Origin of the sequence: Magnetospirillum sp. WYHS-4, assembly GCA_039908345.1 — a bacterium.
Classification (GTDB): Bacteria; Pseudomonadota; Alphaproteobacteria; order Rhodospirillales; family GLO-3; genus JAMOBD01.
On sequence record JAMOBD010000031.1, the window covers coordinates 1 to 47,779 of the forward strand.

Annotated in this window: 49 protein-coding genes, 1 tRNA gene and 1 pseudogene; 24 read left to right on the forward strand and 27 right to left on the reverse strand. The window is 65.8% G+C overall.

All coding sequences use genetic code 11. The features are described from left to right. On the forward strand, positions 1–255 hold a 255-nt coding region (locus H7841_10120), incomplete at its 5' end, for a hypothetical protein (protein MEO5337235.1). A gap of 109 nt (positions 256–364) precedes the next feature. Here H7841_10120 and H7841_10125 read toward each other — a convergent pair. Then, a complete protein-coding gene (locus H7841_10125; GenBank protein ID MEO5337236.1) occupies positions 365–1,159 on the reverse strand; it encodes a DUF3800 domain-containing protein in 795 nt (264 codons plus the stop codon). Positions 1,160–1,235: 76 nt separating this feature from the next. Between H7841_10125 and H7841_10130 the strand changes: the two genes are divergently transcribed. From H7841_10130 to H7841_10170, 9 genes are all read left to right on the forward strand, one after another. Next, on the forward strand, positions 1,236–1,715 hold the full coding sequence (locus tag H7841_10130) for a hypothetical protein (protein MEO5337237.1): 480 nt from the start codon (positions 1,236–1,238) through the stop codon (positions 1,713–1,715). Between the two features lie 5 nt (positions 1,716–1,720). After that, complete coding sequence (locus H7841_10135; GenBank protein MEO5337238.1) at positions 1,721–4,081, forward strand: hypothetical protein; 2,361 nt, start codon at positions 1,721–1,723, stop codon at positions 4,079–4,081. 3 nt (positions 4,082–4,084) lie between these two features. Further along, positions 4,085–4,522: a hypothetical protein gene (locus tag H7841_10140; protein ID MEO5337239.1), complete on the forward strand. Its 438-nt coding sequence runs from the start codon at positions 4,085–4,087 to the stop codon at positions 4,520–4,522. Beyond that, a complete protein-coding gene (locus tag H7841_10145; protein MEO5337240.1) occupies positions 4,515–5,138 on the forward strand; it encodes a DUF1833 domain-containing protein in 624 nt (207 codons plus the stop codon). The genes H7841_10140 and H7841_10145 overlap by 8 nt, the downstream gene beginning before the upstream one ends. Then, positions 5,135–5,584, forward strand: a complete 450-nt coding sequence (locus tag H7841_10150; protein MEO5337241.1) for a C40 family peptidase — start codon at positions 5,135–5,137, stop codon at positions 5,582–5,584. The genes H7841_10145 and H7841_10150 overlap by 4 nt, the downstream gene beginning before the upstream one ends. A 20-nt stretch (positions 5,585–5,604) precedes the next feature. Further along, a complete protein-coding gene (locus tag H7841_10155; GenBank protein MEO5337242.1) occupies positions 5,605–7,920 on the forward strand; it encodes a phage tail protein in 2,316 nt (771 codons plus the stop codon). An 11-nt stretch (positions 7,921–7,931) separates the two neighbouring features. After that, positions 7,932–8,258, forward strand: coding sequence for a phage holin family protein (locus H7841_10160; GenBank protein MEO5337243.1), 327 nt, complete (start codon positions 7,932–7,934; stop codon positions 8,256–8,258). 96 nt (positions 8,259–8,354) lie between these two features. Further along, positions 8,355–8,810 carry a hypothetical protein gene (locus tag H7841_10165; protein MEO5337244.1) on the forward strand — a complete coding sequence of 152 codons (456 nt, stop codon included), beginning with the start codon at positions 8,355–8,357 and terminating at the stop codon, positions 8,808–8,810. Between the two features lie 3 nt (positions 8,811–8,813). Next, on the forward strand, positions 8,814–9,263 hold the full coding sequence (locus H7841_10170; protein ID MEO5337245.1) for a lysozyme: 450 nt from the start codon (positions 8,814–8,816) through the stop codon (positions 9,261–9,263). A 485-nt stretch (positions 9,264–9,748) separates the two neighbouring features. Here H7841_10170 and H7841_10175 read toward each other — a convergent pair whose 3' ends face one another. From H7841_10175 to H7841_10190, 4 genes and pseudogenes are all read right to left on the reverse strand, one after another. Beyond that, on the reverse strand, positions 9,749–10,471 hold the full coding sequence (locus H7841_10175; GenBank protein MEO5337246.1) for an ethylbenzene dehydrogenase-related protein: 723 nt from the start codon (positions 10,469–10,471) through the stop codon (positions 9,749–9,751). Continuing rightward, complete coding sequence (locus tag H7841_10180; protein ID MEO5337247.1) at positions 10,468–11,097, reverse strand: molecular chaperone TorD family protein; 630 nt, start codon at positions 11,095–11,097, stop codon at positions 10,468–10,470. Before H7841_10180 ends, H7841_10175 begins: the two co-directional genes overlap by 4 nt. 162 nt (positions 11,098–11,259) lie before the next feature. Then, positions 11,260–12,039 (reverse strand): annotated as a pseudogene (locus H7841_10185) (respiratory nitrate reductase subunit beta). A 5-nt stretch (positions 12,040–12,044) separates the two neighbouring features. Beyond that, positions 12,045–12,275, reverse strand: coding sequence for a hypothetical protein (locus H7841_10190; GenBank protein ID MEO5337248.1), 231 nt, complete (start codon positions 12,273–12,275; stop codon positions 12,045–12,047). Positions 12,276–12,326: 51 nt separating this feature from the next. Here H7841_10190 and H7841_10195 point away from each other — a divergent pair. After that, positions 12,327–13,275 (forward strand): IS630 family transposase gene (locus H7841_10195; GenBank protein MEO5337249.1). Its coding sequence is split into 2 segments (ribosomal slippage): positions 12,327–12,670 and positions 12,669–13,275, totalling 951 coding nucleotides; the frame shifts between segments, so codons are not numbered across the junction. On the opposite strand, the gene H7841_10200 is transcribed toward H7841_10195, so the two are convergent. From H7841_10200 to H7841_10240, 9 genes are all read right to left on the reverse strand, one after another. Beyond that, positions 13,186–14,970 (reverse strand): molybdopterin-dependent oxidoreductase, encoded by a 1,785-nt coding sequence (locus tag H7841_10200; GenBank protein ID MEO5337250.1) that lies wholly within the window; start codon positions 14,968–14,970, stop codon positions 13,186–13,188. The genes H7841_10195 and H7841_10200 overlap by 90 nt on opposite strands. 215 nt (positions 14,971–15,185) lie before the next feature. Then, positions 15,186–15,851 (reverse strand): metalloregulator ArsR/SmtB family transcription factor, encoded by a 666-nt coding sequence (locus tag H7841_10205; protein MEO5337251.1) that lies wholly within the window; start codon positions 15,849–15,851, stop codon positions 15,186–15,188. Positions 15,852–15,961: 110 nt separating this feature from the next. After that, positions 15,962–16,894, reverse strand: a complete 933-nt coding sequence (locus H7841_10210; protein MEO5337252.1) for a PKD domain-containing protein — start codon at positions 16,892–16,894, stop codon at positions 15,962–15,964. Between the two features lie 25 nt (positions 16,895–16,919). Next, positions 16,920–17,177, reverse strand: a complete 258-nt coding sequence (locus H7841_10215; protein ID MEO5337253.1) for a hypothetical protein — start codon at positions 17,175–17,177, stop codon at positions 16,920–16,922. 302 nt (positions 17,178–17,479) lie between these two features. After that, positions 17,480–18,475 (reverse strand): site-specific integrase, encoded by a 996-nt coding sequence (locus tag H7841_10220; GenBank protein ID MEO5337254.1) that lies wholly within the window; start codon positions 18,473–18,475, stop codon positions 17,480–17,482. Positions 18,476–18,591: 116 nt separating this feature from the next. Continuing rightward, a tRNA-Ser gene (locus H7841_10225) sits at positions 18,592–18,683 on the reverse strand. 83 nt (positions 18,684–18,766) lie between these two features. Continuing rightward, positions 18,767–19,390 (reverse strand): glutathione S-transferase N-terminal domain-containing protein, encoded by a 624-nt coding sequence (locus H7841_10230; GenBank protein MEO5337255.1) that lies wholly within the window; start codon positions 19,388–19,390, stop codon positions 18,767–18,769. A 4-nt stretch (positions 19,391–19,394) separates the two neighbouring features. Continuing rightward, positions 19,395–20,375 carry an NAD-dependent epimerase/dehydratase family protein gene (locus H7841_10235; protein MEO5337256.1) on the reverse strand — a complete coding sequence of 327 codons (981 nt, stop codon included), beginning with the start codon at positions 20,373–20,375 and terminating at the stop codon, positions 19,395–19,397. Between the two features lie 87 nt (positions 20,376–20,462). Then, entirely contained in the window at positions 20,463–22,007 is a 1,545-nt protein-coding gene (locus H7841_10240) for a TIGR04372 family glycosyltransferase (protein MEO5337257.1), read from the reverse strand. A 78-nt stretch (positions 22,008–22,085) separates the two neighbouring features. On the opposite strand from H7841_10240, the gene H7841_10245 reads away from it, so the two are divergent. Further along, on the forward strand, positions 22,086–22,622 hold the full coding sequence (locus H7841_10245) for a hypothetical protein (GenBank protein ID MEO5337258.1): 537 nt from the start codon (positions 22,086–22,088) through the stop codon (positions 22,620–22,622). A 97-nt stretch (positions 22,623–22,719) separates the two neighbouring features. Next, complete coding sequence (locus H7841_10250; GenBank protein MEO5337259.1) at positions 22,720–23,352, forward strand: DedA family protein; 633 nt, start codon at positions 22,720–22,722, stop codon at positions 23,350–23,352. Here the strand turns inward: H7841_10250 and H7841_10255 are convergent. Beyond that, positions 23,343–24,266 (reverse strand): diacylglycerol kinase family lipid kinase, encoded by a 924-nt coding sequence (locus tag H7841_10255; GenBank protein MEO5337260.1) that lies wholly within the window; start codon positions 24,264–24,266, stop codon positions 23,343–23,345. The two genes, H7841_10250 and H7841_10255, sit on opposite strands and share 10 nt — an antisense overlap. Positions 24,267–24,414: 148 nt before the next feature. On the opposite strand from H7841_10255, the gene H7841_10260 reads away from it, so the two are divergent. The 5 genes from H7841_10260 to H7841_10280 are packed head-to-tail and all read left to right on the forward strand — an operon-like array spanning position 24,415 to position 28,273. Beyond that, a complete protein-coding gene (locus tag H7841_10260; GenBank protein ID MEO5337261.1) occupies positions 24,415–25,221 on the forward strand; it encodes a UDP-2,3-diacylglucosamine diphosphatase in 807 nt (268 codons plus the stop codon). Then, positions 25,179–26,177, forward strand: a complete 999-nt coding sequence (locus H7841_10265) for a glycosyltransferase family 1 protein (protein MEO5337262.1) — start codon at positions 25,179–25,181, stop codon at positions 26,175–26,177. Before H7841_10260 ends, H7841_10265 begins: the two co-directional genes overlap by 43 nt. Positions 26,178–26,203: 26 nt before the next feature. Next, a complete protein-coding gene (locus tag H7841_10270; protein MEO5337263.1) occupies positions 26,204–26,998 on the forward strand; it encodes a thymidylate synthase in 795 nt (264 codons plus the stop codon). Then, positions 26,995–27,489, forward strand: a complete 495-nt coding sequence (locus tag H7841_10275) for a dihydrofolate reductase (protein ID MEO5337264.1) — start codon at positions 26,995–26,997, stop codon at positions 27,487–27,489. The genes H7841_10270 and H7841_10275 overlap by 4 nt, the downstream gene beginning before the upstream one ends. A 16-nt stretch (positions 27,490–27,505) precedes the next feature. Then, positions 27,506–28,273: an NAD kinase gene (locus H7841_10280; protein MEO5337265.1), complete on the forward strand. Its 768-nt coding sequence runs from the start codon at positions 27,506–27,508 to the stop codon at positions 28,271–28,273. Here the strand turns inward: H7841_10280 and H7841_10285 are convergent. Then, positions 28,270–29,322, reverse strand: coding sequence for a quinone-dependent dihydroorotate dehydrogenase (locus H7841_10285; GenBank protein MEO5337266.1), 1,053 nt, complete (start codon positions 29,320–29,322; stop codon positions 28,270–28,272). The two genes, H7841_10280 and H7841_10285, sit on opposite strands and share 4 nt — an antisense overlap. A gap of 125 nt (positions 29,323–29,447) precedes the next feature. Between H7841_10285 and H7841_10290 the strand changes: the two genes are divergently transcribed. Then, positions 29,448–29,903, forward strand: coding sequence for a ligand-binding protein SH3 (locus H7841_10290; protein MEO5337267.1), 456 nt, complete (start codon positions 29,448–29,450; stop codon positions 29,901–29,903). Between the two features lie 6 nt (positions 29,904–29,909). Here the strand turns inward: H7841_10290 and H7841_10295 are convergent, their stop codons facing one another. From H7841_10295 to wecB, 7 genes are all read right to left on the reverse strand, one after another. Then, on the reverse strand, positions 29,910–30,755 hold the full coding sequence (locus H7841_10295; GenBank protein ID MEO5337268.1) for a protein-glutamate O-methyltransferase CheR: 846 nt from the start codon (positions 30,753–30,755) through the stop codon (positions 29,910–29,912). Continuing rightward, the gene (locus H7841_10300) at positions 30,755–31,855 is read right to left on the reverse strand and encodes a chemotaxis response regulator protein-glutamate methylesterase (protein ID MEO5337269.1); all 1,101 of its coding nucleotides are present in this window, start codon (positions 31,853–31,855) and stop codon (positions 30,755–30,757) included. Before H7841_10300 ends, H7841_10295 begins: the two co-directional genes overlap by 1 nt. An 87-nt stretch (positions 31,856–31,942) precedes the next feature. After that, a complete protein-coding gene (locus H7841_10305) occupies positions 31,943–32,308 on the reverse strand; it encodes a response regulator (protein MEO5337270.1) in 366 nt (121 codons plus the stop codon). 118 nt (positions 32,309–32,426) lie between these two features. Continuing rightward, a complete protein-coding gene (locus H7841_10310) occupies positions 32,427–35,237 on the reverse strand; it encodes a chemotaxis protein CheW (GenBank protein ID MEO5337271.1) in 2,811 nt (936 codons plus the stop codon). A 190-nt stretch (positions 35,238–35,427) separates the two neighbouring features. After that, positions 35,428–36,084 (reverse strand): histidine phosphotransferase family protein, encoded by a 657-nt coding sequence (locus H7841_10315; GenBank protein ID MEO5337272.1) that lies wholly within the window; start codon positions 36,082–36,084, stop codon positions 35,428–35,430. A gap of 52 nt (positions 36,085–36,136) precedes the next feature. Next, a complete protein-coding gene (gene wecC, locus H7841_10320) occupies positions 36,137–37,387 on the reverse strand; it encodes a UDP-N-acetyl-D-mannosamine dehydrogenase (protein ID MEO5337273.1) in 1,251 nt (416 codons plus the stop codon). Next, positions 37,371–38,495 (reverse strand): UDP-N-acetylglucosamine 2-epimerase (non-hydrolyzing), encoded by a 1,125-nt coding sequence (wecB, locus tag H7841_10325; GenBank protein MEO5337274.1) that lies wholly within the window; start codon positions 38,493–38,495, stop codon positions 37,371–37,373. The genes wecC and wecB overlap by 17 nt, the downstream gene beginning before the upstream one ends. Positions 38,496–38,617: 122 nt before the next feature. Between wecB and H7841_10330 the strand changes: the two genes are divergently transcribed. Further along, positions 38,618–39,421: a cell envelope integrity EipB family protein gene (locus tag H7841_10330; protein MEO5337275.1), complete on the forward strand. Its 804-nt coding sequence runs from the start codon at positions 38,618–38,620 to the stop codon at positions 39,419–39,421. Between the two features lie 14 nt (positions 39,422–39,435). Next, a complete protein-coding gene (locus tag H7841_10335; protein ID MEO5337276.1) occupies positions 39,436–40,128 on the forward strand; it encodes a PDZ domain-containing protein in 693 nt (230 codons plus the stop codon). A gap of 1 nt (position 40,129) precedes the next feature. Here the strand turns inward: H7841_10335 and H7841_10340 are convergent, their stop codons facing one another. The 4 genes from H7841_10340 to H7841_10355 form a co-directional block, all read right to left on the reverse strand. Beyond that, complete coding sequence (locus tag H7841_10340; protein ID MEO5337277.1) at positions 40,130–40,669, reverse strand: rubrerythrin; 540 nt, start codon at positions 40,667–40,669, stop codon at positions 40,130–40,132. A gap of 110 nt (positions 40,670–40,779) precedes the next feature. Further along, the gene (locus H7841_10345; GenBank protein ID MEO5337278.1) at positions 40,780–41,532 is read right to left on the reverse strand and encodes a DsbA family protein; all 753 of its coding nucleotides are present in this window, start codon (positions 41,530–41,532) and stop codon (positions 40,780–40,782) included. A 64-nt stretch (positions 41,533–41,596) separates the two neighbouring features. Next, positions 41,597–42,289, reverse strand: a complete 693-nt coding sequence (locus H7841_10350) for a hypothetical protein (protein MEO5337279.1) — start codon at positions 42,287–42,289, stop codon at positions 41,597–41,599. Continuing rightward, positions 42,289–43,602 carry a M48 family metalloprotease gene (locus H7841_10355; protein MEO5337280.1) on the reverse strand — a complete coding sequence of 438 codons (1,314 nt, stop codon included), beginning with the start codon at positions 43,600–43,602 and terminating at the stop codon, positions 42,289–42,291. The genes H7841_10350 and H7841_10355 overlap by 1 nt, the downstream gene beginning before the upstream one ends. Positions 43,603–43,648: 46 nt before the next feature. Between H7841_10355 and H7841_10360 the strand changes: the two genes are divergently transcribed. From H7841_10360 to H7841_10370, 3 genes are all read left to right on the forward strand, one after another. Beyond that, entirely contained in the window at positions 43,649–45,337 is a 1,689-nt protein-coding gene (locus tag H7841_10360) for a gamma-glutamyltransferase family protein (protein ID MEO5337281.1), read from the forward strand. Next, complete coding sequence (locus tag H7841_10365) at positions 45,334–46,506, forward strand: pyridoxal phosphate-dependent aminotransferase (protein ID MEO5337282.1); 1,173 nt, start codon at positions 45,334–45,336, stop codon at positions 46,504–46,506. Before H7841_10360 ends, H7841_10365 begins: the two co-directional genes overlap by 4 nt. A gap of 248 nt (positions 46,507–46,754) precedes the next feature. Beyond that, a partial coding sequence (locus H7841_10370; protein MEO5337283.1) for a hypothetical protein occupies positions 46,755–47,779 on the forward strand: 1,025 nt, incomplete at its 3' end.

Sequence of the window (47,779 nt, forward strand, 5' to 3'; positions counted from 1 at the left end):
CCATCTGCCGGCGGCGTCACCGTGGTCGTCCAGCCCACCGTCACCAACACGGTGCCCAACACCCAGGCCCGCACCGAGACCCGGCGCGGCCCGGCCGGCGAGGTGATGATCGACGTCTTGTCCGCTTCGCGTTCCCTTCGGTCCGTCGACCGGATGGAAATGCTGATGAGCCGCAAGATCGGACGCGGCGAGGGCCTCGCCCCCACCCTGGAACGCCGCTACGGCCTCAACCCGGCGGCGGGGGCCTATCGATAACCTGTTTCGCGTGTATTGAAAGTCGCTCCGGAAAATGCCATGCTGAACTTGCGAGCCGGGAGTGGGTTCGGGTCACTGAGCCCCCGCTATCAGAGCCCCGGCTCGCTTTCTATTCCGGGAACCGCTTGGAAAAGGGACCACGTAATTTGACGCGGTTCCAAAGCTGCATGTTGGCTCGCTGCTTCGCCGACCCGAATTTCGCCAGCCACTCGGGAAAATGCATCGCAGGCGGACGGCGTGTCGGGTCGGTTTCCGCCAGAAACGCGGCCGTTACCGCATCTTCCGTGACCAGGCCTCGATAGGTGACGGCGGCGATCACGTCGGCAAGCTGAATCAGCCGATTGTTCTTGGATTGGACGAAGTGGATCGAGTCCACCACATGTTCGATCCGGGTCGGGCGCCATCCGAAGCGGGTGCTCTCCGTCTTGAATATCTCCAGGTCGTCAATCAGGCTTTGCTCCATATCCTCGTTCTCGTCGGCGACGATGAGGCCGAGGGCGTCCTGGGACTTGAGCCGATCCTCAATTCGCTCCACCAGGAGCAGGAACGCCAACTGGTGGGGATGCAGATTCGCCTTGGATCGCTGCTTGTCGATCGCGACATAGCCGAGCGTCACTTTCTGCCGCTCGATGATATCCAGGATCTCGTTGACGAGCCCGATGCGCTCGTCCGGCTTCATGCCGGCGAAATAGCCGTTGCCGTGGTAGATGTCGTAGCCCCGGAATTCGAACTGGGTGTCTCCCGACTTGGCGCCAAAGTACTTGTAGCCCAGGGTACGTAGCTCGTCCTCGACGGGCCGTACCAGCGCCTCGTCCAGCATGACGGCGGCGAGCAGATGGATGGGCTGCTGTGGGTTGGCCCGGACTCCGGTGGCTCCGGCCTCGTCGATGTAGATCAGCTTCATTCCGCTCCCCGTTCTTCTTGCCCCGACTGCCAGAGTAATGGCGGCCGGGAACGATGCAACATCGAAGACAGCGCCCATGCCCCTCTCCTGGCCCCCGACCCTGCCCCTGCCGACGGTGCAGGGATACGGCATCCGTCCAGGCGAGGCCATCCTGCGCACCGAGATGGAGGCGGGACCGGCCCGACAGCGGAAACGCTTTACCCAGGTGCCGTCCCGGATCGCGGTGCGCTGGCTGATGCGACGCGAGCAGTTCGCCCTGTTCGAGGCCTGGTACCGCTGGCGGGCCAAGGAAGGCGGCGAGTGGTTCGAGATTCCCCTCCTGGGCGGGGTGGGACTGGTGGACCACGAGGCCCGGTTCACGCGGCAGTTCGAGGCCAGGCTGGTGGGGGGACTCCTGTGGGAGATCGCCTCGGAGCTTGAGGTGCGCGAGCGCCCGACCCTCTCGGCCGACGCCCTGGCTATCGCGCTGGATTCCGATTTCGCATCCCTGTTCGCCACCGTGGACCGGCTGCACGGCCTCGTCCACGTCACCCTGCCCGTTTCCCATAGCTGGTAACCCCCATGTCCCTGCAAGCCGACCTCCAGGCGGCCGTCGATCGCGCATCGGCGGCCAGCGCCAAGCTGCACGCCGTCGTCCACGGCGATGGTGCCAGCACCGTTGAGACCGAGAATGGTCCGATCAAGACGGTCGCCAAGGCCATCGCCGACATCGAAGGCAGCCTGGAGGCAGGGCGGGCGGAACTGGACGGTAAGGTCGCGACGGCTGCCGCCAGCGAGGATTCCGCCGCCGCTTCCGAGGCCAAGGCCCGGCAATGGGCCGAGGAGACCGAAGACGCGGAGGTGGAAACGGGTGCCTTCAGCGCCCGCCACCATGCTCTCAAGGCCTCCGCGCACCGGGAGAAGGCCGAGCGTTGGGCGGAAGCCCCGGTGGACCAGGAGGTGGAGCCGGATCGCTACAGCGCCCGCCATTGGCGAGCAGGCCCGCCTGTTCGCCAATGGCGGCGCGGAATTTCACGGCCTGACGGTCGGGGACGACGGCTCGCTCATCTGGACCCACGGCACCGCCGGCAGCTTCGCCGTCGCCGACTTCGACGTCTGGTGGCTGGTGCCGCCTGGCGTCTCCCTCTCCATCGACGAACTCGGACACCTGGAAGCGAGGATCTGATGGCCACCATCGATCTCGGCAAGATCCGCCTCGCCTGGCGGAGCGACTACGACCCGGAGGCGGCCTATCGCCCCCTCGACATGGTGCGCTTCGAGCGCGACCTTTTCATCTGCATCAAGGCCCCGGATGCTCCCGGCACCGATCCGACCAGCACCCAGCACTGGGCGCTGATGGTCGAGCGCAACGGCTTCTTCTGGCGCGGTATCTGGGACGAGGCGACCGCATACAAACGCAACGACGCCGTCTTCCACGGTCGCTCGTCCTATTTCTGCACCGCCGATGCTCCCGCCGGCACCCTGCCCACCGATCCCGCCCATTGGACCCTGCTGGCCGAGGGCATCTCGATCACCGTCGATCCGGGCGACCTGATCTTCCGGGACGCGGACGGGGTGGAGAAACCGCTGTCCGTCGGCGCGCCGGGGCAGGCCCTGATCATCCAGGACGATGGTCTGCCGGGCTATGGCGAGATCGATCTGCGCAAGCGCAGCCAGTTCGCAGCACCCATCACCGCGCCGCCCTTCACCACGCCCACCGCCGGGCAGTTCATCGGCACCCCGAAGTACCGGGCGGCGGTCGGCACGCCGACGCTCTTCTGGGAATCCCACGGCCATAACTGGCAGTACATCCTGGGCGACCAGACGCGGGAATACGGCACCGGCAACTGGACCTCCTGGCTCACCAGCAGCGGCAACTACATGCCGACCGACATCCAGAACCTCGGCTGGTCCGGCGGCTACGGCGGTTTCCCGCAGTACGACAACTGGTACTACATGCATGGCCCCACCCAGGGCCAGAACCACGGCCAGCGCACCGGCGCCTGGTCCGGCCATTCCGGCTACCGCTACCGGGTGCCGGCGACGCCCGGCATGCACAACCGGGTCTTCGTCAACTTCTGCACCGGGAACGGCTGGTGGTGGGGTGTCTTCCCGTTCCTGCTCGACCCCCGCAATGGCTACGCCATCGTCAAGCGCCTGCCGGCCATGCATCCCCAGACCTGGAGCAACAGCTATCCCACCTGCTCGCTCCAGCTGACCCCCTTCGGGCAGATGCAGTACAGCCAGAACACCGGCAACATCTGGTGCCATTTCGACCTCCGCAAGGATCTGGTCGATCTGTATTCCGACGACGACGGCTACCTGCACTTCGGCGTCGCCATCCACACCAGCTCGACCGACAGCGGGTACGTCCGCATGGCGGGCGTCGCCTGCACGCCGGTCCACGATCCCGGCATCGTCACCGAGGGCTACGGCATCTACTACGGCCTGAACGGCTGGTGGCAATCGGAATGGGTCTGGTGGGGCCACGCCGCCAACCAGTTCGCCTGCGTCCAGTGCGAGAGCAACCGCTACCCCGGCAACACGGTGCGCTATCTCTACGCCCCGGTGTTCGACCCCACCAAGGATCTGCTGCTCACCCTGATGGCGCTGAACACCAAGAACGCGGCCAGCACCGGCTACCAGAGCTACGGCGAGCCCAGCCTGCAGATGATCCCCCAGCATCCCAACACCGGCGCCAACAACAGCTACCGCTACATCGCCCGCGCCGGCTGGTTCAAGTCGGGTCCGACCCTGGACCAGTTGGAGGCCTGGGGTGTCCTGCAGCCCTTCCAGTACGTGATTCCCAAGGAAGTGGTGCAGGAATGCCTGGGCTACGGCGGCCACGGTGTCGATGACGTCATCCGGCTCCAGTGCTCCACCTATTGCGGCTCCAGCGGCTTCGTGATGGTGGGCTACTGGGCCCAACCCCTGGAGGCCTGAGCCATGCCCATCAACATCGAACGGAAGGTCGCCGAGGCCGTGAAGTTCAAGGTGGCGGCGGCCAGGTCGCCCTTCGACGATCCGGCGGGGTTCAACTTCACCGTCGCGGCTCCGGTCCGCACGGTCGAGGACAAGGACGTGGTCGAGCCGGAGGTCTCGGTCTGGGCCATCGAGGGCATCGACGCCCCGGACGCCGGGACCCTGAAGTCCTGGCTGGCGGAATACGAGGCTCATCTGGAGGCCACCGGATACCGTCGCGCCAGGGCCGCCGCCTATCCGGCCCTGGGCGACCAGTTGGACGCCCTCCTGAAAGGCTTCGCCGAACTGCGGACACAGGGCGCCACCCTGCCGCCCGACCTCGTCGCGGTGATCGACGTCTGGCAGGCGGTCAAGGCGGCCCATCCCAAGCCGCCTAAAATGTCGGACGGTGGCAATGCCTGATCCCGCCCTCAGCGAGGCCATCCGCGAGGCCTATGCCTCCGCCCCGGCCGATGTCGTCGTCCTGCACACCCTGGAGATCTGGCACCCATCCTTCATCGAGGACGGGGCGCCCAGGCCGATCCGGGTGGTCAGAAACTACGAGGACACGGCCACTTGGCTGGGTCTCGGCGGAGCGGAGGTTCAGGCTGTCCTGGATGCCCTGGACGCGGAGGCACGGCGCAAGGTCGGGCTGGTGGCCCGGATCGAGGCGGGGGCGGCGCGGGACGCCGGCCTGCTGGTGCCGTTCGTGGCACTGGGCTTCGAGATGGAGTTGCCGCCGGTGGACACCATCCCGGTGCCGGAGATCGTGGTGACGCTGGACAATGTCGGGCGCGAGATCACCCGCCACCTGGACGCCGCCGCCGTCAGCCAGGACGCCATCCAGGTCACCTACCGGCCCTATCTCTCGACCGACATCGAGGGGCCGCAGATGGACCCGCCGCTGACCATGACCCTGTCCGAGGTCGAGGTGGACGTGTTCCGGGTCACTGGCCGGGCGCGGGTGCTCGACATCGGCAACAAGGCCTTCCCCAGCGACATCTACACCATCAGGAAATATCCGGGACTGCGACGATGATTCTTGAATTGGCGCCGGCCGCCCTGAGCCAACCCCGGCGCGGGCATTGGGCATCCGAGTATATCGGCCTGCCGTGGTCCGCCACGGGGGAAGGGCCGGACTCGTTCCATTGCTGGGCGCTGGTGCGCCATGTGCAGCGGCAACGGTTCGGCCGCGACCTGCCGGCCATCCCCAACCCGGACGACCTGCTCGCCATCGCCAGGGCCTTCCGCGACCACCCGGAGCGCCGACGCTGGGATCTGGTCGAGGTTCCCGAGGAAGGTGACTGCGTGCTGATGCGACAGGCCCGCTATCCCGTCCATGTCGGCGTCTGGCTGGGCGTGGACGGCGGCAAGGTGCTGCATGTCGTCCGCGACAAGGGCGTGGTCGCCCAAGCCCGCGACAGCCTCGCCGCCCATGGCTGGCGGATCGAGGGCTTCTACCGCTTCATCGGAGACCGTCCCTGACCCGTCCCGCCACAATCGTCATGGTCCACAATGCGCTCAGGCCCGAGCGCGACCGCAGGGTGATGCCGGTGTTGAAGCCGGTCACCATCCGGGGCTGGCTCGACGGCCAGGGGATCGCCGAGTTCGCCCAGCCGACCATCTGTCTGGTCAACGGCCGCGCCGTCTTGCGGGCCGAATGGTCCGTGCTGGTGATCCGTGCCGGCGACGTGGTCTGTTTCGTGGCGCTTCCCCACGGTGGTGGTGGCGGAGGCGGGGGCGGCAAGAACCCGCTCCGCACCGTGCTCATGGTCGCCGTCATGGTGGCCGGCATGGCACTTGGTGCCGCTTATGGCGGGGCTTTGGCCGGGAGCTTCGGCTTCGAGGGCGGGGCGGCGGCCTTCGGCTCGGTCACCTGGGGGCAGGTGTTCGGTGGCGTCATCTCGGGCGCGGTCAATCTGGTGGGCGGCGCCCTCATCAACGCCCTGGTTCCGGCTCCCAGCCCCTCGCGGCCCTCGGCCGATTGGGGCCTGGGCAGCATCGGCAGCCCGCCCAGCCCGAGCCCGACCTATTCCCTCCAGGCCCAGGGCAACCAGGCCCGGCTTGGCCAGCCCATCCCGGTGATCTACGGCCGCCATCTGGTCTATCCCGACTTGGCCGCCGAGCCTTGGTACGAGTACGCCGACAACGAGCAGTACCTGCACCAGCTTCATGTCATCGGCCAGGGCCACTACGACCTGGAGGCCATCCGCGTCGAGGACACCGACATCGGCAACTTCGCCGAGGTCGAGGTCGAGATCGTCGAGCCGGGCGGTGCCGTCACCCTGTTCGATCCAAACGTCACCTCGGCGCCAGAGGTGGCCGGCCAGGAACTGACCGCGCCCAATGATCTGGGGAGCGGCGAGACCGGCTGGATCGGACCCTTCGTCTCGGCGTCGGCCGAGACCACCGCCACCCGGATCGGCATCGATATCGTCTTCGCCCGTGGTCTCTACTACGCCAACGATTCCGGAGGGCTGGATACCCGCTCCGCCAGTTGGGTGGTCGAGGCTAGGCTTATCGACGACGACGGCCTGGCCATCGGCGCCTGGCAGCAGTTGGCCTCGGAAAGCCACTCGGCAGCGACCAACACGCCGATCCGGCTGAGCTATCATTACGCCGTGGCGCCGGGCCGCCATGAGGTCCGCCTCAGGCGCACCGACAACAAGGACACCTCGTCGCGCGCCGGCCACGAAATCCGCTGGGCGGGCTTGAGCGCCTGGCTCCAGGACGAACCCGACTATGGGCCGGTGACCCTGCTCGCCATCCGCATGCGGGCGACCGACAACCTGTCCCAGCGCACCTCGCGTCTGATCAACTGTGTCGTGACGCGCAAGCTCCCGGTCTGGTCCCAGGCAGGATGGTCGGCACCGCAGCCGACCCGATCCATCGCCTGGGCCTTCGCCGACGCAGCCCGAGCCGAGTACGGAGCGGAACTGGCCGATGCCCGGATCGATCTGGCCGGGCTGCTGGCTCTTGATGACGTTTGGGAAAACCGGGGTGACCACTTCGACGGCGTGTTCGACACCTCCATGACGGTATGGGAGGCGCTGACCCGCATCGCCCGTTGCGGCCGGGCCGTGCCCATCCAGCAGGGCGGTATCGTGCGGATCGTTCGCGATGGACCGCAGAGCCTGCCGGTCGCCCTGTTCGGGCCGCGCAACATCGCCAAGGGGAGTTTCCGCATCCGCTATGTCATGCCGGGGGAGGAGACCGCCGACGCGGTGACGGTGGAATACTTCTCGGCCCGCACTTGGCGGCCCGACGAGGTCACCGCCAAGCTGCCGGACTCCGCCGAGGAGAAACCGGCCCGCCTCCAGCTCACCGGCTGCACGGACAAGGATCACGCCCAGCGCGAAGGCCTCTACATGGCCGCCGCCAACCGCTACCGGCGCAAGCTCGTCACCTTCCAGACCGAGTTGGAGGGGCTGATCCCCACCTATGGCGACCTGATCGCCATCGTTCATGACATGCCCCGCTGGGGCCAGGGTGGCGAGATCGTCGGCTGGGACGGGGAGACCCTGACCGCCTCCGAGCCGCTGGAATGGGCGGACGGCCCCCACTACCTGGCGCTCCGCCGGGCCGACGGGGCCATCGCCGGCCCCTATCCGGTGGTCCCCGGCGAGACCGACTACGCGGCGGTGCCGCAGGCCCCCCTCGACATCGAGCCCTACACCGGCGGCGAGGCCGAACGCACCCACTACGCTTTCGGCCCATCGGATGCCTGGAGTCTGTTTGCCCGCGTGCTCGCCATCCGGCCGCGCGGCGAGCGGGTCGAGATCACCGCCGTCGGCGAGCACGACGCCGTGCATGTGAACTGAAGGAGACAGCCATGGTCTGGCGCAATCTGCCCCCCGAGATGCAGCACACCCTGGTCGGGCTGGCCTGGGCCGTGTGGTGGGCCCTGATCGGGCGCGGCCTCTATCACGCCGACCTGGTCCGCAAGGGACGGCGGCGCTTCTGGTCCCTGCAACTGGCCTGGGAGCTGATGATCGCCATCGGCATGGGCGTGGTGGCCGGGGGTGCCGCCGAGTACCTGCAACTCGGGGGCATGGCGGCGGCCGGCTTCATCGCCGCAATCTCCTATCTCGGCCCGCGCACCATCGAATTCGTACAAGCATGGGCGGAACGCAAGGCCGGCATCGACGGAACGCAGTGAACGCGTAGCGGACATCCCGCCGACTGATCATCCCTGTCATCTCTGTCCACCATGGCCGCCCCATCTGGGCGGCCTTTTTGTTGCGAGGCAATCGACATGCTGACCTTGCTCGGCTCCGCCCTCGGCTTTCTCACCAGCCTGTTCCCCGATCTGCTCAAGCTCTTCCGCGAGCACCAGGACCGCAAGCACGAACTGGCCGTCATGGACCGTCAGATGGAAATGCAGCGGGCCGGTCACCAGCAGCGGCTGGAGGAGATCAACGTCCAGGCTGACATCGCCGAATCCCAGGCACTCTACCGATCCCTGCGCCCGACCGGGGTCAAGTGGGTGGATGCGCTGGCGGGATCGGTGCGCCCGGTCATCACCTACGCCTTCTTCACCCTGTTCGCCGCCGTGAAGGGCTCTGCCCTCTACCTGCTGATCGCCGTCGAGGGTGTCCTGCTGGCGCAGGCCTTGCCGCAGATATGGGATCCCGAGACCCAGGCTCTATTCGCCGCCGTGATGAGCTTCTGGTTCGGCGCGAGGTCCCTTGCCAAGTTCAGGGGGAAGTGAGCCATGCGCCACGTCACCGACCAGGGGCTGGCGCTGATCAAGCGCTTCGAGGGCTTCAGCGCCACGCCCTACATCTGCCCGGCCGGATGGTGGACCATCGGCTTCGGCGCCATCCACGGCCTCGATGGCCTGCCCGTCACCGCCACCACCCCGCCGGTTACCGAGGAGGAGGCCGAGACCCTGTTGCGGCGCGACGTCGCCGTCGCCGAACGGGCCGTCCTGCGGCTGATCACGGTGCCGCTCTCCGACGGGCGATACGATGCGGTCGCCTCCTTCGCCTTCAACCTGGGCGGTGGGGCGCTGCAGCGCTCGACCCTGCGCCGCAAGGTCAACCGCGACGAGCACGGCGACGTCCCGGACGAGTTCCGTCGCTGGGTTTGGGGCGGAGGCCGTAAGCTGCCAGGGCTCGTGAGGAGAAGGAAGGCGGAGGCGGAGATGCATCTCGCTGAATGAGGCGGACGGTCACCTGATCTCGATGCCGCGGCCGACCGGGGATATCCTCCCCCGGTCGGCCGCTCTTCGCATTTCCGGCCCGCGTATGAGGCAGGCCATTGGCGGGCTCCGAATGGGATCGCCACCATCCCCGCCGCTGCCCTTGATCCGTCCCCGCCGACGGCGTCTCCGGCACTCCCCGCGCTTCGTCCCATCGGCCGGGTCCGGGTCCCCGTTTTCCTCGATCCATCGTAGCCATGGATATCGTCGATGTCTCTCCTGGAAATGGAAACCAAAGTTCCCTCCTTGGACGGTGACATTTTCGGTTCACTACATACGCAGCATCCGGGGCCCACATCCAACTCCGCAGTTCTTGATAAAAAGACACCCCCCAGGGGAGATTTCTGGGGGGTGAAGTTTGTTCCGCTTCCATCGATTGGACTTGAGGAGGAAGTAGGCCGGCGGGTGTTTCGATGGAAAAGGGGCACCCGTCGACCCGGGGGAGTTCAGAATCTGAGTTCCTGCCATTCCACGGTGACCGCCTTGAAGCCGTCGCGCTCGCCGTTGCGACCGTTCCAGATGGCGAAGGCGACGGGATAGACAGTGCCCTTGCCGCCCTTGCCGAAGGTGACGGCATCCGTGCCGGCGGGAGCCAGTTCCCGGCGGATGACCACCGTCCACTGGCCCTTGGCGTAACGGCCGGAGGCCTTGACCGTGGCTGCCGGATTGGGCGTCAGGGTGCCGGTGCCGTTGGCCAGCAGGTTGGCCCCGCCGTTGGTCGTCGCATTCCAGTGCCAGACGTCGACATGGCGCCCCTCGCCACCCATGAGAATATTCGTTCGGGTATCACCGTCCGAGGCGAACTGGACGGCGGCGCCATCGACGAACCTGCCCGGACCACGCGCGGCGTCGGCGCCATCGTCCTTCCAGCGCAGCCGGAACAGCAGATCCTTGCCGCTGCGCGCCGCCTGGACGGTGACGCGCGTGGTGACCGCCTCCCCCTGGATCGCCGGATGGATGGAAGGCGCGGTGGTCAGTTCGATCTCGGTCGCCGGCACCTTCGCCCAGGCGGCGGCATCGACATCGCGTTCGCCCAGCGGCTCCTCGACGGTAGCCACTGGGACGCCCGCGGGCTTGGTCTCGGCGGTCAGGGCCGGCACCGGCGCCGTCAAGGCGACGAATGCCAGACCGGCCCAAAGAAGGGCAAAGCGGCGAAGCGGGAAGGTCATGGTCTTGCTCCTTCGACAAGGGCTTCCGCGGCGACGCCCGGCGGCGATGGCGCGGAACCGAGGGCGGCTTCGAGGTCATCAAGATGGCCGGAAACGAGGCGGTCGAGCCAGCCCGCCAGGCGGCGGTAATCCGAGGCCAGGCCCCGCCGGTCCATCCGGGTGCAGAGTTCGGGAACCCAGCGCGCCAGATGGCGGGCCAGGAAATCGCGCTGGGCCAGACGGAACGGCGAGGCGTCGCGTCCGTCCGCCCGCGCCTTTTCCTCCAGGACTAGCAGATGGCCCATGAATTCCAGTTCGGCGGACAGGTGGTCTGGAAAGTCGCGCGTCTCGCCGCTCAGGCGCAGGCCGAAGAAATGGTAGAAGCGCAGCAAATCCTCCTGGATACCCTCGCGCCCCTCCTTGTCGAGGCAGAGCCCTTCGTAGAGGGGCACGCCCCCGGTCTCGAAGGAGGCCAGGTATTCGGCCTCGCGCTCTTCCGGGGAAAGGCGATCCAGCGTCGCCTCCAGGCGCGCCTGGCCGATGGACGCCCAGAAGGCCGCTTCCGGGTAATCGAAGGCCCGGGCCAGGATTTGGTAGATCCTGGCCAGCGCCGTCGTGTCCGCCAAGGCTTGCCGCGCGCCGCTCATATCTTGAACCTGTCGGCCGAGGTGTAGCCGATGAGAAGGTCGGTCAATTCCGACGGCTTGGCCTCGCGGCGCTTCTGCATTTCCGTTCCCAGGGTCTTCAGGCTCGATGGGAATGCGGGGCTTGTCGCCCAGGCGCCCATCCTCCTCGAAAAGCGGCGGCGTGGTGTTGATCGGCGGCACGTAGAAGACATTGGGCTTGGTGCCGTATTCGGCGTGCAGCGGCAGGGCCACCTTCCATTTGTCGACCAGCTTGTACACCGGGCCGTCCTTGTCATCGCGGTAGCTGACGAAACGGATGCGGCCGACGCACTGCGCCGAACAAGCCGGGATCGTCCCCTTCTCGACGCGGGGGTAGCAGCCGATGCATTTCTCCGAGGTATTGGTCTTGGTATTGAAGAAGACCTTGCCGTAGGGACAGGCCTGAACGCAGTACTGATAGCCCCGGCAGCGCTCCTGGTCGACCACCACCAGACCGTCCTCGGGCCGCTTGTAGATGGCTTGGCGCGGACAGCCGGCCAGACAGGCCGGATTGGAACAGTGGTTGCAGATACGCGGCAGGTAGAAATAGTGATTGTTGGGGAACTCGCCCTGCCCCTCGTCCTCGTCCCAGTTGGGGCCCCAGGTCGGTTTCTGGTCGGGCACGACGCGATCGCCCTTGCCGTCCAGCAACACCTCCTGGAAGTTATATTCCCATACGCCGCCATAGTCTTCCCGGGGCGGTATCCGGCCGTCGGGGCGCAGATTGGCGGCCGCGTCGAAGCCGCCGCCCTTCTGCTCCCAGTTCTTGGGGTAGCCCTTGCCGGGGCGGGTTTCCACGTTGTTCCAATACATGTACTCGCGGCCGTCGCGGTTGGTCCACAGCTGCTTGCAGGCCATGGTGCAAGTGTGGCAGCCGATGCATTTGTTGAGGTCGAACACGAAGGCCAGTTGCCGATTCGCCATGGGACCTACTCCTTGACCTTTTCGATGTCGACCGTCGTCTCATAGAAGATGCGGTTCGGATTGAAGCCGCCGGAGGCGTACTTGATGTGGCCGTAGCCGCCCACCAGCTCCAGAGGGTTGATAAGTTCGGCGTTGATCATGTTGTAGTGGGTCATCTTGTTGTAGAGGTACTGCTCCCAGCCGTGCTCGGAGAAAACCTGGTCCTCCGGCAGCGCCGGCCAGCAGGGGATTCCCAAGGGTGGCGAAATCTGATTCAAGATAGGGGCTGGTGAAGGAGGCCAGCCTCTATGACAGCACCTCTTTCCAAGGATCTTCGCAAACGGCTGGTGTCTGCGGTCGAGAATGGCCAATCCCGGAGGGCGGCGGCCGGACGGTTCGGGGTAGCGGTATCGACGGCGGTCAAGTGGGTGAACCAATGGCGCCGGGAGGGTCGTATTGAGGCGAGGCCCCTGGGGGGTGACCGGCATTCGCATCGTATGGAGGCCCATGCCGAGGAAATCCTGGCGCTGATAACAGAGACGCCGGATATGACCTTGGCCGAGATCGCCGGCCACCTGGAGAAAGCTCATGGGCTCCATGTTGCCCAGAGCACGGTCTGGCGCCTTCTGGACCGCCACGACCAGACGTTCAAAAAAAACCGCGCACGCAAGCGAACAGCAACGGCCTGACGTCCGGCGGCGGCGCGAAGCCTGGTTCGAACTTCAACCGGATTTTGAGCTCGAGCGCCTTGTGTTCATCGACGAGACCGGCGCCAGCACCAAGATGGCCCGGCTGCGTGGCCGAGCACCGCGTGGCGAACGCTGCCGCGCCCCCATACCTCACGGCCACTGGAAGACCACCACCTTCGTCGGCGCTCTCCGGTTGGAGGGCATGACGGCGCCGATGGTCCTGGACGGCGCGATGAACGGCCCCGCCTTCCTGGCATATGTGGAACAGGTTCTGGTGCCGACCCTGTCGCCGGGCGACATCGTCGTCATGGACAATCTGCCTGCCCACAAACCGACATCCGTGCGCGAGGCCATCGAGGCGGCAGGTGCCGAGCTGCGCTTCCTGCCGCCCTACAGCCCCGACTTCAACCCTATCGAGATGGCCTTCTCCAAACTCAAGAGCTTCCTCAAGAAAACGGCCGCCCGAACCAAGGACGATCTATGGGACGCCATCGGTCGCGGCATCGATACCTTTACCCAGGCCGAGTGCCAAGCCTACTTCGCTGCTGCCGGTTATGATCGCGATTGAGCGGAAAATGCTCTCGCCGATGTCATTGAAGATCCGCACCATGTCGCCGTCCTTGATGCCCTTCTTCGCCATCGCCTTCGGATTGAGGCAGACATCCGGCTCGCCGCGCTGATGGCGCAGCAGCCATTTCTCGTTGCGGCACCATGAATGGATGCCCCAGCGGGTGTGCGGCGAGTTGGTCTTGAAGGGGAAGCGCTTCGGGCCGATGTGGCCACCCTTGACCTGGGGCTTCGGGACCGTCGCATCGAAGCGCTGGAACCAATCATGATCCACGTAGAACTGCAGCCGCCCGGTCAAGGTTCCGTAAGGCTTCTTGTCGGAGACGTTCATCGTGAAGGGACGGTAGGGCTTGTCCTTGGGCACCGGCCCCGTCTTGCCGGCCTCCGGGCCGACGGCGACGAAGCCACTCTTCATCACTTCCTCGTAGGTGCCGGGACCGAGCGCCTTGGATTTCTCCATGACGAAGCGCAACGCGGCCTCGTCCGATTCGACGGCGCCGTTCATGGTGAAGTCGTCGTAGATGGTGTTGAAGTCGATGGCGCTCTTGATCTCCGGATCCTCGACCCGGGTGACGCCGCGCGCCCTGGCCCGCTCCTGGATCTTCTTGGCCAGCGCCACGTTGATCTGCCAGTCCGTCTTGCGCTCGTACATCGGCTTGACCGGCTGCCCGAAAGCGTGGATGAAGCGCGTCACCGATGTCTCGCGGATGTCCAGCTTCTGCTGCTCGGGTGCGGCGGGCAGCACGATGTCGGCGTACATGGCGCCTGAATTGAGGCGGAAATCCACCACCACCAGCAGCTCGCAGCGCTTGAGGAAGTTCTCCGCCAAGTGCTGGTAGCCGACGGAGGTGGCGAAGAGGTTGATGCCGCCGTTGATGTAGACCACCGGGTCCTTGATGGATTGCCACTTGGGCATCCAGCCCTTGGCCTCGGACTCCTTGCGCAAGGTCTCCATGTCGTCGACGCCGAAGCCGATCTGCTCCTTCAGCTGGGTGTCGTCGTAATAGGCCTTGGTGCGCCGGTACTGCTCTCCCCAAACCCACTGGGCCAGCACCATGGAGACGCTGCGGCCGGGGTTGTCCTTCACCCGGCCCAGTTCGGCGTTGCCCTCCAGCCGCCAGCCCTCGTAGGTGGTGTCGATGGAGCCGGTGGTGCCGTGGTGGCCGATCAGGGTGAGGATCAGGATCTTCAGCCGTCCGCACTGGAAGCCGTCCATGTGCTTCTGGTTGTTATAGCCGTCGAGGATGCGCAAGGCCTTGCATTCGGCGATCCAGCCGGCCAGCTTGCGCACCACGGAGGGATGCACGCCGGTGGCCGCCTGTGTGGCCTCGGGCGTGTAGGGAGCGATGGCGGCCTTGAGCCGCTCGAAGACGGTGGTGACCTTGACGCCCTCGGCGTCGAAGGTACCTTCCAGGGCGGGATCGACCTCGCCCAGCTTCAGGGTCTTGTCCTTGGAACCCATGCTGCCCGGCGCCGGCACCGCCTTGCCGGTCTTGGTGTCCCACACATAGAAGACCTGATCGTTGCCGTCCGCCTTGAAGTCCTTCTCGCGCAGGAACTTGCCGTTGTCGAGGCGCACCAGGAAGGGTAGATCCGTCTGCTCCTTGAGGTAATCCGCCTTGTAGTGCCTGCCGGCGATCAGCAGGTTGACGATTGCCGCCGCAAGATGGGAGTCGGTGCCCATCTTCACCGGCACGAACAGGTCTGCATGGACCGACGACGGATTGTAGTCGGCGGAGAGCCGTCGCCGAATCCAGCACCGTGGTGGCCGAACGATTCATGACCTCCCCCGCCATATCGGTCGCCTTATTCAACATTTTCATTGAATAACGGCGGCGCGTCAATAGCGCACTACGAGGCGGCGCGAAAAAAGCCTTCGCGCATGGAATATTGTTTAATGATGACATATGGTTACGGCGTGACCTCGACCGGCAACCCCTGGGATCGCCATTCCGGGAAGCCCTGCTCCAGGCGGCGTGCGCGGTAGCCCTTCTTGCGCAACAAGGCGACCGCGTCGTAGGCGAACAGGCAGTATTCGCCCCGGCAATAGGCGACGATCTCCACGTTCTTCGGCAGGTCCTTGAGCCGGCGCATCAGCGCCCGGATCGGCAGGTTGACGGCCCCCGCGATGTGGCCGGACTGGAATTCGTCCTCGGGACGGACATCGAGGACCAGCACCTCATGGTCCCGCATGCGCTGCATCAGTTCCAGGCGGGATACCGGCTCCATGCCGTCGCGGTCCTTGAGATAGCCGTCGACGAGGTTCTGGATCTCCTGGCGGTGGCGTCGCCCCGTCACTCGCAACGCCTCCATCAGGGGGAGGATATCCTCGCCCGACAGTCGATAGAGAATCTGGGTGCCGTTGCGCCGCGTCGAAACCATGCCGGCTTGGCGCAGGTGCTGGAGATGTTGCGACGCGCTGGCCACGGACATGGAGGCCGCCTCCGCCAGGCGCTCGACGCTTCGCTCGCCCTGGGCCAAGATATCGAGAAGATAGACCCGGTGAGGGCTCGCCAGCGCCTTGCCGACGGCCGCGAACTCATCCAGCAGGATCTGCTTCTCGCGCGAACGGGCCATGTCCGGATGCCCACCACTCTCCCGCCGGACGGTCTCCGGCGCTCACGTCGCCCGCGATAGCATATCCGCCGCCGGATCGTGAAGAGGAAAAATCCGGCGGCGGTTCACCCTCAGCAGCCGCAATCGGCCTCTACCGAGATGCCGATCTGCGCCGAGGCCTTCTCGCCATTCTGGTCCTCGATTCGCAGGATGACCACGTAGACACCCTGGGTGAAGGTGTGCTCCGCCTCGCGGGAGGTGGCGCTTTCCCCGTCGCCGAAATCCCAGGTGATGGACTTGATCTTGCCGCTGCCGCCGGAAATCCGGGCCTTGAAATTCACGGCGTAGGGGGTATTGCCGCGCCGCCCCTTCAGGCCGCCGATCTTGACGGTCAACTTGCCGCCGGTGGCCGCCGTCTCCTCTTCGACGAGCAAGCTGCCGCCCAGATCCTTGGACACCTTCTTCAGGGATTGCTGGATGTTGTCCGGGGTCGGGATCACGTCCGGCTTGGCGTTCGCCCGAAGGGTGCCCTGCTGTCCATCGTCGATGCGGATGCGCTCGGTACCAACGTCGGAAACCAGGCGCCCCAGCAGCGACCAGGCGGTGGCGCTGGTGGCGGCCGGATCGTACTTCACCCCGTATTCCGCGCCCTGGGCCCGCAGGTTCAAGCTGCCCATGCGGACCTTGAAATCGGCGAACAGGTTCTCGGGAACCTGGGCCTTCACGAACAGACGCCCTTTCTCCAGGTCGAGGACCGTCTTCTCCATCTTGCGTTCCAGATCGAAGGTCACGCCAGCCAACATCAGCTCGGCCTCCGGGTAGACCTTGACCATGCTGCCGTTCGACCAGATGAGCAGCGCGCCCGACTTCTCCGCCGTCCGCAGGCGCTCGCCCTGCCCCAGAATGTCGCCTTCCTTGGCCGGCCGCCAGGGCTGTTCTCCCTTGCGGATATCGACGGTGCCGTCGCTCTGGGTGAGCCGGACCGTCGTCTCCTGCGCCTTGGCGTATCCGGCCCAGCCCAGGAGGGATACCGCGACAAGGGCCTTCAGCAGTTGATTGCGCATGATTTTCCTCTTGTTCTTGCTTCCATCAGAACTTGAATTCGCCGCCGATCACCAGTTCGAAGGCATTGCTGCCGTCGCCGCCGTTGGACTGGGCGTAGACATCGCCGGGCATGAAGTAGCCGACGTTCATGAACAGATCGAGGTTCTTCATGAGGGGATAGGTCATGTTGAGATCGACCTCCCAGCCGATGTCGTTGGTCGTCTCCAGGCTGGTGGAGGTGCCTCGGCTCCAGTCGCCGACTGGTCCTCGCCCCCGATGGCCCTCGGCGGTCCTGACCGCCATGGGACTGGCGGAGGAGGAGGCGCTCGGCGCCGTCCGCCTGTCGCTGGGACGCAGGACCAGCCGGCAGGCACCGCCGCCGCCCACCGCTGCTCGGTGGAAACGGGTCCTGGCTGGGCTGATCCCCGGCCGGTGAAGCTTCTCCCCTTGCAGGCCCTTTGCGGCCCGTCAGGGGCCGCGCCGCAGGGCGCACAGGGCGGGGCGCAGCCCCGTGTGCGACCGAGGATGCCGGCGCCCACATGGGCGCCGTGACGTGCCGGCGAGGGATCGAGCCGGCGCCGCATCCTGGGTGTGAAGCGACGGGCCTATCCGAGCCGATCCGCCAGCTTCTCCGCCTCGAAATGGGTGTAGCGCTTGAGCATCTGCAGGGTCTTGTGTCCCGTGACCGAGGCCACTTCCATGATACCCCAGCCGCGCTCAAAGAGGCGGCTGGTGGCCTCGTGCCGGAGATCGTGGAACCGTAGCCCCTCGATCTTTGCCCGCCTTGTGGCGGCCCGGAAGGCCGTCACGACGCCATCCTGCCGGACGGGGAACACCCGCCCGTCGAGGGAGCGCGGAAGTTCGTCCAGCGCCGCCCGAGCGCGGCTGGACAGCGGCACATCGCGGCTCGTGCCGTTCTTCGAGTCGGGCAGATGCGCGACCCGTCCCCGGACGTTCGGCCACTGCAGGGCGAGCAGTTCGCCCTGCCGCATGGCCGTTTCAAGGGCGAGGATCACCATGGGCGCCAGCCAGTAGGAACCGCTGTTCCGGCAGGCGGCGAGGAGGCGTTCCTCCTCGTCGTCGGCAAGCCGGCGATCCCGCCCTTGGCGGAGGCTCGGCATCCGGACGCCGAGGATGGGATTATGCAGTCCCTCCATGTTCCATTCGCACCGGGCGGTCTCGTAGACTTGGCTGATGATGGAGGCGAGGTTCCGGATGGTGGTCGGCGCCTTCCCGGCTTCCACGAGTTCGTTCCGCCATTCGGCGACATCGGCGCTCCGGAGGTTGGCGAGGGAGTATTTTGCCAGTTGCGATCCTCGAAGCCGGAGGATGCGCGAGGCTTCCTGGCGTGCCCCCTTCTTGCTCGGGGTCACCTCTTCGCCGTAGCGCTTCAGGGCTTCCCCGAGGGTGGTGGCTTCCGCCTCGGTGCGGGACACGAAGGTGCCGCGCTTCATCTGGGTCTCGATATCGGTGGCCCACTCCTTCGCAGCGCTCTTCGTGTCGAAAACCCGTGACTGGCCGGGGAACCCTTTGATCCGGACCTTGGCCTGCCAGCCGATCAACTTGCCTTCGCGATTGGTCCTCGGGGTGATCGTCGCCATGGCCAAATCCTCCGGATTTCGGGCCGAAACTATCCCCCAAGTGTCCCGCAATTGTCCCGCAAAATCAAGAAGCCGCCCGAGAGGGGCGGCCCTGATTGCGGCTAAGCCATTGAAATTGGCGGAGAGGGGGGGATTCGAACCCCCGGTGAAGGTTTCCCTCCACGACGGTTTAGCAAACCGCTGGTTTAAGCCACTCACCCACCTCTCCGCAGAGGCAGCGCGTGCCAAGTGGCAAGGGGTGTCTTGTACAGACCGCAAGGGGGGCCTGTCAACGGAACCTCACCCTTCGCCTCAAGAAGGCACCTGCATTCCCTTCATGACCGTCGGCCGTAACGCGATGGCGTCGTGCCAGCGCTTGACGCTGGGGAATTCGGCCAGATCCACTTGATGCACCGGATGGCGGGCCACCCAGGGGAAGGTCGCGATGTCGGCGATGGTATAGGTCGGCCCGGCCAGGAAGGTCGTCTCGGTAAGGCGGCGATCCATCACGCCGTAGAGCCGCCGGGTTTCCTTGCCGTAGCGGTCCTTGGCGTAGGGGACATTTTCGGGGGCGAACTTCAGGAAATGGTGTGCTTGGCCGAACATGGGCCCGACGCCGCCCATCTGAAACATCAGCCATTGCAGCGTCGCGTAACGGGCGCGCGGTTCGCTGGGCAGCAAGGGGCTTTGGGCCTTCTCCGCAAGATAGATCAGGATGGCGCCGGATTCGAAGACCGCGATGGGCTGGCCGTCCGGTCCTTCCTCATCGACGATGGCCGGGATCTTGCCGTTCGGATTGATCGCCAGGTACTCGGGCTTGAACTGGTCGCCCTTCATGATGTCGATAGGGGTCACCCGGTAGGGCAGTCCCACCTCTTCCAGCATCACCGAGGCCTTCTTGCCGTTCGGCGTGGCGAATGTATAAAGGTCGATCATCGCTTCAGACTCCGAAGTAGTCCTTGTACCAAGCGACGAAGTGGCCGATTCCCTCGGACAGCGGCGTTCGCGGCCGATAGCCGAAGTCGCGTCGCATGGGCTCGATATCGGCGAAGGTTTCCTTCACGTCGCCCGGCTGCATGGGCAGCAGTTCGCGGACCGCGGTCCGGCCCAGCGCCGCCTCGAGGGCGGCGATGAACTCCAGCAGGGCCACCGGCGTGTTGTTGCCGATGTTGTAGATACGGTGCGGCGGGGTTTCGCCGCGGTCGGCCGGTGGGGAGTCCAGGCAGGCGATCGTCCCCGCGACGATGTCGTCGACATAGGTGAAATCGCGCCGCATGTCGCCCTGGTTGAAGATCTGGATGGGCTCTCCGGCAAGGATCTTGCGGGTGAAGATCATCGGCGCCATGTCCGGCCGGCCCCAGGGACCGTAGACCGTGAAGTAGCGTAGTCCCGTCTGGGGCAGGCGATAGAGATGGGCGTAGGTCCGGCTCATCAATTCCGCCGACTTCTTGGTGGCGGCATAGAGCGAGATGGGGGAATCGGTGCGCTGCTCCACCGCGAGCGGCATGTCGGGGCTCAGGCCGTAGACCGAGGACGACGAGGCATAGACCAGATGCCGCGGCTGGGGCAGGCGGCGGCAGAGTTCCAGGACGCAAAGGTGGCCATCCACGTTGGTGTGCACATAGGCATATGGATTGACCAGCGAATAGCGCACCCCCGGCTGGGCCGCCAGGGAAACCACGTCCGTGACGTCCGGGTGGCGATCGGCCAGCGACTCCATGGCGACGCGGTCGGCGATGTCCAGGCGTTCGAATGCGAATCCCGGATGGTCGCGCAACCGGGCCAGCCGCGCTTCCTTGAGGCCGACGTCGTAATAGTCGTTCAGGTTGTCAACGCCGACCACCCGGTCCCCGCGCGCCAGCAAGGTCCGCACCAAGTGGAAGCCGATGAAGCCGGCCGCGCCAGTTACCAGGATGGTCATGAAAAGGCCGTCGATCCCTGCCAGTTGGTCCCGGTATACCGGCTGGAATCCGGGATGGCAATGGCACCGCGCGCGGCGGCGAGGTTTTCACTCGCCGATCAGTTCCGGATGCCGTTCCAGGTAGCGCCGTCCCACCCGGGCGGGAAGCCCGACCTGGTAGGGATCGGCCAGGCGGCGGAACTGGGCCATGCGGCGCTCGTCTTCATCCATGTAGGCGAGCCGCCCGTCCAGGCGGTCGAGCATTTCCTCGACCGCCTCGCGAATTTCGTCTGCCGAACAATCGACGATCTCCAGGCCGAATTCCTCGTAGATCGCAGGCGGGTGGCCGCGGAAGCGGGGCGGCGCGAGGGATTCGGCGATGGAAAGGCAGCGGCCATCGGCAATCCGCCGCAGCCGCTTCGGAATGAAGATGTTGCGTCCGGAGCGCGGCCAAGTGCCCAGCGGGAACCAGTCGGTCCCGACGACGGGAACATGGAAGAGCTGCGACACTTCGACGGGCCCCGAATATTGACCGAAGAAGAACCGACAAGCCCCCAGGCAGAACACATCCAGCCACGGCGTGTAGGCGGGATGGGTGGCGAGGTCAAGGGTGCGCGGCATTGCGGGCAGGGGCGGCATCATCCGGTCGCCCATGCGGACCACCCAGCCCCCGCGCGCCGTTACGCTCTCGATGGCGGGGAGGTAGTTTTCCAGATAGGCGTTGCGGTACTTGTTCTGGCTCCAGGGGACGTGCTCCTGGTAGGTTTCCGCGCTACGCACGTGCAACGCGGCGAACCACGCGTCTCGCGGCAGACCGAGCCGGGACAATTCGTCGCGGCCGCGTCTCTGCTCGTCCTCGCTCAATTCCAGCACGGCCGGCCGGCCTTGGCGATCCCATTCCACCTGGGCGGACTGCAGGGCCAAATCCCGGTGCAGGACTTGTCCCGAGGGGTGCGGAATGTAGTCGAGATGACATTCGGTTCCGCCGAAGCGGCGCTCCAGTTCGGCGATGGCGCCGGGATCGGACACGACTTCCGCATAGCCGCTCCAGCGCCGGATCAACTCCGGGTTGGAGACCTGGGCCTCGGGAGCCAGGAGGACCGGCCGGAACCCCCCGATCCATCCCAACCCCCAGGCACGGGCGAAGACGTCCAATTTGGAGGCCGCCTCGCCGTAGGCCCGGCAGACGATCGGCGCGGGAAACAGCGGGCGCCGGCCGCTGTTGTCGCCCTGCAGGGTGCAGGCTCCCCGCCATTTGGCTTCGAGGATATTCAGCCCGCGTGCGTAGTGGACCGACGCCCCCTTCGGGTCGCCCTGGTAATAGCGGCAGTCCCCGATGTCGAAATGGTATTGCGGATGCGTGGGCATCAGGTCGCGGGCCAGGCCATAGAACCTTTCCGCCAAGTCATGCCGTCCCTTCAGGCTGTTGATGTGCCCGAGGCCATGCAGGATGGCCCGGGTCTCCTCGCCGTCGCGCAGCCGACCCAACCTGAGAGCCGCCAGGAGCGGTTCCTCGCCCATCAACACGAGATTGCGCTTGCCCAGGCAATAGAGCCCGACGTCGCGGTTGGCCGCGTAGCTGTCCGGTTCCGCATCCAGGCGGGCCCAGAGACGGGCCCGCAGTTCGACTTCTGTTTCGGCCGAATGCATCATGGGCGCAATCTAGCAAAAGACGCCGTGCCGCGCGACCCGTTCCCCCGCGCCTCCGGCTGGTGTATTCAGGAAGCTGTCATGTCCCGTGGAAGCCCCAAGGCCCTGCACCAGATTTCCATGCGCTACTCGCCCGTCGAGGATCGCGTGCTGCTGATCTTTACCGCCGGCGACGGCAGTACCTTCCGGTTCTGGATGACGCGGCGATTCGTGGATCTGCTGTGGCAGGGACTGATCAAGGTGCTGGCCAGCTATCCGGCCTTGAAGGGGCTGGTCGATTCGCGGGTGCGCGAAGCCGTCCTGTCCATGCGCCATGCGGAAGCCGTCCAGGGATCCGACTTCAAGACGCCCCTCCGGGGGGCCGGCACGCCTCCGGCCGACGATCCGGCCGCCCCCCTGTTCACCGGCGTCACCGGCACGCCCAAGCCCGACGGCACCACCCGCTTCCTGTTCCAGACCAAGGAGGGCGAGCCTTTCCAATGCTCGCTGAACGAACAGCTCCTGCATGCCTTCTGCCACCTGCTGATCGACGTCACGGCCAAGGCCGGATGGGACCTGGAACTCAGGGTCGGGGACGGCAACTTGGTGCTGCCCGGCCCCGGTGCGAAGATCCATTGACTGCGGTCATGGGACTGTCGCGGACGGCTGGTAAAAAAGCCTGAACAACGCTATCGTCGCCCGCCAAACCACTTTCCGGCCCCCAGGAAAAGACATCATGGAAGAAATCGCCCGGCTGGTTCAGGAATACGGAGACCTGATCTATGTCGGGTCCTTTCTCTGGACTTTCTTCGAGGGCGAGACCTTCGTCCTGTTCGGCGGCTACGCCGCCCATGCCGGCATCGTCGACCCGTGGCTGCTGCTGATCTCCGCCTGGACCGGCACCTTCCTGGGCGACCAGACTTGGTTTCTGCTCGGGCGGCGGTACGGGCCGGCCTTGCTGCGGCGTTTTCCCAAGTGGGAGCCGGGCATCGAGGTCGCCCTCGACATGCTGCATCGCTACGACATCTGGTTCATCCTGTCGTTCCGCTTCATCTACGGCATCCGCAACGTCAGTTCGGTGGCCTGCGGCTTGTCCAAGCTGACATGGCCCCGCTTCGCTTTCCTCAACTTCGTCGCCGGCGGAGTCTGGGCTTCGACCTTCGTCGGCATCGGCTATGGCTTCGGCCAGCTTTCCGAGGCCGTCCTGGGCAAGACCGCCAAGGCCATCGGGTTGGGCGCCTTGGCCATCTTCGCCGTGGTGGTCATGCTGCTGGTCAGAAAGCACCAGAAGCAACTGAAGAAGAAGGTCGTTGCCGCGGGCCGCCATATCGAGGCGATCCCGGCCGAGGCGAACAAGCCTCAGGGGTAGATCAGCGCCAAGGGCTCGTCGCGGACTTCAATGGTCAGAGGCAGGGTGGTCAGCAAGTCGCCGTCGCCCTGGACCGGTTCACCCGTCGGGCCCTCGATGCGCAGACGCCGTCCTCGGACCACGCGGACGTCGGATAGCCGGTGGACGGCGCCGAGCCCGAAAGCCGTCAGGTACCGCAGGAAATTCAAGATCCCCGTCCGCGGAAGGAGACAGACCTCGAGGGTGCCCGCTTCCAGGCGGGCGCCGGGGCAGAAGACGAAGCGGCCGCCGTAGAAGTGCCCTTTGGCGACGATCGCCGATGCTGCCTCGAAGGTCTTCCCGTCCACTTCGATCCGGCAGGTGGCGAAGGGACGCGCCAGGACCTTGAGCACGGCCAGGATATATGCCGCCTTCCCCAATCGCCGCTTGAGCGGCAGGCTGACCGCCGCCACCGCATGGGCATCGAAGCCGATGCCCGCCATCTGCAGGAACAGGCGGCCGTTGGCGATGCCGGGATAAACCGGACGGGGGGTTCCCGTCGCCAGAACGCGGGCGATTCCGTCGGCGTCGAAGGGCATGCCGATCTCGTGGGCCAGCACGTTGGCGGTGCCCAGCGGCACGACGGCCAAGGGCAGGCCCGACCCCGAAGCCGCCAAGCCGTTGGCCGCCTCGCTGAGGGTGCCGTCGCCGCCCGCCACCGCGACCAGATCGAAATCGGCGGACGTCGCCGCCCGGGAAAGAGCTTCCGCATCGCCGCGCGCCGCGGTGTCCCTGACCGTCACCCGGCAGCCTAGCCCTTCCAGCCGCTTCAGGACGGAAGCGAATCGCCGCGCGCGCCACCCCCCTGCCGTCGGGTTGCGGATTAGCAGGATGCGCCGCAAGTCCGCCTGGGAAAGGGCGATTTCGCCGCCAATATTACAGTGTTGTTGCAGCAAGATGACCGCACCTGGATTAAAGACGTGAATTTTGCATGAACCCACTTGAATGGAATTCACGGAATACCTCAAATCGACTAGACGGGCAAACGACAATTTCAACAGCCGGTCCTGTCCGATGTTCGATCGCCCCGCCAGCATATCTTCGATGGACAAGCTGAGATTCAGAGCCATCTGGATTTCCGACGTCCATCTCGGGACGCGCGGCTGCCAAGCCGAAATGCTGCTCGATTTCCTGAAGAACACGGAATCGCAGTACCTCTACCTGGTGGGCGACATCATCGACGGTTGGCGGATGCGGCGATCCTGGTACTGGCGCCAGGCCCACAACGACGTGGTGCAGAAAATCCTGCGCAAGGCCCGCAAGGGAACCCGTGTGGTCTATATCCCCGGCAACCACGACGAGGACTTCCGCGACTTCGCCCGCCATCGCTTCGGACGGGTGGCGGTGATGCTGGAAGCCATGCACACCACGGCCGACGGCAAGCGCCTGTGGGTGCTGCACGGCGATGCCTTCGACGGCGTGGTCAAGCATGCCAAGTGGCTGGCGGTGCTGGGCGACGGGGCTTACACGGCGGCTTTGGCGCTGAACACCGGCTTCAACAACCTGCGCCGGCACATGGGCTTTTCCTACTGGTCGCTGTCGGCCTACCTGAAGCACAAGGTCAAGAACGCGGTAGAATACATCAGCCGGTTCGAACATGCCGTGATCGCCGAGGCGCGCAAACGGCGTGCCGACGGCGTGGTTTGCGGCCACATCCATCATGCGGAAATCCGTCCCGTCGACGGCTTTCTCTACTGCAACGACGGCGACTGGGTCGAAAGCTGCACCGCCCTGGTGGAACATTTCGACGGTCGCCTGGAAATCCTGCGCTGGGCCGAACTGCGCGGCCTTTCCCCCCTGGAGATGCAATGCGAATCCTCATCGTCAGCGACGCCTGGTTCCCCCAGGTAAACGGAGTCGTCCGTACCCTCGCCACGCTCCGCGACGGACTGATCGAGCTGGGTCACGCGGTCGAAACCATCACGCCCGACCGGTTCCGGACCGTCCCCTGCCCGTCCTATCCGGAAATCCGCCTCGCGCTGACGCGCATGGGAACGGTGGGCCGGATGATCGACGCCGCCCAGCCCTGCGCCATCCATATCGCCACCGAGGGTCCCCTGGGCATCGCCGCCCGACGCCATTGCGTGAAGAAGGGGATACCCTTCACGACGGCCTACCACACCCGCTTCCCCGAGTACGTGGAGACGCGCTGGAAGGTTCCCCTTTCCTGGACCTACGCCTTCATGCGCTGGTTCCACGGCCCGGCGGCCACCGTGATGGTGGCGACCCAGACCATCGAGGACGCCCTGAAGGCGCGCGGCATCGGCAACATCCGGCGCTGGTCGCGCGGCGTCGACGTGGAAATGTTCAAGCCCGGCGACAAGTCCTTCCTGGACCTGCCCCGGCCGATCAGCCTCTATGTGGGGCGGGTGGCGGTGGAAAAGGGCATCGAGGACTTCCTGCGCCTCGATTTGCCCGGAACCAAGGTGGTGGTGGGCGACGGGCCGCAGTTGGCCGACCTGAAGCGGAAGTTCCCGGACGTCCACTTCGCCGGGCGGCGGAGCGACAACGACCTGGCCCGCTACTACGCGGCGGCGGACGTATTCGTCTTCCCCAGCCGCACCGACACCTTCGGGCTGGTGTTGCTGGAAGCCCTGGCCTCGGGCCTGCCGGTGGCGGCCTATCCGGTGCCGGGGCCGCTGGACGTGATCGACGGCTCGGGGGCCGGCGTGCTGGACGAGGACCTGGGGGTCGCGGTGCGCAAGGCCCTGGACATCCCGCCCGCCGCCTGCCGCGACCACGCCCTGCGCTTTTCCTGGGACGCCTGCCTGCAGCAGTTCGTCGGCAACCTGGAGGTCTTTGCCTAGGTACGGCCTCATGCTATTGAGGCACCATGAAGGCTTATCTGGATCTGATGCGCCACGTGCGCGACCACGGGGTGACCAAGACCGACCGCACCGGGGTGGGGACGCGTAGCGTTTTCGGCTGGCAGATGCGCTTCGACCTGGCCCAGGGCTTTCCCTGTCTGACCACCAAGAAGCTGCACCTGCGGTCCATCATCCACGAGCTTCTGTGGTTCCTGAAGGGCGAGACCAACATCCGCTACCTGAAGGAGAACGGCGTTTCCATCTGGGACGAGTGGGCCGACGAAAGCGGCGAACTGGGACCGGTCTACGGCTACCAGTGGCGCTCCTGGCCGGCGCCCGACGGCCGGGCCATCGACCAGATTTCCGGGTTGCTGGACCAGATCCGTCGCAATCCGGATTCGCGGCGCCTGATCGTATCGGCATGGAATCCGGCTGACGTGGACCGTATGGCCCTGCCGCCCTGCCATTGCCTGTTCCAGTTCTATGTGGCCGAGGGCCGCCTGTCCTGCCAGCTTTATCAGCGCAGCGCCGACATCTTCCTGGGCGTGCCCTTCAACATCGCCTCCTATGCCCTGTTGACCCTGATGGTCGCCCAGGTGACCGGCCTCGCGCCCGGCGAGTTCGTCCATACCTTCGGCGACGCCCACCTCTACCTGAACCACTTGGCGCAGGTGGAAACCCAACTGGCCCGCGAGCCCCGGCCGCTGCCGATGCTCCGGATCGATCCCCAGGTGGCCGACCTGTTCGCCTTTCGCTTCGAGGACTTCGAGTTGGTGGGCTACGACCCCCATCCCCACATCAAGGCGGAAGTGGCGGTCTGATGCGCGTCGTTCTGATCGCCGCGGTGGCGGACAACGGCGTCATCGGCAGCCGGGGCAGCCTGCCCTGGCGCCTGCCGGGCGACCTGAAACGGTTCAAGGCCCTGACCCTGGGCAGGCCGGTGGTCATGGGCCGCAAGACTTTCGTTTCCATCGGCAAGCCCTTGCCGGGCCGGCTGAACATCGTGATTACCCGAGACCGTTCGGCCGCCTTCGACGGCGTCCGGCTGGCCCATTCCCTGCCTGAGGCCCTGGCGGCGGCCGCGGACTCGGGGGCGGAAGAGGCCATGGTGATCGGCGGGGCGGAAATCTACGCCTTGGCCCTGCCCCTGGCCCGCCGCCTGGAGCTGACCGAGGTGGCCGCCGCCCCCGAGGGCGATGCCTTCTTTCCGGTCTTCGACCGCTCGGAATGGCGGGAAGAGGCGCGCGAGGTCCTGCCCGCCGCCGGCCCCGACAGCCCGGCGCATGCCTTCGTGACCCTGGTGCGCCGGTAGGCTATACTCGCCCCCCATGCAGTTCCGGCATCTCGCCTTCGTCGCCGCCCCTCAGGAAGAAGCCCAGGATGCCCTGCGGCGCCTGCAGGCGCTCTATCCTCACGTGGCGGCCGAACAGGCCGATCTGGTGGTGGCCCTGGGCGGCGACGGCTTCATGCTGCGGACCCTGCACCAGTTCATGGAAAAAGGGGTGCCGATCTACGGCATGAATCGGGGCACGGTCGGCTTTTTGATGAACGAGTACCGCGAGGAAGACTTGCCGGACCGCCTGAAGCGGGCGCGCGCCATCCGGCTCCGGCCTCTGCGCATGGTGGCCCAGGACATCCATGGACGCACCCACCAGGCGGTGGCGGTGAACGAAGTATCCCTGCTGCGTGAAACCCGTCAGGCGGCCAAGATCCGCATCCTGGTCGACGGGGTGGAACGCATGGAGGAACTGGTCTGCGACGGCGCCCTGGTCGCCACCCCGGCGGGCAGCACGGCCTACAACAACGCGGTGCACGGCACCATCCTGCCCCTGGAGGCGCAACTGGTGGCTCTTACCCCCATCAGCGCCTTCCGGCCGCGCCGTTGGCGGGGTGCCCTGCTGCCCCACGGGGTGACGGTGGTGTTCGAGATCCTTCATGCCGAGGAACGCCGGGTCAGCGCGGTAGCCGACCATGTGGAGGTGCGCGACGTGGCCCGCGTCGAGGTACGGGAGGACGCCGGACTTGCCACCACGCTGCTGTTCGATCCCGAACACAGCCTGGAGGAACGCATCCTCAAGGAACAGTTCCTGCCTTAGCGGTGGTCCGCCCCGACCGCGTCGGCCACCCTGGCGAAGCCGTCGGCCTTCAGCAAGGCCGACAGGTCCCGCTTGATGCGGTTCACCAGGCCGGGGCCCTGATAGACCAGGGCCGAATAGAGCTGCACCAGGGAAGCGCCGGCCCGGATCTTGGCGTAGGCATCCCGCCCCGAGGCGACGCCGCCCACCCCCACCAGAGGCAGCCTGCCGCCGGTCAGGCGGTACATCGCGGACAGCACGCGGGTGGAAGGCTCGAACAGCGGCCGACCGCTCAGGCCCCCCATTTCCCCGCGCCTGGCATCGCGCAGACCGGGCGGCCGGTCGATGGTGGTGTTGGTGGCGATCAGGCCGTCGATGCCCACATCCAGCACCACTTGGGCGATATCCTCGCGATCCTCATCCGTCAGGTCGGGGGCGATCTTGAGCAGCAGCGGCGGACGCCGGCCGGCGGGCAGGGCGTCGCGCGCCGCCATGGCCGCCGCCAGCAAGGCCGCCAAGGGCTCGCGGCCCTGCAGGGCGCGCAGGCCCGGCGTGTTGGGCGACGAGACGTTGACCACCAGATAGTCGGCCAACGGCCCCAGGGTTTCGATGCCCAGCACGTAGTCGGCGATGGCGTCTTCGGAATCCTTGTTCTTGCCCAGGTTGACGCCGATCAGGCCCGTCCGGGGGCTCTTTAGGCGGGCGGCCATGGGGGCGGCACCTTCGTTGTTGAAGCCCATGCGGTTGATGACGCCACCGTCCGCCGACAGGCGGAACAGCCGGGGCTTGGGATTTCCGGGCTGCGGGCGGGGGGTGACGGTGCCCACCTCGACGAAGCCGAACCCCTGGGCCAGCAAGGGCCCCGGCACTTCGGCATTCTTGTCGAAGCCGGCGCCCAGGCCGACCGGATTGGGAAAATCCAGGCCCCAGACGGTGGTGCGCAGGCAGGCGTCGTCGAACGGGGGCGGCGGCGGAACCAGCCCGGTCCGCAGAGCCTTGATCGCCAGCCCGTGAGCTGTTTCGGCATCCAGGAGTCGGATGGCCGGCCCGATAACGCAATAGAAATCCATGGTCGTCGTACCCCCGAAATTTGGCAGGCAGATTAGCCCATGGATCGAGCATGGTCAGCCCCCTGGAAACGCACCGCCGGGATACATATATGCAATTCAGTATTAAACGATTGAAGGAGGATTCGATGTCGAGCCTGTTTCCCGGTCTGTCCGAACTCGGGGTGGTCACCGTGAACCGGGTTGTCCTCAGGCCGCAATACGACGTCGATGAGTTGCAGGAACGCGTGGCCTTGCTGTGCGAGAACGTCAAGACCTACCATTCCGGGACGGGCTTCATCGGCGGCATGGTGGTGCTGAACAGCGGCGAGGTTTCCAACGAAGGCTCGACGGTCGGCCAAGCGGTGGAAAGTCCGCTCAAGGACCGGGAGGCGCTGATCATCACCTTCTGGCGTAGCTTCGAGGAGCACGAGGCCTCCCACCGCAGCGCGACCTTCCAGCCCCTGTTCCGAAGAGTCTTGGATCTTTGCGAAAACGGCAACGAGGAAACGGCCTATACGTTGCTGTGGTCTGGCAAGGCCTATTCGGCCAAGGACGCGGAAGCGGCCCAATTGGCGAAACGGGCCTTCGGCCATGCGGCGTAGCGGCGATCAGCTACCCATCTGCTTGACCGACGAGGCCTCGGCCCTGGTCAGGCCGTAGACGCCGCGGTGGCCCTGGAGGGGCTTGAACTTTTCCGAAATGCCGAGCACCGTCTCGGCACCCCCCAGAAATAGCAGGCCGTCGTCGGGCATCTGGTCGGCGATCTGGTCGAGCACGCGCTTCTTGGTCGGCTGGTCGAAATAGATCAGCACGTTGCGGCAAAACACGACGTCGAACTGGCCCAAGGCCTTCAGGTTATCCAGAAGGTTATATTCCCGATACTGGACCATGTTGCGCAGGTCCTCGTTGGCCTGCCACATGTCGTCCTTCTTCTTGAAGTACTTGACCAGCATCTGGATCGGCAGGCCGCGTTGCACCTCGAATTGGGAATAGAGCCCGGCCCGGGCCTTCGTCAGCATTTCGGTCGAGATGTCGGTGCCCAGGATCTCGTGGCGCCAGCCGGCCAGCTTGGCCGCTTCCTCCTTGAGGATCATGGCCAGGGTATAAGGTTCCTGGCCGCTGGACGCCGCCGAACACCAAATCCTGAATTGCCTCCTGGTGGCCCGCGACTGGATCAGGTGCGGCAGCACATTCTGGCGAAACAGATCGAACGGCTTGATGTCGCGGAAAAAGAACGACTCGTTGGTCGTCATCGCTTCCGTGACTTCCTTGAGCAGGGCCTCCTCCGGACGGGTTCGCATGGCCAGGACCAGATCGTCCAGGCCCTTCATGCCCCGCTTGCGCGCCACCGGCATCAGCCGGCTTTCCAGCAAGTAGGCCTTGTCCTTGGTGAGGACGAGACCGGAACGGTCCTTGACCAACTTGCTGACGAAATCGAAATCCTCGGGCTTCATCACAGGCCCCTACTGGCAAACTTGGTTATATAGGATCCCAATTCCCGCAACGGCAGTACCGCGCTGCAGATCCCCGACATGGCTGCCGCTCCGGGCATGCCCCAAACGACGCTGGAGCCTTCGTCCTGTGCCACCACGGTGCCGCCGGAATCCACGACGACCTTGCCGCCCCTGGCCCCGTCCGAGCCCATGCCGGTCAGGATCACGGCCAGCACCCGGTCGCCGTAGGCCTTCGATACGCTGCGGAACATCGGATCGACCGCCGGGCGACAGAAGTTTTCCGGGGCTTCCTTGTTGAGGCGGATCACCTTCTGGACACCCTTGGTCTCGACGAGCATGTGGAAATCGCCCGGAGCCAGAAAAATCTGGCCAGCGGTAATGACGTCGCCTTCCTGGGCTTCCTTGCAGGGCCAACCGGTCATTCGGTTGATATGGTCGGCCAGGATGGTGGTGAAGGTCGGCGGCATGTGCTGCGTGATGACGATGGGCAGCTTGAGCTGTCCCGCGTGCAGGTCCTTCAGCAGGGCGAACAGAGCCTGCGGCCCGCCGGTAGAACTGCCGATGGCGAGAATGTCGGGTTTCGACCTGCCGGGCTGACGCAGGGTCACCGGCCCGTGGGGCATGGCCGACGGCTTAGGTGTCGCCGGCCGGGCCATCGGCGCCGGAGCCGGGCGCTGCAATCCGGCCCGGGCGGCCGGGCGCTGGTGGCGTCGGATGTTGCCCAGCGTCTTGACCTTGTCCGTCAGGTCGCGCTTGAACTCGTCGCCGGCCGAAAGGTCGCGGGCCGAAGAGGGCTTGGGAACGTAGTCGGCGGCCCCGGCCTGCAGGGCGCGGATGCTGATCTCAGCATTCCGTAGCGTCAAGGTCGAGGCCATGATGACCTTGATCGACGGATCGATCTGCAGAAGCTTGGGCAGTGCGGTCAGGCCATCCATGACCGGCATTTCGATATCGAGGACCACCACGTCGACATCGGTCCGTTGCAGATTGCTGACGGCAAGCTGACCGTTCCCGACCGACGCCACCACATGGAGGGCCGGGTCGGATTCCAGCATCCGTACAATCAAGCCTCGCACGACGGCAGAATCGTCCACCACCATGACATTGATCTTGTCGGAGGTGGAATCCGCCGTCTGGCGCGCGGCACCGTTGTCGCCGGTGATCGACACGAGATCCCCCGTGGGCGGTTACAGCAGTCCGACCTGCGAAAATTTTGCCTGGATGATTTCGCTGTCGAATGGCTTCATGATGTATTCGTTGGCCCCGGCTTCGATGGCCTCCTGGATATGCTCGATATCGTTTTCCGTTGTACAGAAAACGACGATCGGGTGATCCCCGCCAGGCAGGCGGCGCAACTCGCGCAGGAATTCGATGCCGCTCATCACCGGCATGTTCCAGTCGAGCAACACGGCGTCCGGCATCTTGCCCTTGCAGGATTCAAGGGCATCTCTGCCGTCCGCAGCCTCTGCGGTCTCGAATTCGAGCTCCTGGAGAATCTTCCGAGCTACCATCCGAATGACCTTGGAGTCGTCAACGATTAGACAGGACTTCATGCCACCCTTCATTCTCTCAAGTTGTTTCCGATCCGTCATCTTGCGACGACGGATCAACGAAATCGGAATTCCCGCCCCGCGTCAAGCGGTTCTGACGGAAGCCCCCCAAGGCCCCTTCCTATTGCGCGTGGCGCGCAAGGGAAAGGGTTTGAGACAAGGTGCTGACCAGGGCATCGCGATCGAACTTGGCCACGTAGTCGTTGAAGCCGACCGCGCGTCCCCGTTCGAAGTCCTTTTCTGTCGCATGCGACGAGAGCGCGACCATCGGCAGCTTGCCCCATCGCGAATCCCCACGCACGTTCGCCGCGAACTCGAAGCCGTTCATTCCCGGCATCTCGATGTCGCTGACGATGGCATCGAACTCGTAGCCTTGCTCCCGCAGCTTCAGCGCGTCGTCGGCGCTTTCCACCGAGGTGACGGAATAGCCCGCGACCGACAGTAGCGGCGTGAGCAGATTGCGGAAGAAGGGACTGTCGTCGACCAGAAGCACCCGTGTCCGGTTGCCCGACGGCCCATCGAAGGACTCCTTCTGATGGGCGCTGCCGAACCAGTCGGCGAAGGCTTGGGTCAGGTAGTGGCCAGCGTCGATGACGTCCGTCGCCTTGCTATTGATGATGGCGCTTCCGATCAGGCCCGCTTGGTCGGAAGAAAGCTCGATCTTCAGGCGATCTTCGACGATGTCGACGATTTCTTCCACCACCAAACCCATGGACCGCTCGCCTTCGGTGAAGACCAGGATCGGCTGGCGCCCCTCGGTGCGCCACTTATGGCCGGGATTGAAGGGAACCAGCGGCATGAGGTGGCCGCGATACTGGACCACGAACTGCCCACGGGAGCTTTCGACGGTCGCCATCTCGATTTCCTCGAGACGGGCCACCAGAGCCAGGGGGACGGCCTTGAGCTCCTCGCCGCCGGCGCGGAAGATGAGCAGGGTCGTCTTTTCCTCGTCGTGGGACATCGCTTCCACCGCGGCGGTTTCGCTGGCTCCACCCATGCCCTGGCCGGTGGCCGAGACGATGCCGTTGGGGTCAAGGATCATGATTACGCTGCCGTCGCCCAGAATGGTGTTCCCCGAATAGAAGGGGATATCGCGCAAGATCGGCGCCACCGGCTTGACCACGATTTCCTCGGTGTCGAACACCCGATCGACGATGATGCCGAAGGAATAGGTGCCCACCTGCGCGACCACGATGAACAACTCGTCGTCGGAAGAGTCGTCGACACGGCTGAGCTTCAACAGATCACGCAGATGCACCAGGGGGAGCAAGCGGTTGCGCAGGCGAAGCACCGGCGATTCGTTGATCATCTCGATGGCGTTCTCGGATTCGGCCGAAGCGCGCACCAGTTCCAGAACACTGATCTGCGGAATGGCGAAACGCTCCTTGCCGCACTCGACGATCAGGGCGGAAACGATGGCCAACGTCAGCGGAATCTTGATGGTGAAGGTGGAACCCTTGCTGGGAACCGACTTCAGTTCGATGGTGCCGCCGATCTTCTCGATGTTGGTCCGGACCACGTCCATGCCGACGCCACGGCCCGACACGCTGGTCACCTTCTCGGCGGTGGAGAAGCCGGCCTTGAAGATGAACTGGTAGATCTGCTGGTCGGCCATGCCTTCCAGTTCGGCGGCGGTGGCCAGCTTGTTCTCGATGGCTTTCTTCTTGATGCGATCCAGGTTGAGGCCGCGGCCGTCGTCCTTGATCTCGATGATGATATGGCCGCCTTCGTGGTAGGCGTTCAGGGTGATGGTCCCGACCTTGGTCTTGCCGGCCGCCTCGCGCAGGTCGGGCGTCTCCAGGCCGTGGTCGGCCGAATTGCGCACCATGTGGGTCAGCGGGTCCTTGATCAACTCCAGAACCTGGCGATCCAACTCGGTTTCCGCGCCCAGCATCTGCAGTTCGATCTTCTTGCCGGTTTCCAGAGACAAATCGCGGACGATACGCGGCAGTTTGGCCCAGGCATTGCCGATGGGCTGCATGCGGGTCTTCATCACCCCTTCCTGCAGGTCGGTCGTGATGTGCGACAGGCGCTGCAGGGGCACGGTGAATTCGCTGTCGTCGTGGCCGCGCACCATCTGGAGCAACTGGTTGCGGGTCAGCACCAGTTCGCTGACCAGGGTCATCAGGTTTTCCAGCAATTCCACGTTGACGCGGATGGACTGGGCCGCCACCGAGGATTCCTTCGGCTCGGACGCGGCCTTGCCCCCCTCGCTCCGTGCTGCGGGAAGCTTGGCGGCAGGGACCGGAGCCAGGGCCACACCCGCTTCGTCCGCGTCGTCATCCGCCGCGGCTGCGGCGGAAACCGGGGCCGGGGCTTCTTCCGTGGCCACCTCGGCGGCCGCCTCGGCCGCGATCTCGGCATCGGTCGCGGCGCGCTTCCCGGCCGCCATGGCGGCCTCGACCTCGGCCAGCAGATCTGCCGCCACCGGGGCGCCAAATTCGTTGACCGGGGCTCCGCCGGAAGCGGGAGACGGCGCGGGGGCCGGGGCCGGGGCGGCCTTCGGCGCTGCCTTCGGTGCGGCCTTCGGCGCAGCGGGCCCAAGCGCCACGAGCTTGCCTTCGGCCATGGCGTTGAGCGCGGCGATCAATTCCTTGTCGTTTCCTGCCGGCTCCTTCCCGGTCTCCTCAAGGTCCGACAGCAGGCCCTTGATGGTGTCGATGGACCGCAGGATCAGGGTCACGGCATCGGGGGTGACCTCCAGCTCGCCATCGCGGAACTTGCCCAGGACGTTCTCACCGGCATGAGCCACCGATTCCAGGCGCGGCAGGCCAAGGAAGCCGCAGGTGCCCTTGATGGTGTGAACCAGGCGGAAAATGTTCTGGAGTATCTCGCCGTCGTTGGGATTCTGCTCGAACTTGACCAGTTCGAGATCGATCACCGAGAGACTTTCCGAAGTCTCGGTCAGGAATTCGTTCAACAAGTCGTCCATTGCCAGCTTCCCACCTGTTGCGCGACCCATTACGGACGGCGCTTGAGTCCCTCCGGGCGTTTCCGCTTCCGGGCCGGACCGCTGCAGGTTCCCAAAGTTCGCTCGACAATGGCCCGAGGCAAGGCGATCCAGCCTTCTCCGGTCAATACATAGCACAGGAGAACGGCGGGCGTCTCCCCCAATTCACGCGTTAACCACGTTCGCCGGGCAGCAGGACGGCCAGGCGGACCTCGCCCGGAACGTCCTCCAGGACCTCGATTCCCGCTCCCATATCCTCGGCCAGGCAGGCCGCGTAATGGCCGTGGACGTTGCGGGCGGTCAGGGCATCGCCGGAAACCTGGGACACCAGGACTTCCCGAACGTCGGCCCGGAAACGGGCGCCGGGGCCGGCGGCCACCAGGGCGACGCCCAGGCCGTCGGGCAGGTTGGCCACGTGGATGGCCAAGCGCCCGCCGCGCGGCAGGCATTCGGAACCCAGCAGAGCCAAGTTAAGCAGCAGCTTGGCCGCTGCGGGACCGAGCGACGCTTCCGCCTCGTCCGGCCAATCGAGGGCGATATTGCCGCCCGACAGGAAATCGGCGGTCAGCTTGCGGGCCTCGGCCAGGGTAGCGCCTGAAGCGGCGCCGCCGCCCAGGCCGAAAGCGCTCCGGAGGAAGGCCAGGCGCTTGGCGATTTCGCCGGAACTGCGTTTGACCAACTCCAGGGCCCCGTCGGCCCCGTCGGCCCCATAGGGCCCGGAAGCCTCGGCGAGCAGCTCCAGCCCGGCCCCAATGGCGCCCACCGGTCCGACCAAGTCGTGGCAGAGCCGTGAACACAACAGTTGTGCCGCCCTTATGTCGACCAGCATGCCCAAACACCCCCAATTCCGCCTGGGGTTGCACAATAGCGCCGGAACCGCATCAACGCCAGATGCCACGCGTGTCGATCACCGCCTTGCCGGCCAGACGGCCGGGCTCGATTCGCCGGAAAGCCTGATGATCGACCAGCAGTACCACCACGTCGGCCGTCGCCAGCGCTTCCTCCAGGGAGGCGAGCCGCAAGTCGGCCCGGCCGGCGAGGTCGCTGGGCAATTCGTCCACATGAGGTTCGACGACCAGCAACGTCCCGGCCTTGCGTTCGGCTAGCAGGCGCACGATGTCGACCGCCGGACTTTCCCGCAGATCGTCGATGTCGGCTTTGTAGGCCAGACCCAGGCAGGCGATCCTGCAATCCGCTCGTCGGCCCGCCGCGGCCAGGACCCGGTCGGCGACGAAACGGGGCTTGCCGTCATTGACCTGCCGGGCGGCCTGGATCAGCGGCGTGCGGTCGGGCGCCGAATCGACGATGAACCAGGGATCGACGGCGATGCAGTGGCCGCCGACTCCGGGCCCCGGTTTCAGGATGTCGACCCGCGGGTGGTGGTTGGCCAGTTCGACCACTTTCCAGACGTCGATGTCGAGCCGGTCGCAGACCAGGGATAATTCGTTGGCGAAGGCGATGTTGACGTCGCGATAGGCGTTTTCCGCCAGCTTGACCAGTTCGGCCGTGCGGGCGGTGGTCAGCAGACATTTGCCCGACACCGCGAGAGCATAGAGAGCGGCGGTCCGCTCGGCGCAGCGGGGGCTCATGCCGCCGACCACCCGGTCGTTGGTCACCAACTCCAGCAGCACCCGGCCGGGCAGGACCCGTTCGGGGCTGTGGGCGACCTGGATGTCCGCCGCAGTGCCCGCCGTATCGGGCAGGCTCAGGTCGGGCCGACGCTCGGCCAGCCAGCGGCAGATGGCCTCGGTGGTTCCCACCGGCGACGTGGACTCGAGCACCACCAGATCGCCCTTCTTCAGAACCGGGGCGAGCGAGACCGTGGCAGCCTCGACATAGCTGATGTCCGGCTTGTGGCCGGCGGCGAAGGGCGTGGGAACGGCGATGACGAAGGCATCGGCCGGTTCGGGGGACGTCGTGGCGCGCAGGGTTCCGGCGGTCACGGCGGCGTGGACCATGATGTCCAGGTCCGGTTCGACGATATGGATGCGGCCGTTGTTGATCAGGTCCACCGCCTGGCGGTTGACGTCCACGCCGACCACCTGGACGCCGCGGCTGGCGAAGACGGCCGCTGTGGGCAGTCCGACGTAGCCGAGGCCGATCACGCAGATCTTCTCAAAGGCTGGCTTCACGCAGGATCTCCTTGACGATGCGTTCGGCCGCGCGGCCGTCGCCGTAGGGGTTGTGGGCCCGACCCATGGCGTCGTAGGCGGTCCGGTCGTCGAGCAGCCGGACGCTTTCGGCGACGATGGCCGCACTGTCCGTTCCCACCAGGCGGACGGTGCCGGCCTCCACCGCCTCCGGCCTTTCGGTCACTTCGCGCATGACCAATACCGGTTTGCCGAGCGATGGGGCTTCCTCCTGGATTCCCCCGGAGTCCGTGACGATGAGGTGGGCCCGCTCCATGAGATAGACGAAAGGCAGGTAGTCCAACGGCTCCAGAAGATGGATGTTGGGATGTTTGTGCAGGATGCGCTCCACCGGCTCGCGGACGTTGGGATTGAGGTGGACGGGATAGACGATCTGGATGTCCGGGCGTTCCGCCAGGCAGGCCAGGGCCTTGCAAATGCGCTCGAAGCCTTCGCCGAAATTCTCGCGCCGGTGTCCGGTCACCAGGACCAGGCGCCGGTCGGAATTCAGGAAGGGAAACAGGCCTTCCAGCCGGTCGCGCAAATGGCGGTCGTCGCGCAGCATGCCCACCACATGCTGCAAGGCGTCGATGACCGTGTTGCCGGTCACCAGGATGCGGTCGGCCGGTCGGTTTTCCGCCCGCAGGTTTTCCGCCGCCCTCTCGGTGGGGGCGAAATAAAGATCGGCGATGGAATCCGCCAGGCGACGGTTCATTTCCTCGGGCCAGGGGGCATGGACGTTGCCGGTGCGCAATCCGGCTTCCACATGGCCGACCGGAACCTTTTGGTAGAAGGAGGCCAGGGCGGCGGCGAAGGTGGTGGTCGTGTCGCCGTGCACCAGCACGCGGTCGGGCCGGAACTGGGCGAGGACCTTTTCCATGCCGGTCAGCACGGCGGTGGTGATATGGCCGAGCCCCTGGTTGGCCTGCATGATGTCCAGGTCGTAGTCGGGGCGGATGCCGAACAGGGTCAGGACCTGATCCAGCATGCCCCGGTGCTGGCCGGTGACGCAAACCGCGGCATCGATTCCCGGCGTCCGGGCGAGGGCCAGCACGACGGGGGCCATCTTGATGGCCTCGGGCCGCGTTCCGAAAACGGTAAGCACGCGCATGGGCGGGAATCCCGACCGTGAAGGGTGGCGAAGGGATATCGCGGACCTTCGGTTTCCGCAAGGATTGCCTTGCCTTGATTCGGCAACCGCCTATAGGCTAGCGGCGTCAGGGGAGGCTTCCGATGCCGTTGCGCCCGTTTTTCCTCGCGCTGCTTGGACTGGGATGGACGCTTGCCGTCGCGGGGGGCGGAGCGGCGGCGGCTGCCGATCTCGCTTCCTACAAGGCGTCCTATACGGTGAAGACCGCGACCATTCGCAAGGGCAGTCCCTTCGTCGCGGTGACCGGGGCCATGACCTATGCCACCGAGAAGGCCTGCGACGGCTGGGTCACCCACCAGGAAATGACCCTGTCGATGGCGGCCGTGGACGGGAGCGTCGTCCAGCAGGACTTCTCCCTGTCCAGTTGGGAGTCCTTCGACGGCGGCCGCTACCGCTTCGTGGTGCGCAGCCGCGTCGACGACGAAGAGGAAACCTTTCGTGGCCGTGCCCTGCTGAGCGGCCCCGCCGGTGGCGGCGAGGCCATCTACTCGGAGCCGGAAAACCATACCTTCCCGTTGCCGGCCAACACCCTTTTCCCCATGCGCCAGACCGCCATGATCATCGATCGGGCGGGCAAGGAGCGCGGCCATGTGCCGCACGTCACCTTCGACGGCACCGACGGCGGCGGCGTGCACGAGGCCGTGGTTTATATCGGCCAGCGCATCGAGGCTCTTCCCGAGGTGGCGGACCCGCTGCTCGCCCGGCCGGGATGGCTCGTGCGCCTCTCTTATTATTCTCCGGACGAACCGGCCCTGGCGCCGGAATACGAGGTGGAGGCGCTGCAACTCGACAACGGTCTCGCCCCGCGCCTGATCTTGGACTATCAAGATTTTTCGGCGCAGATGATTCTGGAAAAGCTGGAGCCTTTGCCCGAACCGCATTGCTGATGGAGCGCGTGAGCATGGGGAGCGTTCGTTTGGCCCTTGCGGCCATGGGGGTGGCTTGCTTGGCCAGTGGATCGACCGCGGCCGGAGAAGCCGGATTCGTCGGCATGCAGATCCAGGGCAGTTCGGCGCCCGTCGCACAGGCCCTGGGCTTACCTCAGCCCAAGGGGGTCCTGGTGCGCGACGTGGCCCTGGGGGGGCCGGCCGCCGAAGCCGGCTTTCGCCGCGGCGACCTGATTCTCCGCTTCGACAATCGCGAGGTTTCCACCTTTGAAGGGCTCCTGGCCCTGGTCAGGGAAACCCGGGTTGGCGTCCAGGTTCCGGTAACGGTCCTGCGGGGCGGGCAGACCGTCGACCTGACCTTGAGGACCGGCGAATGGCCGGCCGCCTGGAAGGTTGTCCAGAACGCCGTTGCGACCTTGCCCCACATGGGGGTGACGCTGGCGTCCCTTACGCAGAAGACCCGCGAGGCCTTCGAACTCCGCTGGGGAACGACGGGCGTGGTGGTCTCCCTGCTGGACCCCGACAAAGAAGGGGCCAAGGTACTGCGGCGCGGCGAGGTCGTCTTGCAGGTCAATCAGGAAGACGTCTGGTTGCCCGAGCAGGTCCTGGCCCAGGTGGAAAAGGCAAAGGCCGCCGGCCGCCCGAACCTTCTGATCCTGGTCGAGGGGCGCGACGGCTTCCGCTATTCGCTGCTTCCCGTCAAGTAGCCTATTCCGGCATGCCGGGGGGATCGGGGTCTTCGTCCCAGCCGTCTTCCGGCTTGGGGAAGCGGGCCATCCACTCCTCGAGCATCACCACGTGGCCGGCTTCCTCCTCGGCGAATTCCGCCGCCATGCCCTTGACTTCGGCGTTGCCGGTCGCGGCAGCCACCGAGGCATAGAAATCGTGCGCCCCCATTTCCGCCCGATGGGCCAAACGCAGGGCCTGGTATGGGTTCATCAGATAATGGGCATCGGTCATCGAGGCCGCTTCCGGCGCCGTGCCGTTCCGCCACTTGAGATTCCATGGGGCGATCCGGGGAATTCGCAGGCCCCGCGACCGTTCCTCGATCTCCGCGGCATGCTTCAGCGAATAGGTCTGGAGTTGCCGGAACAGGCCGGCGACCTCGAGGTTGTTGTGGACCTCCATGGCATCGCCCATCTCGGCGTAGCCGGCGGCAGCCTCTTCCTCCAGCACCTTGCCGTGGGCCAGTAGTTCCTCGATGGTCTCGATGGCCGGCACCGCCGGCCGGTCCTTGTCGTGCGTCATAGTGCTTCTCCCCATCTGTCGCGCCCGTTGGCCGGGTCTTCGGTGCGTCCTGCGGCCGGTCCGTTGATCGGCCTTCGGTCCAGACTAGCAAAATTCGGGAAACGCCGCGATCACTTCTTCCGGGTGGAGGCCACCGCGTCCTGGAGAACGGGTTTGGGCAGGGCGCCCGGAATCACGGCATTGCCGATGACGAAGGTCGGGGTGCCGGTGATTCCCAATTCCTTGCCCAGGGCACGGGTCTTCGCGATGGCCTTGTCGACCGCGGGGTCTTCCATGGCCTTCCGCAGCTTCGCGACGTCGATTCCCGACTCGCCGGCGGTGGCGAAGATTCTTTCCTCGGTCAAGGGCCCCTTGGCCGACATCAGCGCCGTATGGAAAGCCAGGTACTTGCCCTTTTCCATGCGCGAAGCGGCGATGGCCGCCCTGGCCGCGACCAGGGATGCGGGGCCGAGTACGGGGTATTCCTTGAAGACCAGGCGAATCTTCGGGTCTTCCTTCAGATAGTCCTGCAGCATGGCGACCACGCGCTTACAGTAGCCGCAGTTGTAGTCGAAGAACTCGACGATGGTCACGTCGCCCTTGGGGTTGCCGGCTTCCGGAGAATCGGGGTCGTTCTCCAGATCGGACCGGCGTTCCACCACTGCCTTCTTGACCCGCTCCTCTTCTTCGGCCTCCTGCTTGGCCTTGAAGGTCTCCACCGCCTCGATGATGATCTCGGGGTTCTCCATCAGGTACTTGCGGACGATCTCGCGGACCGCCTTTTCCTGAGCCGGGTTGAAAGCCGGATCGGCGGCCGGGGCTGGCTGCGCCGCGGCCAGGATCAGCAGGGCGCCAAGGGCGCCAAGGACGCGAGAAATCGACATCGACAAATCTCCGGATGAACAAGGGCGCGGCATCATGCTCCATGCCCTCTTGCCGCGCAAGCCGTCAGCGCGACAAGCCAATGCCCGAAAAGCGGACGGACCCGGCCGGTTGTCCCTCCGCTGCCCCGAAGCCGATGAAGGCGACGTGAACATCGTTGCGATCGTCGCCCGGCCACGCCCGCGCATGAAGGACCTGCAGATCGACGGTCTCCCGCCACCAGATGCCGGCCTGCTCCCGCCCGCCACGGGCGGTATAGCGCGCCGAACCGTCTCTCTCCGCGACCTGGAGGGACCCGCGCTGCAACGCCGATCCTCCCCAAGAAATGACGAGCAGCCGGTCGTGGTCCGGAAGATCGCCGCCGGACCAGGGCCCACCGCGCAAACTTCCACCGTTCCGCCCTCCCCGGAATCCGACCAGCAAATGGACCGCATGGCCCTGGAGACCGTGGGGTTCGGCGTTCCAGGCCCAAGTCAGGTAGGGGGAGGCGGGCAAAATGGCCTTGATTGGCCGCACGATGGCAAAGCCGTCGTCGCCGTTGGTGACGCGCAAGGCGGAAAAGCCGTCGAAGTCGGATCGGGACACTCCCTTTGCCGTCGGGCCCTGGCGTCGCCAACTCTCGCCCGGTGCGGCAAGGACGTCCCAGGGATCGGTACCCAGGATGGAGATGGAGCCTTCGGGCCCCACGGCCATGCGTTCGGTCTGGCAGGCCCCAGCCAAGGCCAGAACGGCCGTGGCGATGGCGGCAAGCCGCGGCATCAGCGGTCCTTGGCCTTGGCCTTCTCGTCGGCGGCCTGGAGGACGTCCTGGGCCTGCAGCCAAGCGCGCGAGCCATGGGGCAGGAGCTTCTCCGCCTTGACCGCCTGGAACTTCGCGATGTCCGGCTTGTTCTGCAACAAGGCTTCTTCGCCCAGGGCCAGGGCGCTCATGCCCTCGTCACCCTTGCGGCCATAGGCGATGGCGAGGCGGCGCCAATTGGAAGGATCGTCCTTGTCGAAGGACAGGGCCATCTGCAGATTGGCGATAGCCTCGTCCAACTGCTTGGGATCTTCGAGTTCCAGTTGCACCTTGGCCAAGTCGGCCCGCAGCAGGGGCGAGGACGGCATCAACTTGACCGCCATCCGGTAGGGGGCGAGCGACTCGGCGACCTGGCCCTTCTCGAACAGCATCTGGCCCTTCAACTCGTGGAAATAGGGGTCGCCGGGATTCTCGGCGATCAGCCCGTCGATCATCTGGTGGGCCTTGTCGAGTTCCAGCTTGCGATAATAGGCCACGGTGCGGGCGTAGCGGGATTCCAGGCTGTTGTCCGTTTCCTTGTACAGCCGAAGGGCGGTTCCCGGCGTTTCCATGAAGGCGACCAGCTTGGCCCGCATGCGGCGGTGCCGGACATCGAAATCCTTGGGGAAGGCGGCCTTGGTGAAGGGGGATTTCTGAATGTGCTCGGCGACCCGGTCGATGCGCTCGCGGGTCAGCGGGTGGGTCCGCATGTAGGGGTCCTGGCGATCCGTGCTCAGGAGGTCCTGGCCCTCCAGGACCCTGAAGAACTCCTGCAGTCCCACCGCCGACCATCCGTTGTCGTCGAGGAACTTCATGCCGGCGTGGTCGGCCGAGGATTCCTGGGTGCGGCTATACTGGAAAAAGGACCGCATGCCAGCCGACTGCCCTCCCAGGATGGCAGCGCCCACACCATCTCCATGTCCGGCGCCCGCCGCCGCGATGCCGCCCAGGATCATGGCGACGATCTGGGTCGCGGTGGCGTTGGCCACGGCCTCGCGGGTGCGTACCAGATGACCGCCGGCGATATGGCCGGTTTCGTGGGCGATGACGCCGATCAACTGTCCCGGATGTTCGGTGCGGATGATGAGGCCCGTGTTGACGAACAGCCTCTGTCCGCCCGCCACGAAGGCATTGAGGGCGCGATCGTTGACCAAGTAGATATGGACCGCCGAGGGTTCGAGGCCCGCCGCCAGGAAGAGTGGCGAAGCGAAGACGCGGATGGTATCCTCGATTTCAGCGTCGCGGATAAAGGAGATGCGCGACGCCTCGGCGGGACGCACCCAAGCCGACGCCAAGAGAGCAAGCATCGCCGCGAATCGAAAAAGGGGTCGAAGATTTGCCATGAGGCATCAGGTTAGTTTCCAATGCGGGTTCCGTCAATCCGTAGCGCTGCTGGCCTTTTTCGGCCTGACGGCCTGCGGCTCCACCGATGAGGCCAAGCGGGGCATGATCGGTTATGTCGAGGGCTTCCTTGGGGGGGTCGTCGCCGACGAACCGCAGGCCGCCCTGATCGGGCGCGATATCCTGTCGGCCGGTGGATCGGCGGCCGATGCGGCGGTGGCGACCTATTTCGCCTTGTCCGTGACCTTGCCATCGGCGGCCAGCCTGGGCGGTGGCGGCGTCTGTGTCGTCCATGACGGACGGGAAGCGACGCGCAAGAAGATGCGCAAGACCCTGGACATGAAGCTCGACACCACGGAAGTCCTGGAGTTCCTCCCTTCATCGCCCGCCACCCTTTCCGCCCGCGCCAGCCGGCCTTCCGCGATTCCAGGAAACCCCCGTGGTTTCTATACTTTGCATGCGAAGTATGGTCGCCTGCCCTGGGCGCAGCTCGTCGGACCGGCGGAGCAGTTGGCCCGCTTCGGATTCCAGGTTCCCCGCACCCTGGCGCGCGAAATCGCCGCGGTTGCGCCGGCGCTGCTGGAGGACCCGGAAGCGCGACGCATCTTTGGCCGCAAGGATGGCGGCAGCCTTGCGGAACGGGATTTCCTGACCCAGGTCGATCTGGCGGGGACGCTTGGTACGCTCCGATCCAAAGGGCCCGGCGCTTTCTACAACGGCCCTCTGGCGAAGCAGGTGGCGGACGCGGCCACCGCCGCCGGCGGGACCCTTACCATCGACGATCTGCGAACCTACACGCCGCAATGGCAAGAGACCGTCAAAGTTCCATTCGGCAACCTCGTCGCTCACTTTTCGCCTCCGCCCGCTTCGGCGGGGACGGCGCTCGGGCAGATCTGGTCCGTCCTTCTCAAGCGGGACGAATTCGCGGGTGCCGACGAAGCGGGCCGGCACCACGAAGTGGCGGAGATTGCCATGCGGGTAATGGCGGACCGGGGGCGCTGGATGGGCGTGGCCGGCGATTCGTCGGATACCGTCAGCCAACTGATGTCTCCGGCCCGCCTCCAGGCTTTGGGGGAAGGCATCCGCCGCGAAGCCCATACCGCGGCCGCCAGCCTGCCGACGCCACCGGTCGAGCGGCCGGAAAATCCCGCCGCCTCGGGCTTCGTGGTCGTCGACAGCGACGGCTCGGCGGTGGCGTGCACGGTGACCTTGAACAACCTGTTCGGAACCGGCCGGGTGGCCCGAGGGACCGGTATCGTCCTGGCCGCGGCGCCCGATACCGGGGGGCGGGGCTATTCCGCTCTCACGCCGATGCTGGCCATCAACCACCACGTCAACCAGTTCCACTGGGGGGCGACTGCCACGGGTGGAGCCTCGGCGCCGGCCGTCCTGGCCGGCGTGGCGGCCCGGACCCTGCTGGGCAAGGAGGATCTGGAGCGGGCCGTGGCCACACCCCGGAGCTATCATGGCGGGGCCTCGGACGTGCTGTACCACGAACCGACCCTCCCGGCGGCTGTCCAGCAGCAACTGGCGGCCCGCGGTCACCGGTTGGCGCCGACCCCGGTTCTGGGGTTGGTCAACGCCATTTCCTGTTCCGAAGGCTTGCCCGACGTTCCCAAGAGTTGTTCCGCCCGGCAGGACCCCCGGGGTTTCGGCTTGGCCTCCAGCGCCGACGAACAGAGACGATGACTCTCAAGGCTTCGGGACGGGGGGCCATCGCGCCCTTCATCGTCATGGACGTGATGCGGGCCGCCAACCGGCGGGCCGCAGAAGGGGGGGACGTCCTTCATCTCGAGGTCGGCCAGCCCGCCGCCCTACCGCCCAGGCCTGTCCTCGATGCCGCCCAGGCCGCCATCGACGGGGAGCGTCTGGGCTATACGGAAGCTTTCGGCCTGCCGGCCCTGCGGCAACGGATCGCCGGCTATTACCGGGATCGATACGGCGTCGATGTCGATCCTCGCCGCATCGTCGCCACCACTGGGTCGTCGGGGGGATTCATCCTCGCTTTCCTCGCCGCTTTCGATGCCGGCGACCGGGTGGCCCTGGCCTGTCCCGGCTATCCGGCCTATCGCAATATCCTCAAGGCCCTGGACATGGAGCCGGTCGAGGTCTTCGTCGGGCCGGAAACCAACTTCCAGCCGACGCCCGAACTCCTGGACCGCTTGCCCGGCCGGCTGGACGGGCTGATGGTGGCCAGCCCTTCCAATCCTACCGGGACCATGGTCGGGCACCGTGAGATGCGGGCGCTCGCGGACTATTGCCGGGACCGGGGCATCCGGCTGGTCTCGGACGAAATCTATCACGGCATCACCTATGGCGATCCGGCATGTTCGGCCCTCGCCTTCGACGGCCAGGCCCTGGTGATCAACAGCTTTTCCAAATACTTCTGCATGACCGGCTGGCGCCTGGGCTGGATGGTGGTGCCCGATATGCTGCTGCGTTCCGTGGAATGCCTGGGGCAAAATCTTTTCATCTCGCCCCCCACGCTGTCCCAGCATGCCGCCATCGCTGTCTTCAATTGCCTGGACGAGCTGGATGCCAACGTCGCCGTCTATGCCCGTAACCGGGCGCTGCTGTTGGACCGCCTGCCCGCCGCCGGCCTGACGCGGCTCGCCTCGGCGGACGGGGCCTTCTATATCTATGCCGACGTCTCCCACCTGACCGGCGACACCGACGCCTTCTGCCGTCGCATGCTTCTGGAAACCGGGGTCGCCACCACTCCTGGAATCGACTTCGACCCTCATCGAGGCAACCGTTCGATACGGTTTTGCTTCGCCGGCGCCGAAGCGGATATGGCCGAGGCAGCCCGACGCTTGGCGGCCTGGTCCGGAATTGCCAGGACGCCTGTCCGCAAATAAGATCACGGTCGTGATCCTATATGGCAGGGAGTGGCGATTCGAATTGCTTCTCTTGCCTTCCGCGCCGTACTCTCGAAGAACGTAGGGAAAGCCTGAACCGGGGATATCCATCCCGCCGTTCCGGCTGTCTCTCCTTTCGGCCGGGACAAGGCCAAGGGTAAGCCGTTCGGTACGGTCGAACAAAGGCCGGTCGGGCGTGAGACGGGAAGTAGACCTTCCCGTGGGTTTTTGGCGGTGGAGGGAAGGCGATGGCTGACAAGGTCGAACGTTCGGGCTCGGACCAACAAGAGCAACAAATTCTGGACGACTTGACGGTGCTGTCGGGGGATGGGGGGCGATCCCCGGTCCGGGCAGCGGTCGAACAGGCCGACCTCGGCAATGTCGAGACCGAGAATCTCGCCGATCTCTCCAACATTCACTTCGGTTCCACGACCGCCGACTCGACGATGGCGAGGACGACGGCGGAAGGATCTCTCTTCAATGAAGGCACGCCGCCGCAGTTCGGCGAGGATTCCGTCGTTTCCGCCGGAGGCGGGCAGCAGACCGCGGCAGGCGATGCGCCGCGCAGTCCGGTGGGCGCGGGCGTCGCGGCCGAGGGCGGCCATGGGGCCGGAAATGCGCCGATACTCAACGTCGAACACGATCCCCTACTGACGGCGGACGATGCGGTTCCCCAGGCGGCTTCTCCCGCGGTTGTCGAGACGCCCACCGGTAGCGTTGCCGCCGACGAAGCTCTTCCCATTGCCGGGACGGACCAAGTCCCGCCGGACGATGCCGAAGCCCAGGTCGTCGAGGACGACGCCGCGACTTCCACGGTGGCGCGCGATGTCGCGGCCGAGGCTCCCGAACTCGATGTCCAGGGGGCCAGCGGCGCCGAGGACACGGCGATTGCGTTGGATATCGACGCCGTCCTCACCGATCTTGACGGTTCCGAAAGCCTGAGCGTCACCATTTCCGGGATTCCCGAAGGGGCATCCCTCAGTGCCGGCACGGACAACGGGGACGGGTCCTGGACTCTGACCCCCAACCAGCTCGAAGGCCTGACCATTACGCCGCCCGCCGATTCCAGCGCGGACTTCGATCTGACCATCACGGCGACGTCCCGCGAAAGCGCGAGCGGGGATGAAACTTCCGTCACCCGGACTCTGACCGTGGACGTGGCGGCGGTGGCCGATGCGGCCGAACTTACCGTGGCGGATGCCGCGGGCAGCGAGGATGGCGCCATCGCGCTCGATATCGGCGCTTCCGTCTCCGGGACCGAAGGCGTGGCTTC

What these genes read in the sequence shown, in the direction of transcription:
- H7841_10125 (MEO5337236.1), bottom strand. Translation starts at nt 1,159, where the DNA reads ATGAAGCTGATCTACATCGACGAGGCCGGAGCCACCGGAGTCCGGGCC.
- H7841_10130 (MEO5337237.1), top strand. Translation starts at nt 1,236, where the DNA reads ATGCCCCTCTCCTGGCCCCCGACCCTGCCCCTGCCGACGGTGCAGGGA.
- H7841_10135 (MEO5337238.1), top strand. Translation starts at nt 1,721, where the DNA reads ATGTCCCTGCAAGCCGACCTCCAGGCGGCCGTCGATCGCGCATCGGCG.
- H7841_10140 (MEO5337239.1), top strand. Translation starts at nt 4,085, where the DNA reads ATGCCCATCAACATCGAACGGAAGGTCGCCGAGGCCGTGAAGTTCAAG.
- H7841_10145 (MEO5337240.1), top strand. Translation starts at nt 4,515, where the DNA reads ATGCCTGATCCCGCCCTCAGCGAGGCCATCCGCGAGGCCTATGCCTCC.
- H7841_10150 (MEO5337241.1), top strand. Translation starts at nt 5,135, where the DNA reads ATGATTCTTGAATTGGCGCCGGCCGCCCTGAGCCAACCCCGGCGCGGG.
- H7841_10155 (MEO5337242.1), top strand. Translation starts at nt 5,605, where the DNA reads ATGGTCCACAATGCGCTCAGGCCCGAGCGCGACCGCAGGGTGATGCCG.
- H7841_10160 (MEO5337243.1), top strand. Translation starts at nt 7,932, where the DNA reads ATGGTCTGGCGCAATCTGCCCCCCGAGATGCAGCACACCCTGGTCGGG.
- H7841_10165 (MEO5337244.1), top strand. Translation starts at nt 8,355, where the DNA reads ATGCTGACCTTGCTCGGCTCCGCCCTCGGCTTTCTCACCAGCCTGTTC.
- H7841_10170 (MEO5337245.1), top strand. Translation starts at nt 8,814, where the DNA reads ATGCGCCACGTCACCGACCAGGGGCTGGCGCTGATCAAGCGCTTCGAG.
- H7841_10175 (MEO5337246.1), bottom strand. Translation starts at nt 10,471, where the DNA reads ATGACCTTCCCGCTTCGCCGCTTTGCCCTTCTTTGGGCCGGTCTGGCA.
- H7841_10180 (MEO5337247.1), bottom strand. Translation starts at nt 11,097, where the DNA reads ATGAGCGGCGCGCGGCAAGCCTTGGCGGACACGACGGCGCTGGCCAGG.
- H7841_10205 (MEO5337251.1), bottom strand. Translation starts at nt 15,851, where the DNA reads ATGGCCCGTTCGCGCGAGAAGCAGATCCTGCTGGATGAGTTCGCGGCC.
- H7841_10210 (MEO5337252.1), bottom strand. Translation starts at nt 16,894, where the DNA reads ATGCGCAATCAACTGCTGAAGGCCCTTGTCGCGGTATCCCTCCTGGGC.
- H7841_10215 (MEO5337253.1), bottom strand. Translation starts at nt 17,177, where the DNA reads ATGGCGGTCAGGACCGCCGAGGGCCATCGGGGGCGAGGACCAGTCGGC.
- H7841_10220 (MEO5337254.1), bottom strand. Translation starts at nt 18,475, where the DNA reads ATGGCGACGATCACCCCGAGGACCAATCGCGAAGGCAAGTTGATCGGC.
- H7841_10230 (MEO5337255.1), bottom strand. Translation starts at nt 19,390, where the DNA reads ATGATCGACCTTTATACATTCGCCACGCCGAACGGCAAGAAGGCCTCG.
- H7841_10235 (MEO5337256.1), bottom strand. Translation starts at nt 20,375, where the DNA reads ATGACCATCCTGGTAACTGGCGCGGCCGGCTTCATCGGCTTCCACTTG.
- H7841_10240 (MEO5337257.1), bottom strand. Translation starts at nt 22,007, where the DNA reads ATGATGCATTCGGCCGAAACAGAAGTCGAACTGCGGGCCCGTCTCTGG.
- H7841_10245 (MEO5337258.1), top strand. Translation starts at nt 22,086, where the DNA reads ATGTCCCGTGGAAGCCCCAAGGCCCTGCACCAGATTTCCATGCGCTAC.
- H7841_10250 (MEO5337259.1), top strand. Translation starts at nt 22,720, where the DNA reads ATGGAAGAAATCGCCCGGCTGGTTCAGGAATACGGAGACCTGATCTAT.
- H7841_10260 (MEO5337261.1), top strand. Translation starts at nt 24,415, where the DNA reads ATGGACAAGCTGAGATTCAGAGCCATCTGGATTTCCGACGTCCATCTC.
- H7841_10265 (MEO5337262.1), top strand. Translation starts at nt 25,179, where the DNA reads ATGCGAATCCTCATCGTCAGCGACGCCTGGTTCCCCCAGGTAAACGGA.
- H7841_10270 (MEO5337263.1), top strand. Translation starts at nt 26,204, where the DNA reads ATGAAGGCTTATCTGGATCTGATGCGCCACGTGCGCGACCACGGGGTG.
- H7841_10280 (MEO5337265.1), top strand. Translation starts at nt 27,506, where the DNA reads ATGCAGTTCCGGCATCTCGCCTTCGTCGCCGCCCCTCAGGAAGAAGCC.
- H7841_10285 (MEO5337266.1), bottom strand. Translation starts at nt 29,322, where the DNA reads ATGGATTTCTATTGCGTTATCGGGCCGGCCATCCGACTCCTGGATGCC.
- H7841_10290 (MEO5337267.1), top strand. Translation starts at nt 29,448, where the DNA reads ATGTCGAGCCTGTTTCCCGGTCTGTCCGAACTCGGGGTGGTCACCGTG.
- H7841_10295 (MEO5337268.1), bottom strand. Translation starts at nt 30,755, where the DNA reads ATGAAGCCCGAGGATTTCGATTTCGTCAGCAAGTTGGTCAAGGACCGT.
- H7841_10300 (MEO5337269.1), bottom strand. Translation starts at nt 31,855, where the DNA reads ATGGTGGTGGACGATTCTGCCGTCGTGCGAGGCTTGATTGTACGGATG.
- H7841_10305 (MEO5337270.1), bottom strand. Translation starts at nt 32,308, where the DNA reads ATGAAGTCCTGTCTAATCGTTGACGACTCCAAGGTCATTCGGATGGTA.
- H7841_10310 (MEO5337271.1), bottom strand. Translation starts at nt 35,237, where the DNA reads ATGGACGACTTGTTGAACGAATTCCTGACCGAGACTTCGGAAAGTCTC.
- H7841_10315 (MEO5337272.1), bottom strand. Translation starts at nt 36,084, where the DNA reads ATGCTGGTCGACATAAGGGCGGCACAACTGTTGTGTTCACGGCTCTGC.
- wecB (MEO5337274.1), bottom strand. Translation starts at nt 38,495, where the DNA reads ATGCGCGTGCTTACCGTTTTCGGAACGCGGCCCGAGGCCATCAAGATG.
- H7841_10330 (MEO5337275.1), top strand. Translation starts at nt 38,618, where the DNA reads ATGCCGTTGCGCCCGTTTTTCCTCGCGCTGCTTGGACTGGGATGGACG.
- H7841_10335 (MEO5337276.1), top strand. Translation starts at nt 39,436, where the DNA reads ATGGGGAGCGTTCGTTTGGCCCTTGCGGCCATGGGGGTGGCTTGCTTG.
- H7841_10340 (MEO5337277.1), bottom strand. Translation starts at nt 40,669, where the DNA reads ATGACGCACGACAAGGACCGGCCGGCGGTGCCGGCCATCGAGACCATC.
- H7841_10345 (MEO5337278.1), bottom strand. Translation starts at nt 41,532, where the DNA reads ATGTCGATTTCTCGCGTCCTTGGCGCCCTTGGCGCCCTGCTGATCCTG.
- H7841_10350 (MEO5337279.1), bottom strand. Translation starts at nt 42,289, where the DNA reads ATGCCGCGGCTTGCCGCCATCGCCACGGCCGTTCTGGCCTTGGCTGGG.
- H7841_10360 (MEO5337281.1), top strand. Translation starts at nt 43,649, where the DNA reads ATGAGGCATCAGGTTAGTTTCCAATGCGGGTTCCGTCAATCCGTAGCG.
- H7841_10365 (MEO5337282.1), top strand. Translation starts at nt 45,334, where the DNA reads ATGACTCTCAAGGCTTCGGGACGGGGGGCCATCGCGCCCTTCATCGTC.